General features: G+C 68.7%; 46 protein-coding genes, 1 tRNA gene and 2 riboswitches (2 of these 49 cut by a window edge). Of the genes, 24 read left to right on the top strand and 23 right to left on the bottom strand.

Annotation, left to right across the window (positions count from 1 at the left end; all coding sequences use genetic code 11):
• On the bottom strand, positions 1 to 278 hold the 5' portion of the coding sequence (gene flhD / locus ACV22W_RS15275; protein ID WP_014895554.1) for a flagellar transcriptional regulator FlhD. 43 nt of this gene lie to the left of the window's left edge; 278 of the gene's 321 nt are visible here — the first part of the coding sequence; its start codon is at positions 276 to 278; the stop codon falls past the left edge of the window.
• Between the two features lie 24 nt (positions 279 to 302).
• On the opposite strand from flhD, the gene ACV22W_RS15270 reads away from it, so the two are divergent.
• Both ACV22W_RS15270 and ACV22W_RS15265 read left to right on the top strand, forming a co-directional pair.
• Entirely contained in the window at positions 303 to 713 is a 411-nt protein-coding gene (locus ACV22W_RS15270; RefSeq protein WP_448020215.1) for a hypothetical protein, read from the top strand.
• A gap of 231 nt (positions 714 to 944) precedes the next feature.
• On the top strand, positions 945 to 2,009 hold the full coding sequence (locus tag ACV22W_RS15265) for a glycosyltransferase family 4 protein (protein WP_448020214.1): 1,065 nt from the start codon (positions 945 to 947) through the stop codon (positions 2,007 to 2,009).
• A gap of 110 nt (positions 2,010 to 2,119) precedes the next feature.
• On the opposite strand, the gene ACV22W_RS15260 is transcribed toward ACV22W_RS15265, so the two are convergent.
• Positions 2,120 to 2,416, bottom strand: a complete 297-nt coding sequence (locus tag ACV22W_RS15260) for an H-NS histone family protein (protein ID WP_059452621.1) — start codon at positions 2,414 to 2,416, stop codon at positions 2,120 to 2,122.
• A gap of 298 nt (positions 2,417 to 2,714) precedes the next feature.
• Here ACV22W_RS15260 and aqpZ point away from each other — a divergent pair, with 298 nt between their 5' ends.
• A complete protein-coding gene (gene aqpZ, locus ACV22W_RS15255; RefSeq protein WP_448020213.1) occupies positions 2,715 to 3,455 on the top strand; it encodes an aquaporin Z in 741 nt (246 codons plus the stop codon).
• A 105-nt stretch (positions 3,456 to 3,560) separates the two neighbouring features.
• Here aqpZ and ACV22W_RS15250 read toward each other — a convergent pair whose 3' ends face one another.
• Entirely contained in the window at positions 3,561 to 4,394 is an 834-nt protein-coding gene (locus tag ACV22W_RS15250) for a Cof-type HAD-IIB family hydrolase (protein ID WP_059699644.1), read from the bottom strand.
• A 153-nt stretch (positions 4,395 to 4,547) separates the two neighbouring features.
• Entirely contained in the window at positions 4,548 to 5,429 is an 882-nt protein-coding gene (locus ACV22W_RS15245) for a BadF/BadG/BcrA/BcrD ATPase family protein (protein WP_059691528.1), read from the bottom strand.
• Positions 5,430 to 5,570: 141 nt separating this feature from the next.
• Between ACV22W_RS15245 and ACV22W_RS15240 the strand changes: the two genes are divergently transcribed.
• Positions 5,571 to 6,176 carry a DNA-3-methyladenine glycosylase I gene (locus ACV22W_RS15240; RefSeq protein WP_059533507.1) on the top strand — a complete coding sequence of 202 codons (606 nt, stop codon included), beginning with the start codon at positions 5,571 to 5,573 and terminating at the stop codon, positions 6,174 to 6,176.
• A gap of 330 nt (positions 6,177 to 6,506) precedes the next feature.
• Here the strand turns inward: ACV22W_RS15240 and rpsU are convergent, their stop codons facing one another.
• Positions 6,507 to 6,719: a 30S ribosomal protein S21 gene (gene rpsU / locus ACV22W_RS15235; protein ID WP_006401410.1), complete on the bottom strand. Its 213-nt coding sequence runs from the start codon at positions 6,717 to 6,719 to the stop codon at positions 6,507 to 6,509.
• 547 nt (positions 6,720 to 7,266) lie between these two features.
• On the opposite strand from rpsU, the gene ACV22W_RS15230 reads away from it, so the two are divergent.
• The 3 genes from ACV22W_RS15230 (at position 7,267) to ACV22W_RS15220 (ending at position 10,043) form a co-directional block, all read left to right on the top strand.
• Positions 7,267 to 8,085: a flagellin domain-containing protein gene (locus tag ACV22W_RS15230; protein WP_059508662.1), complete on the top strand. Its 819-nt coding sequence runs from the start codon at positions 7,267 to 7,269 to the stop codon at positions 8,083 to 8,085.
• A gap of 184 nt (positions 8,086 to 8,269) precedes the next feature.
• Positions 8,270 to 9,703 carry a flagellar filament capping protein FliD gene (fliD, locus tag ACV22W_RS15225; protein ID WP_448020212.1) on the top strand — a complete coding sequence of 478 codons (1,434 nt, stop codon included), beginning with the start codon at positions 8,270 to 8,272 and terminating at the stop codon, positions 9,701 to 9,703.
• A gap of 40 nt (positions 9,704 to 9,743) precedes the next feature.
• Entirely contained in the window at positions 9,744 to 10,043 is a 300-nt protein-coding gene (locus ACV22W_RS15220; RefSeq protein ID WP_448020210.1) for a flagellar protein FliT, read from the top strand.
• Positions 10,044 to 10,195: 152 nt separating this feature from the next.
• Here ACV22W_RS15220 and ACV22W_RS15215 read toward each other — a convergent pair whose 3' ends face one another.
• The 4 genes from ACV22W_RS15215 to ACV22W_RS15200 form a co-directional block, all read right to left on the bottom strand.
• Positions 10,196 to 12,685 (bottom strand): tetratricopeptide repeat protein, encoded by a 2,490-nt coding sequence (locus ACV22W_RS15215; protein ID WP_448020208.1) that lies wholly within the window; start codon positions 12,683 to 12,685, stop codon positions 10,196 to 10,198.
• Between the two features lie 40 nt (positions 12,686 to 12,725).
• Complete coding sequence (locus tag ACV22W_RS15210) at positions 12,726 to 15,236, bottom strand: tetratricopeptide repeat protein (RefSeq protein WP_448020207.1); 2,511 nt, start codon at positions 15,234 to 15,236, stop codon at positions 12,726 to 12,728.
• 55 nt (positions 15,237 to 15,291) lie between these two features.
• On the bottom strand, positions 15,292 to 17,145 hold the full coding sequence (locus ACV22W_RS15205) for an O-linked N-acetylglucosamine transferase, SPINDLY family protein (RefSeq protein ID WP_448020205.1): 1,854 nt from the start codon (positions 17,143 to 17,145) through the stop codon (positions 15,292 to 15,294).
• A 406-nt stretch (positions 17,146 to 17,551) separates the two neighbouring features.
• Positions 17,552 to 17,627 (bottom strand) — tRNA-Arg (locus tag ACV22W_RS15200).
• A gap of 252 nt (positions 17,628 to 17,879) precedes the next feature.
• Between ACV22W_RS15200 and ACV22W_RS15195 the strand changes: the two genes are divergently transcribed.
• Positions 17,880 to 18,779: a c-type cytochrome gene (locus ACV22W_RS15195; RefSeq protein WP_448020204.1), complete on the top strand. Its 900-nt coding sequence runs from the start codon at positions 17,880 to 17,882 to the stop codon at positions 18,777 to 18,779.
• Positions 18,780 to 18,869: 90 nt separating this feature from the next.
• Here ACV22W_RS15195 and ACV22W_RS15190 read toward each other — a convergent pair whose 3' ends face one another.
• Positions 18,870 to 20,957 carry a UvrD-helicase domain-containing protein gene (locus tag ACV22W_RS15190; protein WP_448020202.1) on the bottom strand — a complete coding sequence of 696 codons (2,088 nt, stop codon included), beginning with the start codon at positions 20,955 to 20,957 and terminating at the stop codon, positions 18,870 to 18,872.
• Positions 20,958 to 21,324: 367 nt separating this feature from the next.
• Between ACV22W_RS15190 and ACV22W_RS15185 the strand changes: the two genes are divergently transcribed.
• Both ACV22W_RS15185 and ACV22W_RS15180 read left to right on the top strand, forming a co-directional pair.
• Positions 21,325 to 22,764, top strand: a complete 1,440-nt coding sequence (locus tag ACV22W_RS15185; RefSeq protein ID WP_448020201.1) for a tetratricopeptide repeat protein — start codon at positions 21,325 to 21,327, stop codon at positions 22,762 to 22,764.
• Between the two features lie 85 nt (positions 22,765 to 22,849).
• Positions 22,850 to 23,644 carry an FkbM family methyltransferase gene (locus ACV22W_RS15180; protein ID WP_448020200.1) on the top strand — a complete coding sequence of 265 codons (795 nt, stop codon included), beginning with the start codon at positions 22,850 to 22,852 and terminating at the stop codon, positions 23,642 to 23,644.
• A 21-nt stretch (positions 23,645 to 23,665) separates the two neighbouring features.
• On the opposite strand, the gene ACV22W_RS15175 is transcribed toward ACV22W_RS15180, so the two are convergent.
• Complete coding sequence (locus tag ACV22W_RS15175; RefSeq protein WP_448020198.1) at positions 23,666 to 24,373, bottom strand: SGNH/GDSL hydrolase family protein; 708 nt, start codon at positions 24,371 to 24,373, stop codon at positions 23,666 to 23,668.
• 246 nt (positions 24,374 to 24,619) lie between these two features.
• On the opposite strand from ACV22W_RS15175, the gene ACV22W_RS15170 reads away from it, so the two are divergent.
• The 9 genes from ACV22W_RS15170 (at position 24,620) to ACV22W_RS15130 (ending at position 36,984) form a co-directional block, all read left to right on the top strand.
• Positions 24,620 to 25,672 carry an oxidoreductase gene (locus tag ACV22W_RS15170; protein ID WP_448014736.1) on the top strand — a complete coding sequence of 351 codons (1,053 nt, stop codon included), beginning with the start codon at positions 24,620 to 24,622 and terminating at the stop codon, positions 25,670 to 25,672.
• Positions 25,673 to 25,882: 210 nt separating this feature from the next.
• Positions 25,883 to 26,251 carry a hypothetical protein gene (locus tag ACV22W_RS15165; RefSeq protein WP_059531112.1) on the top strand — a complete coding sequence of 123 codons (369 nt, stop codon included), beginning with the start codon at positions 25,883 to 25,885 and terminating at the stop codon, positions 26,249 to 26,251.
• A 123-nt stretch (positions 26,252 to 26,374) separates the two neighbouring features.
• Positions 26,375 to 26,479: riboswitch (glycine riboswitch) on the top strand.
• Between the two features lie 32 nt (positions 26,480 to 26,511).
• Positions 26,512 to 26,645: riboswitch (glycine riboswitch) on the top strand.
• 84 nt (positions 26,646 to 26,729) lie between these two features.
• Positions 26,730 to 27,848, top strand: a complete 1,119-nt coding sequence (gene gcvT / locus ACV22W_RS15160; RefSeq protein WP_448020195.1) for a glycine cleavage system aminomethyltransferase GcvT — start codon at positions 26,730 to 26,732, stop codon at positions 27,846 to 27,848.
• Positions 27,849 to 27,975: 127 nt separating this feature from the next.
• Positions 27,976 to 28,356, top strand: coding sequence for a glycine cleavage system protein GcvH (gene gcvH / locus ACV22W_RS15155; protein ID WP_060106315.1), 381 nt, complete (start codon positions 27,976 to 27,978; stop codon positions 28,354 to 28,356).
• A 61-nt stretch (positions 28,357 to 28,417) separates the two neighbouring features.
• Complete coding sequence (gene gcvP / locus ACV22W_RS15150) at positions 28,418 to 31,345, top strand: aminomethyl-transferring glycine dehydrogenase (RefSeq protein ID WP_448020194.1); 2,928 nt, start codon at positions 28,418 to 28,420, stop codon at positions 31,343 to 31,345.
• Positions 31,346 to 31,496: 151 nt separating this feature from the next.
• Entirely contained in the window at positions 31,497 to 32,633 is a 1,137-nt protein-coding gene (locus tag ACV22W_RS15145) for an alginate lyase family protein (RefSeq protein WP_448020192.1), read from the top strand.
• A 30-nt stretch (positions 32,634 to 32,663) separates the two neighbouring features.
• The gene (locus ACV22W_RS15140; protein WP_448020190.1) at positions 32,664 to 34,052 is read left to right on the top strand and encodes an L-serine ammonia-lyase; all 1,389 of its coding nucleotides are present in this window, start codon (positions 32,664 to 32,666) and stop codon (positions 34,050 to 34,052) included.
• Between the two features lie 137 nt (positions 34,053 to 34,189).
• On the top strand, positions 34,190 to 35,893 hold the full coding sequence (locus ACV22W_RS15135; RefSeq protein WP_448020188.1) for a thiamine pyrophosphate-binding protein: 1,704 nt from the start codon (positions 34,190 to 34,192) through the stop codon (positions 35,891 to 35,893).
• A complete protein-coding gene (locus tag ACV22W_RS15130) occupies positions 35,890 to 36,984 on the top strand; it encodes an ADP-heptose--LPS heptosyltransferase (RefSeq protein ID WP_448020186.1) in 1,095 nt (364 codons plus the stop codon). Before ACV22W_RS15135 ends, ACV22W_RS15130 begins: the two co-directional genes overlap by 4 nt.
• A 58-nt stretch (positions 36,985 to 37,042) precedes the next feature.
• Here ACV22W_RS15130 and ACV22W_RS15125 read toward each other — a convergent pair whose 3' ends face one another.
• From ACV22W_RS15125 to exaC, 3 genes are all read right to left on the bottom strand, one after another.
• Positions 37,043 to 38,077 (bottom strand): helix-turn-helix domain-containing protein, encoded by a 1,035-nt coding sequence (locus tag ACV22W_RS15125; protein ID WP_448020185.1) that lies wholly within the window; start codon positions 38,075 to 38,077, stop codon positions 37,043 to 37,045.
• A 185-nt stretch (positions 38,078 to 38,262) separates the two neighbouring features.
• Positions 38,263 to 38,805, bottom strand: coding sequence for a hypothetical protein (locus tag ACV22W_RS15120; protein ID WP_448020184.1), 543 nt, complete (start codon positions 38,803 to 38,805; stop codon positions 38,263 to 38,265).
• A gap of 245 nt (positions 38,806 to 39,050) precedes the next feature.
• Positions 39,051 to 40,577, bottom strand: a complete 1,527-nt coding sequence (gene exaC / locus ACV22W_RS15115; protein WP_448020182.1) for an acetaldehyde dehydrogenase ExaC — start codon at positions 40,575 to 40,577, stop codon at positions 39,051 to 39,053.
• A 317-nt stretch (positions 40,578 to 40,894) separates the two neighbouring features.
• On the opposite strand from exaC, the gene ACV22W_RS15110 reads away from it, so the two are divergent.
• Positions 40,895 to 41,323: a pyridoxamine 5'-phosphate oxidase family protein gene (locus tag ACV22W_RS15110; RefSeq protein ID WP_448020180.1), complete on the top strand. Its 429-nt coding sequence runs from the start codon at positions 40,895 to 40,897 to the stop codon at positions 41,321 to 41,323.
• Positions 41,324 to 41,601: 278 nt separating this feature from the next.
• Here ACV22W_RS15110 and ACV22W_RS15105 read toward each other — a convergent pair whose 3' ends face one another.
• Complete coding sequence (locus ACV22W_RS15105) at positions 41,602 to 43,206, bottom strand: MFS transporter (RefSeq protein ID WP_448020179.1); 1,605 nt, start codon at positions 43,204 to 43,206, stop codon at positions 41,602 to 41,604.
• 142 nt (positions 43,207 to 43,348) lie between these two features.
• Here ACV22W_RS15105 and ACV22W_RS15100 point away from each other — a divergent pair, with 142 nt between their 5' ends.
• Complete coding sequence (locus ACV22W_RS15100; protein ID WP_448020177.1) at positions 43,349 to 44,233, top strand: LysR family transcriptional regulator; 885 nt, start codon at positions 43,349 to 43,351, stop codon at positions 44,231 to 44,233.
• A 22-nt stretch (positions 44,234 to 44,255) separates the two neighbouring features.
• Here ACV22W_RS15100 and eutC read toward each other — a convergent pair whose 3' ends face one another.
• The 4 genes from eutC to ACV22W_RS15080 all read right to left on the bottom strand — a co-directional run bounded on the left by eutC (position 44,256) and on the right by ACV22W_RS15080 (position 49,626).
• On the bottom strand, positions 44,256 to 45,047 hold the full coding sequence (gene eutC, locus ACV22W_RS15095; protein ID WP_448020175.1) for an ethanolamine ammonia-lyase subunit EutC: 792 nt from the start codon (positions 45,045 to 45,047) through the stop codon (positions 44,256 to 44,258).
• Positions 45,044 to 46,441, bottom strand: coding sequence for an ethanolamine ammonia-lyase subunit EutB (locus ACV22W_RS15090; protein ID WP_059452590.1), 1,398 nt, complete (start codon positions 46,439 to 46,441; stop codon positions 45,044 to 45,046). The genes eutC and ACV22W_RS15090 overlap by 4 nt, the downstream gene beginning before the upstream one ends.
• Positions 46,442 to 46,547: 106 nt before the next feature.
• Complete coding sequence (gene eat / locus ACV22W_RS15085; RefSeq protein WP_448020173.1) at positions 46,548 to 47,960, bottom strand: ethanolamine permease; 1,413 nt, start codon at positions 47,958 to 47,960, stop codon at positions 46,548 to 46,550.
• Positions 47,961 to 48,153: 193 nt separating this feature from the next.
• Positions 48,154 to 49,626, bottom strand: a complete 1,473-nt coding sequence (locus ACV22W_RS15080) for a mechanosensitive ion channel (protein WP_059531158.1) — start codon at positions 49,624 to 49,626, stop codon at positions 48,154 to 48,156.
• A 275-nt stretch (positions 49,627 to 49,901) separates the two neighbouring features.
• On the opposite strand from ACV22W_RS15080, the gene ACV22W_RS15075 reads away from it, so the two are divergent.
• A complete protein-coding gene (locus tag ACV22W_RS15075; RefSeq protein WP_448020171.1) occupies positions 49,902 to 50,780 on the top strand; it encodes an AraC family transcriptional regulator in 879 nt (292 codons plus the stop codon).
• 85 nt (positions 50,781 to 50,865) lie between these two features.
• Here ACV22W_RS15075 and ACV22W_RS15070 read toward each other — a convergent pair whose 3' ends face one another.
• Together ACV22W_RS15070 and ACV22W_RS15065 are read right to left on the bottom strand one after the other, a co-directional pair.
• The gene (locus ACV22W_RS15070) at positions 50,866 to 51,246 is read right to left on the bottom strand and encodes a zinc ribbon domain-containing protein (protein ID WP_448020170.1); all 381 of its coding nucleotides are present in this window, start codon (positions 51,244 to 51,246) and stop codon (positions 50,866 to 50,868) included.
• 10 nt (positions 51,247 to 51,256) lie between these two features.
• Complete coding sequence (locus ACV22W_RS15065) at positions 51,257 to 53,827, bottom strand: heavy metal translocating P-type ATPase (protein ID WP_448020168.1); 2,571 nt, start codon at positions 53,825 to 53,827, stop codon at positions 51,257 to 51,259.
• 81 nt (positions 53,828 to 53,908) lie between these two features.
• On the opposite strand from ACV22W_RS15065, the gene cadR reads away from it, so the two are divergent.
• On the top strand, positions 53,909 to 54,340 hold the full coding sequence (cadR, locus tag ACV22W_RS15060) for a Cd(II)/Pb(II)-responsive transcriptional regulator (RefSeq protein ID WP_448020166.1): 432 nt from the start codon (positions 53,909 to 53,911) through the stop codon (positions 54,338 to 54,340).
• Between the two features lie 68 nt (positions 54,341 to 54,408).
• Positions 54,409 to 54,981 (top strand): PadR family transcriptional regulator, encoded by a 573-nt coding sequence (locus ACV22W_RS15055; protein WP_448020164.1) that lies wholly within the window; start codon positions 54,409 to 54,411, stop codon positions 54,979 to 54,981.
• A 24-nt stretch (positions 54,982 to 55,005) separates the two neighbouring features.
• Here ACV22W_RS15055 and ACV22W_RS15050 read toward each other — a convergent pair whose 3' ends face one another.
• Both ACV22W_RS15050 and ACV22W_RS15045 read right to left on the bottom strand, forming a co-directional pair.
• A complete protein-coding gene (locus tag ACV22W_RS15050) occupies positions 55,006 to 56,436 on the bottom strand; it encodes an FAD-binding oxidoreductase (protein ID WP_448020162.1) in 1,431 nt (476 codons plus the stop codon).
• A 13-nt stretch (positions 56,437 to 56,449) separates the two neighbouring features.
• Positions 56,450 to 56,846, bottom strand: the 3' portion of a protein-coding gene (locus ACV22W_RS15045) for an ABC transporter substrate-binding protein (RefSeq protein ID WP_059814666.1). 392 nt of this gene lie beyond the right edge of the window; 397 of the gene's 789 nt are visible here — the last part of the coding sequence; its start codon lies beyond the right edge, outside the window — the gene reads right to left on this strand; it ends in the stop codon at positions 56,450 to 56,452.

The following is a 56,846-nucleotide window of genomic DNA, read 5'->3' as shown; positions in this document are numbered from 1 at the left end:
GAATGCGCGTGCGTGACGACGTCGCTGCGCCCCTTGTCGGCGAGCGACGACAGCAACGCGTGATCGTCGAAGCGGAAACGGCACAACATCTGGTTCGATGCGGCGAGCTTCACGGTCTGGGCGAGCGTGAGGTTCGCGAGCACGTCGGCCAGTTCCTGGGACACGCCCATGCGGAACATGCCCATCGCTTTGTCTTCCCGCAGCAGGCGCTGCGCGAGGAGGAGGTACGACAGGTTGACCTCTTTGATCTCACTGAGCATTTCGCTGGTGGCGCTCATGATTCCCCCGTTAAGAGCTTTGCTTTGGCCTTTCATGTTATGAAAACGTTTGCTCGATCAGGCCGCGTTGGGCGCACCGTCGGCACGTTTATAGTCTTACAGGGCGAATTTTGGCTAAACGGCATTTTTGCCGGTATCAGCGAAGTGGCGTATGCCGCGCAGGATTTGTCTGTAAACCGTGTAGGAATTTTTCCGACAAGGCGAATTGAAAGGGAACAAACGGTGGGGCGACTGACGCGCGAATTCGTCGACGATGCGGTTCCGCGTGGGACGAATCCGGCTGAAGGCCATCCGGCAAGGCCGCCGGAAAATGAATCGGTAAAAATTATAGTGGTTTTTCACGATAGCGCAACAATTCTCGTTGCCATATCGCTTTGTGTTTCCGCACCCTTTTTATCGGGGTTTTCGCGTATTTCATGGTGTAACAAGCCTTAAGTGTTTGAAAAAACACTCGAACCCCTGAAGGCGATATCGATAATGGACTCCAATGGGCGGCGGCGGGAGCCGTGCCGGCCCGCCCCGCAGCTTGCCGCCCGGCCTCCCGCGCACCGCGCCCCGGACCGGGCCACGTACCGCAGAGCGCGTGCGTCGGCGAGTTCCGCAACCCTGCATCGGACCAGCATGCGCATTCGAGCGCCCCGCGCTGGTCGACACCGGAGAACGCCCATGCGTATTGCCCAGATCGCGCCGCTTTACGAAGCTGTCCCGCCGAAACTCTATGGCGGCACCGAGCGTGTCGTGTCCTACCTCACCGAGGCGCTCGTCGAGCTTGGCCACGACGTGACGCTGTTCGCGAGCGGCGACTCCGTCACGTCCGCCCGTCTCGAGGCGGCATGGCCGCGCGCACTGCGGCTCGACCCGTCGATCCGCGACTCGATGGCGCCCCATATGCGCCTGATCGAGCAGGTCGCCCGTGTCGCGCACGAATTCGACGTGCTGCACTTCCACCTCGACTACATGCCGTTCTCGCTGATGTCGCGCCTCGATACGCCTTACGTGACGACGCTGCACGGCCGCCTCGACCTGCCGGAGCTGCAGCCGGTATTCGATGCATTCCCGGACGCGCCGGTCGTGTCGATCTCGAACAACCAGCGCAAGCCGCTGCCGCAAGCCGCGTGGGCCGGCACCGTGTATCACGGGCTGCCCGACACGCTGCTCACGCCGCAACCGGACGTGAAGCCCGAATACCTTGCGTTCCTAGGCCGGATCTGCCCCGAAAAGCGGGTCGACACCGCGATCCGGATCGCCGCGCAAAGCGGGTTGCCGCTGAAGATCGCCGCGAAGGTCGACAAGGCCGACGCCGACTACTTCAAGGAAGTGATCGAGCCGCTGCTCGGCGAGGCGCACGTCGAATTCATCGGCGAGATCAACGAGGCGCAGAAGCCGGCGTTCCTGTCCGGCGCGAAGGCGCTGCTGTTCCCGATCGACTGGCCGGAGCCGTTCGGCCTGGTGATGATCGAGGCGATGGCCTGCGGCACGCCGGTCGTCGCGTTCAACCGGGGCTCGGTGCCGGAAGTGATCGAGGACGGCGTGACCGGCTTCATCGTCGAGGACGTGCAGGGCGCCGTCGGTGCACTGCACCGGATCGACAGCCTGTCGCGCGACACGATCCGCGCACGTTTCGATACGCGCTTCAGCTCGAAAGCGATGGCGCAGCGGTATGTCGAAACTTACGAATCGCTTTGCACGGCGGCTAAACGGCCGGTCCTGCGTCAGGTCGCAGGCGCCTGACGTCGAAATTCGTCAGGAAATATCCGGCAAAATTCGCGCCAAAATCGGCCTGAAAATCCCGAAGACGCCAAAGAGCCGCATCGTCGATGCGGCTCTTTCTTTTTGCGCGGTCATTCGATCAGGAAACGATCGCGATTTTTCCCGACGATCCAATTCGGCGGCTTGCCGCGCCCGCTCCAGGTTGCGCCCGACTTCGGGTCGCGGTATTTCGGGGGCAGCGGCGCCTTTTTCGGCGGACGGCCGCGCCGCGCTCGCTCCGCGAAGCCCAGGTCCTCGGCCGTCAGGCCATATTCGGCAATCATTCGCTGGACGTCGGCGATCACCGCCGCCACTTCCTGGCGACGCACGTCATCCGCCTGGGCCTGCAACTCGGCGATCTGCGCCTTGAGTTTCGCGTATTGAGACATTTTTCGACTCCCCTTTTCCATGATGCGGCTCCAGCAAATCCGGCCGGAACGCCAACATCCGTTACGTCATCGTACCGCCGCCCTGCTCTTCGAAATTAATGCTGTCATCTTTAACCGATTCGTCGATATCGAGAATGCGGACTTATTCTAATAAAAGCCATTCGCCGGCCATTCAAATTTAACAATCGTTGACCCTCTCGAACCCGATTCATTTCCTATAATCCAGACCAATTCCGGGCGTCGGAATAAATCATCCGGTCGTCCGTTTGTCTTCAACCCACTCGAACGAGGTCCTTACATGAATCTTTCTCAGCGTCTGGCTGCAGAGGTATTCGGCACGTTCTGGCTGGTGCTCGGCGGGTGCGGAAGCGCCGTGCTGGCCGCCGCCTTTCCGGGCCTCGGCATCGGCTTTGCCGGAGTCGCACTCGCCTTCGGCCTGACCGTGCTGACGATGGCATTCGCGATCGGCCATATTTCGGGCTGTCACCTGAATCCGGCGGTCAGCGTCGGCCTGACGGTCGCCGGCCGCTTCCCTGCGCGCGATCTCGCGCCGTACATCGTCGCGCAGGTGGTCGGCGCCACGCTGGGTGCGTTCGTGCTGTACCTGATCGCGACCGGAAAGCCGGGCTTCGACGTCGTCGGCAGCGGCTTTGCGACGAACGGCTTCGGCGAGCGCTCGCCCGGCCACTACTCGCTCGGTGCGGCGTTCATCTGCGAAGTCGTGATGACGGGCTTCTTCCTGTTCGTGATTCTCGGCGCCACCGACAAGCGCGCGCCTGCCGGCTTCGCGCCGATCGCGATCGGCCTGTGCCTGACGTTGATTCACCTGATCTCCATCCCGGTCACCAACACGTCGGTGAACCCGGCCCGCTCGACCGGCCCGGCGCTGTTCGTGGGCGGCGAGGCGATCGGCCAGCTGTGGCTGTTCTGGGTCGCGCCGATCATCGGTGCGGCAATCGCGGGGGTCGTCTATCCGCTCATCGCGGGGCGCGACGATGCCGTCGGCCTGCTGCCCGCATCCGCTCGCACCAACGAATAAAACGCTACGGGGTCACGCGAGCAGAGCAGCGAGCCTCACGCTGTCGAACAACATAGAGGCAGGTAATTTGGACGGGCGCCGCTGGCGCCCGTTTTTCATGGCCGCTCAGGAAGCGGCAACGCCGTCGAGGGTGTCCTCGAGCGCGAACAGCGTGCGCAGGTGGCGGGCGACGCCCGCGTCGAAGTTGTTGCCGATCCGCGGAATGTGCGGCAGGTGTGCGATCAGGTCGGGGTTCGCGTTGTTCATCATGAACGCGTGACCGGCCGTTTCGAGCAGGTCGATGTCGTTCATGTTGTCGCCGAACGCGATGCAGTGGCCGGCGTCGACGCCGAGCCGCGCGAGCACCGCACGCAGCGCGCGGCCCTTCGACACGTTGGCGGTCATCACTTCGAGACAGTCGGGCAACGAATACGTGACGTACAACGCGTCGCCGAACCGCACGCGCATCTGCTCGGCGACCACCGCCAGATCAGCCGGCTCGCCGATGTACAGCACCTTCGCGATATCGGCGCCGTCGTGCGCGGACATGTCGATCACGTCGTACCGGAATCCCGAATCCTGGTGGAATTCGAGCAGGTGCGGCGCGTCGCGGTCGATCAGCCAGCCGCGGTCGGTGAAGAGGTTGACGATCACGCGCCCGTGCGCGCCCGTCACACCCGGCTGCACCAGGCCGCGGACGATCGCGGGATCGATGTCCTGCGCGTGGATCGCCGTGTCGTCCGGCGCATGCACGCGCGCGCCGTTCGACGTGATCAGGTACGGCCGGATGCCCAGCACGTCGCGGATGCCGGCGACGTCCGCATAGTGGCGCCCCGTCGCGATCACGAATTGCAGGCCGTCGCGGTCGAGCCGGCGGACGGTCTCGATCGTGTACGGATCGAGCTGGTGGTCGCTGTTCAGCAGGGTGCCGTCGAGATCGGTGGCGATGACTTTGTACATGGGGACGGGTGAATGGCGCGCAGGACGCTGCGGAACCGCCATTTTAACGTCGTGCCCGGGGGGCCGCCGGGCGGTTGGGGATTGGGGCGGTTTCGGGCCGTTCGGCCTGCCCGGCCCACTCACCACTCACCGCACGCCGCCCACTTGAACCGCTCACCCCGCCTCGGCTGCCCTCAACGCCTGCAACGCAAGCCGCAACGCGCCGTGCGCGGAATCGTCGAGCGGCGCGCGCAGCCGGGCCGCGTGGCGCGCCGGCACGGCCGGCGCCAGCGCGTCGGCCAGCCCGCCGCACAGCGCGACCGGCAGCGCCTGCCGCGGATCGAGCGCGTCGATCATCTTGCCGATCTCTTCACCGGCCTGCGCGATCAGCGCTGCCGCACAAGGATGGTCGCGGTGCGCGAACACGATCGGCGCGAGGCGCGCGTAGATCGTCTGGTTCGCATCGCACGACCACTGGACGAGCGCGTCGCGATCGTGCACGCCCGTTTCCGCGAGCAGCGCGCCGGCGAACGCGTCGCGCGGCACGCGACCGTCGAGCGCCTGCTGCGCGTATGCAAGCGCGCGCATGCCGAGCCACGCGCCGCTCGCCTCGTCGCCGGACGGAAAACCGAAGCCGCCCGCGATGCGGCAGTCGCCCGCCGCGTCGAGCGCCGCCGCGATGCTGCCCGTGCCGAGTGCGACGATGAGCCCCGGCGCACCGCCGTGCGCGCCGACGACGGTCGTATACGCGTCGCTCTCGATCGCGAGCGCGTCGAGCGGCGCCTGCGCACGGAACGCGGCGAGCCACGCGGCGTTGTTGACGCCCGCGAGCCCGCAACCGAGCGCGCATTGCGACCAGTCGAACGCGAGCCCGGCCCGCGTGAAGGCGTCGGCGCAGGCCGCGCCGATCGATGCCCACGCGCGCTCGATGCCAAGGCCGAGCCCCGACGGGCCGCCGCGCCCCTGTGCGAGCTCGCGCCCGTGCCGGTCGGCCAGTACCGCACGGGTGCCGGTGCCGCCGCCGTCGATGCCGATCGCAAAAAGTAGTGCCGTCATGCGTTGATCCTGCTGATTCGAACAGGCGCCAAGCTTAACCGGATCGGCGCCGCGCGCCCATCTGCCGTTCGGCCAGCTATGCCGTGAATGGGCCTTCCGCTATGCTGGCACGATCGAATCGACTCTGGAACGAGGCTGACGATGTCGCAGCGGTGCAACTGGGTAAGGACGGAAGCGGATGCTCACTATCACGATACCGAGTGGGGCGTGCCGTCGCATGACGATCGCCATCTGTTCGAAATGCTGATTCTGGAAGGCGCGCAGGCGGGGCTGTCGTGGTCGACGATCCTGAACAAGCGCGCCGGCTATCGCGAGGCGTTCGCCGAGTTCGATGTCGACGCGGTCGCGCGCTTCACGCCGAAGCGCATCGAGAAGCTGCTCGAAAATCCGGGCATCGTACGCAATCGCGCGAAGGTGGAATCCGCAGTGACCAATGCCCGGGCCGTGCAGCGCATTCGCGACGACCACGGGTCGCTCGCGCAATTCCTGTGGTCGTTCGTCGACCATACACCGGTGCAGAACGCGTGGCAGTCGTATCGCGACGCGCCCGCATCGACCGCCGAGTCCGATGCGCTCAGCAAGGCGCTGAAGGAATACGGCTGCAAGTTCGTCGGCTCGACGATCTGCTACGCGCTGATGCAGGCAACCGGGATGGTCAACGACCACGAGACCGGCTGCCCGTGTCACGCCAAATGCGCGGCGCTCGGCGGCAAGCAGCAGCCGGCGCGGCGCCGCAAGGCAGGCTGACGGCGACGCAGCCCCGCACGGCGGTCCGGGTTGGTGCATCGATACGTCATCGCGTCGTGCGTGGCTCCCACGCACGCGCTGCGTTTCCTCAAGCAGATGCCGATCGCGTCACGCCGACGCCGAGCGCCGCGATGACGACTTCGGAACGAACCCCGCGGCGGCCCGCAACCGCCCGGCAATCCGTCGAACCCGCCGCGTCGCGGCCAGGCGGCGCCCCGCCAAGGCTTGATTCCCGAGATCGAAGCCGTTTTTTCCGGCCCGAAAAGCAAAACGGCGGAGCGGCTTCTTTCGAAGCACGCTCCGCCGTTTCGCGGCGAACCGTAGATGCTCTTAGTGGAGCTTCTTCGGCAGCATCTGGCTGCGCAGGCGCTTGTGCAGGCGCTTGACGGCTGCTGCCTTCTTGCGCTTGCGGACTGCGGTCGGCTTTTCGTAGGACTGGCGTTCGCGCAGTTCAGCGATCAGGCCATTTTTTTCGATAGCACGGCGAAAGCGGCGAATCGCCACTTCGAACGGCTCGTTTTCTTTCAGAAGAATCGTCGTCATGTCGTTCCTAAATTGCTTAAACGGTCAAAAACGTAGCGGCCAAGCGCCACGCACCGGCCATCCGGGCGTCCCCACAACAGGCGAAACGAGCGGAAATACGGCCTCGGAGGCCGGAAAAGAGAGGCACAAAGCACCGCGAGTACGCTTCACAAGCCGCGTGCAGCGCCGCGTTTGACTGCCAGCAAGAGTGCCGGGACGGCACAGGCTTGACAGAAAATCTCAATTCAGCCCGCCATCATATCAGGAAATCACAGACAAAACTATCCTTTTGTCGATCCCGGTTCGCCGCCCCGCGCGGCGCGGCCGCATACACCATCCAACGAGACCGTCGCGCAACCCGGCCAAAATCGCTGCCAGCCATACCAGGCGCGGACTTCGCGGCAGCGGCATGCTTCCGTCCCGATTTTCCTCACACATCCCTCTAAAGTTTTCGCCGGGTGCCGCCGTCAACCAGGAAAGGCGGGCAGCGCCACTCGCGATAAAGCGCAACGCCGAAAACGAACCTGATCCTGTCTGTACTCAGGCATTTTCCAAAACGAGGAAGCAAATGCTGAACATCAACACCAACATCCTTTCGCTGTCGACGCAGACGAATCTGTCGGGCTCGCAAAACGCGCTGTCGCAAGCGATCAACCGCCTGTCGTCGGGCAAGCGCGTGAACAGCGCGGCAGACGACGCAGCGGGCCTCGCAATCGCGACGACCCAGACGGCCGCGATCAACGCGCTGAACCAGGGCGTGTCGAACGCGAACAACGGCATCTCGATGGTCCAGACGACCGCCGGCGCGCTCCAGTCGATCGTCGACAACCTGCAACGTATCCGCCAGCTGGCAGTTGAAGCAGGCGACGGCTCGCTCGACTCCAACGCACGTGCAAACCTGCAGTCGGAAGTCTCGACCCGTCTGACGGAAATCTCGCGCGTCGCAACGCAAACGACGTTCAACGGTCAATCCGTCCTGCAAGGCCTGGGCACGGTCAGCTTCCAGATCGGCGCAATCAACGGCCAGACGATCGCAGCGAACTTCGGCTCGCAGAGCTGGGACTCGGCAAACCTCGGCCTCTCCGCGCTGACGGTTTCGAGCGTCACGGATTCGCAAGCCGCAATGGGCTCGATCGACGCAGTGCTGACGAAGGTCAACACGTTCCAGGCAACGCTCGGCGCAACGCAGAACACGTTCCAGTCGGCCATCACGAACACGCAGACGCAATCGACCAACATGTCGGCAGCCCGTTCGCAGATCACCGACGCGGACTTCGCGACGGAAACGGCGAACCTGAGCAAGGCGCAAGTGCTGCAGCAAGCAGGCATCTCGGTGCTGGCACAAGCGAACTCGCTGCCGCAGCAGGTCCTGAAGCTCCTGGGTTAATACCCCACGACCGGCGGCGCGCGTCTCGCGACGCGCCGTCCGCCGGCACGGGCGCCGCGACCTGGGTCCGGCGCCCGCGCCTTTTCATCGCGCACCCGGGAGGCTCACCTCCCGTTGCGCGCTTGTTCGACACCGACGCGCGATTCGCCCGAACCTGTCCGGCGACGCGGACCGGAGCACCCGAATGACCTCGACGACCACCACCACCACGTCCTCCAGCGACCTGAACACCGCGCTCCAGCAGGCTGCGCAGTCCCTCATCAGCGGCTCGACGAAGTCGTCGCTCGACGTCAATTCGCTCGTCTCCGCGCTCGTCACCGCGAAGACCGCCGCGCAAACGACCGCACTCGCGAACAAGCAAACGTCCGACAACACCGAACTGTCCGCGATCGGGCAGATCAAATCGCAGCTCGCGGCGCTGCAAACGGCGCTGAAGGGCCTCACCGACGGCACGGCGCTGTCGGCACTGACCGCGACGGCCAGCGGCTCCGGCCTCACCGCCACCACCGCGAGCGGTGCGGCGGCCGGCACGTACACGGTGAAAGTCAACGCGGTCGCGACCGCCAACTCGATTTCTTCGCCGGCGCTCACGTCGTCCGACACGATCGGCAGCGGCACGCTGACCGTCGGCGTCGGCACCGGCTCGATGCAGGTGTCGGTCTCGTCGACCGACACGCTCGCCACGATCGCCGCGAACATCAACAAGGCCTCGAACAACCCGGGCGTGACGGCCACCGTGATCAACGCGTCCGACGGCCAGCACCTGGTGCTCTCGTCGAACAACACCGGGGCGGCGAACACGGTGTCGATCACCGCGGGCGCCGGCCTGAACAGCAAGCTCGACTCGACGCAGTCGACCTACAACACGGTGACGCCCGCCGCGGACGCCAACATCACGATCGCCGGCAGCACCGTGACGAGCGCGACGAACCAGATCTCCAACGCGCTGACCGGCGTCACGCTGAACCTGACGGCCGCCGCGGTCAACACGACGCAGACGCTCACGATCGCGCAGGACACGACCGGCATCACGACGGCGATCAACAATTTCGCGAAGGCGTACTCGACCTTCGTCACGACGGCATCGAGCCTGTCGTCGTACACGACCACGTCGTCGGGCTCGACGGCCGGCCCGCTGCTCGGCGACGCGATGCTGAACTCGATCACGAACGGCCTCGCGACCGCGCTCAGCGGCGGCGTCACGACGGGCGGCAAGACCTACAGCCTGTCGTCGATCGGCATCAACCTGAACACCGACGGCACGCTGACGGTCGACAGCACGAAGCTGCAGACCGCACTCACGACCAACGGCTCGGCCGTCTCGGCGATCTTCAACTCGACGAACGGCGTCGGGGTCTCGCTGAACAACTTCGCGAATTCGTACTCGCAGACGGGCGGCCTGATCGACCAGCGCACGGCCTCGCTGAACAAGGACCTGTCGAACCTGCAGGACCAGGCGACGCAGCTGAAGAACTACCAGGACTCGCTCACGGCCCAGTACAACGCGCAGTTCACCGCGCTCAACACGCTGATGACGCAGATGCAGAACAACCAGCAGTACCTGACGCAGCTGTTCGGCGGTTCGAGCAGCGCCGGCACGCTCGCCACCAACAAGTGACGGACCGGCATCCGGCCACCGCCCACGAGGACCACTCGCCATGGAACATACTTCGCTGACACGCGCGCTGGCGCTCACGCACGCGCTCGCGGACGCCGTCTCGCACGACGCATGGGAGCGCGCCGCCGCGCTCGTGAACGAACGCGCCACGCTGCTGATGTCGCTCGACGCGGACCAGACGCCGGATGCGCTCGCGATCGTCCGCGAGATCCAGCGGCTCGACGCGATCATCACCGAACAGGCGAAGGCCGGCCGCGAGCGGCTGATGACGAATCATCGGCTGGCGCTGCAGCGCATCGACGCGGCATCGCGTTATCAGTCGACCGGGATGCTCGGCTGAACCGCACCGACGCGTAACGAACGAGAACAACAACGACGCCCGCGAGGGCGCACTCCTCGAAGAGCCGCAGCGATGCGGCTTCTTTTTTTGGGATGTCCGCATGCACCGCACCGCGCCGCGATGCCCGGCGACACGGCGCCCGGTGGCGGCCCTTACCGCGCCGGCGCGTCGTCCGGGGTGCCGGCGAGCCACGCGTCCCACATGCCGTGGAACGCGTCCTCGAGGTGGCGGGCGAACCGCTTCGCGTCGCCGAGCGGCGAACGCTGCATCTGCTGGCGCAACCCGGCGCGCATAGCCGCGAGCTCGCCGCGATCACGGGAGAACGCGACGGCCTTCGCGATGTAGTCCGCTTCGTCGCTCGCGATCCAGTCGCCGAGGCCCGCCGCATGCAGCAGACTCTCGCAGATGTGCGTGACGAACCTCTCTCCCTTCATCCCGAGTACCGGCACGCCCATCCACAGCGACTCGGCCGTCGTCGTGCCGCCCGGGTACGGGAACGGGCTCAGCATCACGTCCGCGCGATTGTATGCGGCGAAGTACGCGTCGCGCGACGAGCCCTGCTCGAGGATCAGCCGGTCGGCGTCGATGCCGTGCGCCGCGAAGCGCGCGCGCGTCGCGTCGCAGATGTCCTCGACCGCGAGTTCATACGCCTTGAGCAGCAGCTTCGCGCCCGGCACGGTGTGCAGCAGGCGCGACCAGACGCGCACCACGTCGTCGGTCACCTTCACGAGCTTGCCGAAGCAACCGAACGTGATGTGCCCGTTGCGCAGCATCGGCAGCGGGCCAACCTGCACGTCGTACGGCGGCGGCGTGAAGCACAGGTAGCTGTCCGGCAGCCGCCACGGCCGCTCGACGAAGTGCGCTTCCTCGGCGGCCGGCAGCACGTGCGCATCGCCGAGGAAATAGTCCATCTCCGCGATGCCGGTCGACGCGAAAAAGCCGAGCCAGCTCACCTGGATCGGCGCCGGCTTCCACGCAAAGGCAGGCAACCGATTGTGCGCCGTATGCCCTGCCAGATCGACGAGCACGTCGATCCGCTCCTCGTGGATGCGTCGGGCCGTCTGCTCCGTCCCGAGATCCGTGATGCGATGCCAGCCGTCGAAATGCGGCTTCAGCCGCGCGGTGTAGTCGTCCTCGGTATCGAACGTCGTGAACGCGACCAGTTCGAGCCGCGACCGATCGAGATGCGCGACGACGCTTTCGAGAAAGATGCCGACCGGGTGCCGCCGGAAATCGCCCGATACGAAGCCGACACGCAACCTGCGCCCGTTCAGCGGCGCCGGCTGGTGCCGCCACGGCTGCGCGTGCATCGACATGCGCGCGCCGAACACGCGCGCGTCCGCCAGGTACGCATCGGGGTCGAAGTTGGTCTGGCCCGCCAGGCAGAACAGCAGCGACGTGTAGGTGCCCGGATTGTCGGGATCGCACTCCAGCGCACGGCGATAGCACCGGATCGCCGCGTCGACGTCGCCGGTCTTGCGCAGCACGTCCGCGAGATGCGCGTGTCGGCGCGCGGTGCCGGGTTCGAGTGCGACGGCGGCATGCGCGCTTTCCAGCGCTTCATGGACGCGCCGCGCCTGGCACAGCGCGATCGACAGGTTCTGGTGAATGTCCGCCGAATCCGGATCGAATTCGAGCGCATGCCGGTACTGCACGATCGCGTCGTCGACACGATCCAGCCAGTAATACGCGTGGGCCAGGTTCACATAGCCTTCCGCGCGGCGCGGATCCAGCTCGATGGCCCGCTTGCCGGCCTCGACGGACTCCTCGATCCGGTTCTGGCTCTTCAGCGCCCGGCTCAGGTTGAGGTGTGCGTCGACGTCGCCGCCTGACAGCTCGACAACCCGTTCGAAATGCTCGATCGCTTCGTCGTTCCGGCCCGCTTCACGCAGCGCGCTGCCGAGACAGTTGTGAACCTGCGGATCCAGCGGATCGAGTTCGACCGCCCGGCGCAGCGTCGCGATGGATTCGTCGAGGTCGCCGCGTGCGAGCAGCGCGGTGCCGAGATTGCCGTGCACGATCGCCCGGCCCGGGTTCAGCGCGACGGCCGCGCGATAGCTGTCCACCGCCGCGTCGAACTTGCGCTGCGTCGTCAGCACGTTGCCGAGATTGTTGTACGCGTCGGCGTAGCGCGGGTCGTGCTCGATCGCCTTGCCGTATGCGAGCACCGCCGCGTCCGCCTGCCCGAGGTCCTTCAGCGCGTTGCCCAGGTTGTTGTACGCCTGCGCATAATCCGGCCGCAGCGCGATCGCCTGCGCGCAGTGCTGCATCGACGCATCCGGCTGTCGCGCCTCGCGCAGCGCATCGCCCAGGTTGTTGTGCGCTTCCGCGTAGTCCGGCTGTCGCTGCACCGCTTCGCGGTACTGAGCGATCGCATCGTCGAGCCGGCCGCGCTCGCGCAGCGCGTTGCCCAGGTTGTTGTGATAGATCGCGCTCGGATACGCGTCGATCGAGCGGCGCATCAGCGCGATTCCTTCTTCCGGCTGACCTGCCTGACAGGTCAGCAGCCCGAGGAAATGCAGCGCGTCCGGATGCGCGGGCTCGCACGCGAGCAGCTGCTCGTAGCCCGCCTTCGCGTCGCCCAGCCGGCCCGCCTGGTGATGCGCCAGTGCGGCGCCGAGAATGTCCGTGGTCTGTTGCATGTCGTCGTTTCGTCGTTCGCGCGCCGCCCTGCCGGGCGGCTCAATTCCGTTCGTCGTCCGCGGCGGCCCGCTCGTCGGCGCCGGCGTTCGTCCTGTCCATCCACATCCCGTGAAACGCCTCCTCGAGATGTTTCGCGAAGCGCGGCGCGTCGCACAGCGGCGACGCGAGCAGCCGCGCGCGCAATGCCTGTCGCAGCGCCCCGAGCCGCTGCGGATCGGCCGCGGCGGCCACGGCCTTCGCGACGTAGTCGTCTTCGTCCTGTGCGATCCAGTCGCCGAGGCCGACCGTCTGCAGCACGCTCTCGCAGATGTGCGTGACGAACCGCTCTCCCTTCATCCCGAGCACCGGCACGCCCATCCACAGCGACTCGGCCGTCGTCGTGCCACCCGGGTACGGAAACGGACTCAGCATCGTGTCGACGCGGCGATACGCCGTCAGGTAATCGGCGCGCGGCGAGCGGCCTTCCATCACCAGCCGGCTCGCGTCGATCCCGTTGCGGGCGAACCGCTCGACCGTCCGGCGCACCGCATGCGCGCCGTCGAGCTCGCCCGCCTTCAGGAACAGCCGCGCGCCCGGCACCGCGGCAAGCACCCGCGACCACACGCGCACGACCGCATCGTTCATCTTCCCGAGCTTGCCGAAATAGCCGAACGTCGTCACACCGTTCTCGCGTTGCGGCAACGGACCGACGTCGAGCGCCGGATGCGGCGGCGTGAAGCACAGATAGCTGTCGGGCAGCCGCCACGGCCGCTCGACGAAATGCGCTTCCTCGCTGGCCGGCAGCACATGCCGGTCGCCCAGCACGTAGTCGATCGCGCGCAGCCCCGTCGACGCGAAGAAGCCGATCCATGTGACCTGCACCGGCGCGGGCTTCCATGCGAACACGCCAAGCCGGTTTTGCGCCGTGTGACCCGACAGGTCGACGAGGACGTCGATGCCGTCCGCACGAATCCGCTGCGCCGCCTGTTCGTCCGACAGGTCGAGTAGCGGATGCCACGCGTCGAAATACGGTTTCAGGCGCGCGGTCGTGTCGTCTTCCGCCGCCGAAGTCGGATAGGCGATCAATTCGAGCCGGTGTCGATCGAGGTGCGCCAGCACGCCTTCGAGGAAAATGCCGACCGGATGCGTCACCAGGTCGCCCGACACCCAGCCGATGCGCAGTCGTCCGCCCGACGGGCGCGAGCCGGTGTCGGCATGCGCGAGCGGCCGTGCATCGGCTTCGACGTGTTCGCCGAAATGCCGCGCGGCCCGGCGCGTCTCTTCCTGGTCGATCGACGGATGCGTGGCGAGCGCGAAGATCAGCCGATCGTGCAGGACCGGATTCGTCACGTCGAGCTCGACCGCGCGGCGGTAATGCGCGAGTTCGCCATCCACATCGCCGAGCATGCCGAGCACGTCGCCGAGCGTCATGTGCGCGGGCGCCGCGCGGTCGTTCAATGCGAGCGCCGCGCGCGCGTGATGCAGCGCGTCGTCGGCACGGTTCTGCTTCAACAGCACCATCGCGCAGCGATGATGTGCGTCGACGTCGTTCGCATCGAGTTCGGTCGCGGCCCGGTAGCACATGACGGACGCGTCGTACTTGCCCAGATCGTGATACATGTCGCCGAGCATGCGGTAGGCGGGACCGTGATCGGGCGCCAGCTCGAGCGCACGCGTCATGCACTGGGCCGCACGCGCCGTCTGCCGCCGGCGGTACAGCACCTCCGCGAGGCCCGCGTGCGCGTCGGCGCGCAACGGCGACAGTTCCGCGGCGCGCTCGAACTGCTCGATCGCCGCGTCGGCCAGCCCTGCGTCGAGCAGCGCGGTACCGAGATCGACGCGCGCCTGCGCGTCGGCGGGCGCCAGTTCGACGAGACGGCGCAAGGTCGCGATCGCCTCGTCGCGGTCGCCGCGCGCAAGCAGCGCCGCGCCGAGATTGCGGTGCGCGATCGGGCTGGCCGGGGCCAGCGCGACGGCCGCGCGATAGCTGTCCACCGCCGCATCGAACTTGCGCTGCGTCGTCAGCACGTTGCCGAGATTGTTGTACGCGTCCGCGTAGCGCGGGTCATGCTCGATCGCCTTCCCGTATGCGAGCACCGCCGCATCCGCTTGCCCCATATCCTTCAGCGCGTTGCCCAGATTGTTGTACGCCTGCGCATAATCCGGCCGCAGCGCGATCGCCTGCGCGCAGTGCTGCATCGACGCATCCGGCTGTCGCGCCTCGCGCAGCGCATCGCCCAGGTTGTTGTGCGCTTCCGCGTAGTCCGGCTGTCGCTGCACCGCTTCGCGGTACTGAGCGATCGCATCGTCGAGCCGGCCGCGCTCGCGCAGCGCGTTGCCCAGGTTGTTGTGATAGATCGCGCTCGGATACGCGTCGATCGAGCGGCGCATCAGCGCGATCCCTTCTTCCGGCTGCCCTGCCTGACAGGTCAGCAGTCCGAGGAAATGCAGCGCGTCCGGATGCGCGGGCTCGCACGCGAGCAGCTGCTCGTAGCCCGCCTTCGCGTCGCCCAGCCGGCCCGCCTGGTGATGCGCCAGTGCGGCGCCGAGAATGTCCGTGGTCTGTTGCATATCGTCGTTGCGTCGTTGCGTCGTTGCGTCGTTCGAGCGCGGTCGGGTCGATGAGTCAGCCGAGCGGGAGGGCGATGTCACCGGCCCGGTCGGCGCGACGGGCCCACATTCCGTGGAACGCGTCCTCGAGATGCCGTGCGAAGCGCGGCGCATTGCACAGCGGCGATGCGATCAACTGCATGCGCAGGCCGGTCCGCAGCAGCCGCAGTTGCGCCGGATCGGTCGCGAATGCCGCGGCCTTCGCGACGTAGTCGTCTTCGTCCCGTGCGACCCAGTCGGCCAGGCCGACCGTCTGCAGCAGGCTTTCGCAGATGTGCGTGACGAACCGGTCGCCCCGGATGCCGAGCACGGGCACGCCCATCCACAACGCATCGGCGGTCGTCGTGCCGCCCGAATACGGGAACGGGCTCAGCATCACGTCGACGCGACGGTACGACGCCAGGTATTCGCCGCGCGGCGCATTCGGCTCGAGCAGCAGCCGCGCCGGATCGATGCCGTGCTGCGCGAACCGCTCGCGCGTGCGGCGCACCGCGTACGCGCCGGCCAACTCGCTCGCCTTGAGCAGCAGCCGCGACCGGGGCACCGCCGCGAGCACCCGCGCCCAGACGCGCACGACCGCGTCGCTCATCTTCCCGAGCTTGCCGAAATAGCCGAACGTCACCGCGCCGCCGGCCAGTTGCGGCAGCGGGCCCGGCACGATCGCGTCGCGCGGCGGCGTGTAGCACAGGTAGCTGTCGGGCAGGCGCCACGGCCGCTCGACGAAATGCGCTTCCTCGTCGGTCGGCAGCACGTGGCGATCGCCCAGCACGTAATCGATCGCGTCCAGCCCGGTGGTCGCGACATAGCCGATCCACGAAACCTGCACCGGCGCCGGCTTCCACGCGAACAGCGCGAGCCGGTTGAAAATCGTGTGGCCCGCCGCGTCGATCAGGATGTCGATCGCATCGTCGCGAATCCGCCGGGCCGCGACGTCGTCGCTCAGCGCGGCGAGGCTCGTCCAGCCCGCGAACAGCGGGCGCAGCCGCAGTGTCAGGTCGTCCTCGACATCGCGGGTGGGATACGCGACGAACACGACGCGCGTGCGATCGGTCGCGCGCAGCACGCTTTCGAGGAAATAGCCGACCGGGTGATGCTTCAGGTCGCCCGACACGATGCCGACCCGCAGCGGTCTCGCGTCGTCGGTCGTCGGCCACGAGCGGTACGGCACCGCTCGCGCGGCGGCCTGCGCGCCGTAGCGCCGCGCGGCATCGAAATGAACGTGCGGCGCGGCGGCCGCGCTGTAATTCAACGCGAACAGCAGGTTGTCGTGCGGCTCGAGCAGATCCGGCCGCAACGCGATCGCGGCGCGGTAGCCTTCAAGCGCGGCCTCCAGTTCGCCCGCGTCGAGCATCGCGTTCGCGAGATTGTTGTAGGCCTGCGCATGGTCGGGCCGCAGCCGGATCGCCGTGCCCAGCGCCTCCACCGCGCCTTCGCAATCCTTAAGCGTGCGCAACGCGTTGCCGAGGTTGTTGTACGCGTCCGCATCGTCCGGCTGCAGCGCGAGCGCCTGCCGGAAGCACTCGGCCGCCGCCGCGGGCCGGTTGTGCGCGGCCATCACGGTGCCCAGGTTGTAGTAATAGCGTGCCTGCGGATCGCGCCGGATCGCGTCCGCGATCGCCGCGACCGCGCCGTCGAAATCGCCTCGGCGAAACGCGACCAGCCCGTGCACGTGCAGCGCCTCGGCCCGCTCGGGCTCGCGCTGCCGCACCTGCCGGCACAGACGCTCGGCAGCGTCGAGCCGGCCCGCGTCGTAATGTTCCAGCGCGCGCGCCAGCAGCGCCTCGACTGGCGTGTCCGCGCCGCACGGGCCGTCGGACGGTTCCCGTACGCCGCCGGACGGGTGTCCGCGTTCGAGGAGGTTTTCGTTCATAGGCGGGGCTTCCGCTGGGTCCGCTGGGTCTGCGATAGGCATGGATGACGAACCGGCCGCCCGGGCGACTGCCCCGGACGATGCCCGGACGGCGCTTCCGGCGTGCGACAACCGGCGCCCCCGCCGTCAGGCCGGGGGCGCCGGGTCGCATGAAAGGCAGGCGCGGACACGCCGGCGCGTCGGCGCCGACGGCAGGAAACTCGCGGATATTGTCGCGACGTTCGCTGTGTTTCGAAGGGACGATCAGTCGAGCAAAACGCCCGTAATTCGTCGCATCGCGAGACGGGGCGATGGCGAAACGGCGCGGGAAAGTCGCACGGATGCGAGCGAATGCGCGATGCAATGCGACGCTTCAGCGAATTCGGAAAACGGATCGGGAAATTCGGTGCCTGGAATCAGGCCATTGTGGCGCGCCCGGCTGGGATCGAACCAGCAACCCCTGCCTTCGGAGGGCAGTACTCTATCCATTGAGCTACGGGCGCGTGTGACAGTGAAACGACCCCAATAAACCGGCCGCCCACCATTGGCAAGACGGCAAGGATACCCGGTTTCCCATGAAGCGTCCACCTTGCCCGCAGAATCCCCGTCAGGCCCCCATTCGTGCGGGTAAACACGCGCCTTCGCGCCGCTCGCCGTGATGTAAACGTTCCGTCTATAATCGTCCGTGCTTCATTGGACTGCCATTTTGCCGTTGCACCGCGCTCACAATTCCTATTCATGGAGACGAGGCAAGCATGAGCGAAGCACCCCACGAATCCCCCGTCAAAACCCCCGGGCAGTTGATTGCCGTCGTCATCGCATCATTCGCGATTCCGATCGCCCTGATCGTCCTGTTTGCCACCTATGCCAACCATGCGTTCCGCTCGGGCGCCGGCACGGACGCGCTATCGGACGAACAGGTCGCCGCGCGGATCGCGCCGCTCGCGAAGGTCGACGTGAAGGACGCCAACGCGCCCCGCACATACAAGACCGGCGAGGAAGTCTACAAGGCCGTGTGCGTGACGTGTCACGGCACGGGCGCCGCCGGCGCGCCGAAGTTCGGCAACAAGGACGACTGGGCACCGCGCATCTCGCAGGGCTTCGATACGTTGCTCAAGACGGCGCTGTCGGGCAAGGGCGCGATGCCGCCGCGTGGCGGCACGAACCCCGACGACGTCAGCGACTATGAAATCGCGCGCGCGATCGTCTACATGGCGAACAACGACGGCGCGAACTTCCCCGAGCCGGCTGCCCCGGCCGCCAATGCGGCGCCGGCGGCGAGTGGTGCGGCGGGTGCGGCAGGCGCGTCGGGCACCGACGCGTCGAACGCGCAGGCCGCCGCTGCAATGGCCGCGATCGCCGCGATTCCGAAGGCCGGCGAAAAGCCCGCGGCCGCGCCGGCCAGCGCCGACGCCGCATCGGCCGGCAAGGCGCTGTATACGCAGGTCTGCCAGGCGTGTCACGCGGCCGGCGTGCTCGGCGCGCCGAAGTTCGGCAGCAAGGAGGACTGGGCGCCGCGCCTGAAGGACTCGATGGATACCGTCTACAACTACGCGCTGCACGGCAAGGGCGCGATGCCGCCGAAGGGCGGGTCGAGCGCGTCCGACGCCGACGTGAAGGCGGCCGTCGACTATATGGTCAACGCGTCGAAGTAACGCCTGCCGGCCAGAAAAAACCCCCGCGGCGGATGCGCATCGCGGGGGTTTTCTTTTGCCGGCGCGGCCGGGCCGGCCGCCTCCCGCACGTCACTTCTGCAACAGCGCCTTCAGGCTCGCGAGCCGGTCCTTCGGCGTCATCGGCGCTTCCTCCGGCGTCGGCGGCGGCGCTTCGTCGAGGCCCATCTCGGGGATGAAGCGCGACGGTTCGCACACGACCGTCTCGCGCGCCCGCTTGCGCTTCTTGCACCAGTTCAGGTGCAGGCTGCGCTGCGCGCGCGTGATCGCGACGTACATCAGCCGGCGCTCCTCCTCGATCCGCTCGCTGTCGATCGGGCCGTCGTCCTCGCTGCCGCCGCGGTGCGGCATGATGCCTTCCTCGACGCCGACCAGGAACACGTGCGGATACTCGAGCCCCTTCGACGCATGGACGGTCGACAGCCGCACCGCGTCCGGATCCTCGTCCTTGCCTTCGAGCATCGACATCAGCGCAACGGTCTGGATCAGGCCGAGCAGGTTCTTGCCGGTATCGGCGAGCCCGTCGGCGTTGTGGAAGCCGTCGGCCTCGCCGTCGACGGCCTCCGTCTCGGGCTTGGTGCCCTTGCGCTTCAGCCATTCGAGGAATTCGAGCACGTTCTGCCACTTCGACTGCGCCTGCCGCTCGTCGAACGCGTCGTACAGGTAGGCCTCGTAGTGGATGGCCTCCATCATGTCGTCGAGCACGACGGTCGCGGGCTCCTTGTCCGCGCGATCGGTCAGGCGCTGGATGAAGTCGCAGAACATCCGCAGCGGCTCGACCTGGCGCGCGGACAGCCGCGCCTCGATCCCGCCCATGTACACGGCCTCGAACAGCGACACCTTCGCCTGCCCCGCGAACGAGCCGAGCGCTTCCAGCGTCGTGTTGCCGATTCCGCGGCGCGGCGTCGTGACCGCGCGGATGAATGCGGGATCGTCGTCGGCGTTCGCGATCAGGCGCAGGTACGCGCACAGGTCCTTGATCTCGGCCTTGTCGAAGAACGACTGGCCGCCCGACAGCACGTACGGAATCCGCTCGCGCCGCAGCACCTGCTCGAAGATTCGCGCCTGGAAGTTGCCGCGATACAGGATCGCGTAGTCGCGGAACTGCGTGCGCCGCTCGAACTTGTGCGCGGACAGCCGGAACACGACCGATTCGGCTTCGTGTTCCTCGTCGTTGCACGGCGTGACGGTGATCGAGTCGCCCATCCCGTGCTCGGACCACAGCTTCTTCTCGAACAGCTTCGGGTTGTTCGCGATCACGTTGTTCGCGGCGGTCAGGATCCGCACCGTCGACCGGTAGTTCTGCTCGAGCTTGATCACGTGCAGCTTCGGGAAATCCTTGCCGAGCTGTGCGAGGTTCTCGAGCGTCGCGCCACGCCAGCCGTAGATAGCCTGGTCGTCGTCGCCCACCGCCGTGAACGCGGCGCGCGGGCCGGCGAGCAGCTTGAGCAGCTCGTACTGGCACGCGTTGGTGTCCTGGTATTCGTCGATCAACAGGTAGCGCAGCTTGTTCTGCCAGCGGTCGCGCACCTGCTCGTTCTTCGCGAACAGCTCGGCCGGCAGGCGGATCAGGTCGTCGAAGTCGACCGCCTGGTACGCGTGCAGCGTCGCGACGTAGTTGCGGTAGACCAGCGCAGCCTGATGCTCGTCCTCGTTGGCCGCGATCGTCATCGCCTCATCGGGCATGATCAGGCCGTTCTTCCACAGCGAGATCGTGCTCTGGATCTTGCGGATCAGGCCCTTGTCGGTGGTGCCGATCTGCTCCTGGATCATCCCGAAGCAGTCGTCCGAATCCATGATCGAGAACTGCGGCTTCAGGCCGACGTGCTCGGCCTCCTGGCGCAGGATCTGCACGCCGAGCGAGTGGAACGTGCACACGGTGAGCTGGTTGACGGGCACCTTGCGGCCTTCCTTGCCGGGCGTGGTGAGCGTCTTGCCCTCCAGCAGCTTCGACACGCGCTCGCGCATTTCGGCCGCGGCCTTGTTCGTGAACGTGACGGCCGCGATGTGGCGCGGCTCGAAACCTTTCGCTTCGATCAGGTGCGCGATCTTCTGCGTGATCACGCGGGTCTTGCCGCTGCCCGCGCCGGCGAGCACGAGGCAGGGACCGTCGAGGTAGCGCACCGCTTCGTTCTGAGCGGGGTTGAGGCCTGCGGACATGATGACGGATGATGTTGCGGTTGACGGCGGAACGCCGGGAGGATGCCGCGCGCGGCAGGCCTGGATTGCAGGCGGACACGCGGGGCAGGACGCGCATGTTAACACGTCGGCGGCGGCCGGCGGCTGACGATGCCGCCGGGTGGCGACGCGCAACACCGGCGGGCTTCGCGCCCCTTTTCCCGCACCCCTTCCCCACGCGCTTTCCGTGCGCTGCCCGCGCCGGCGGACGGCCGCCGAACATCCGAACAGGCAGCAAATCTCCCCTCTGTTTGGTCCATCGTCGCGCGGCCCCCGGCGGCAACATACGCGAAACGTCGGCGAGTACGCGCCGCCGCCCCTTCATTCGCCGTCATCGACTTCCGCCGCCATGAATGACACCGTCATTGCCGCTCCCGTCTCCGAGGCCGAGCTGGCCCGTGCCGCCGCGCTTCACGCCGCCGGCTCGCTTCAGGACGCGGAGCAGGCCTACCGCCAGATCCTGCAAGCGCATCCCGAACACGCCGATTCGCACCTCCGCCTCGCGACGGTGCTCGAACAGCTCGACCGGCGCGACGCCGCGCTGCGGCACTTCCGGGCCGCGGTGGCGACCGAGCCGTCGCAGCGGCGCTACTGGATCGCGTGCATCGACGCGCTGACGCGCGACAACCAGATGGATGCGGCGCGCGCGCTGGTCGCGCAGGCCCGCACGCACGGCATCGACGCGCTGTCGCTCGAACTCGCGGCGGCCGATGCGCCGTCGGCCTCCGCCGACGAGCTGGCGGCCGTGCTCTCCGAATTCATGAACACGCTCGCCGCGCTGCTCGACAAGCGGCAATTCGCGCAGGCCGAAGGCATCGCGACCCAGCTGACCGAATGGATGCCCGACGTCGGGCTCGGCTGGCGGGCGCTGGCCGTCACGCTGGTTCAGCAGGAGCGCCACGCGGAAGCCCTCGCGCCGATGCGCAAGGCCGCCGCGCTGATGCCCGACGACGCCGACACCCGGCAGGACCTCGCCGACCTCGAGGCGCACGTGATGCAATCCGCGCCGGCGCCGCAGCCCGTCTCGATGCCGCTGGTGCCGAACGCGACGCTCTGCACGACGCTGCCGGGCAGCCGTCAGTTCCGGCATTTCGCGGGCGGCCTGGTCGCCACGGTGCCGGTGCTGATCCCGACCTTCAACAATCCGACCTATACGCGCCGGATGGTGGCCCAGCTGAAGGCGCGCGGCCTGCGCAACATCGTGATCGTCGACAACGCGTCGAGCGCGCCGGACATGCTCGCGTTCCTGGAAAGCGTGCAGGACGACGTGACCGTCGTGCGCCTGGATCGCAACGCGGGCCCGCGCGACCTGTTCCTGTCGGACGCGAACTACGCGCGCCTGCCGGACCTCTTCTGCGTCACCGATCCGGACCTCGAACTGAACGACGCGCTGCCGCCCGAATTCCTGTTCGAACTGATCGACGCGACCGAAGCGTTCCAGACCGGCAAGGCCGGCTTCGCGCTCGACATCTCGCAACCGGAGCTGATGAAGGAAACGACGCTCTTCTGCGGCGACCGCCAATACACGACGCTCGAATGGGAAGCGAACTTCTGGCGCCACCAGATCGGCAGCACGGCGGGCGGCGACCCGATCTACAACGCGCCGATCGATACGACGTTCGCCGTCTACAACAAGCGCTACTTCCGCCGCGACTCGCATCTGTGCGGCGTCCGGTTCGCGGGCCGCTACACCTGCAAGCACGTGCCCTGGTACAAGGAGACCGGCCTGACGGACGCGGAGGAGCAGTACTACCGCGAACACCAGAAGTGGTCGAACTACCTGGCCTGACACGTGGCGGCGGCGAGCATCGGTGCATCGCCGCGCCATGCGTGCACGCCGCCCTCTTCGCCCGACAACCCTGACACCTCGCGCCATGCTACCCAGAGTCAACCTCGTCAAGACCGACAACGCCGATTACCTGCTGTTCGCGACCCGGGACGCGATTTCGGCGAACCTCTATTACAACGGCTCCTGGGACGCATCGCTGCTGACCATCAGCCAGATGTTCTACGCGAACGAGGAGGCGCCGCTGGTCCTCGACATCGGCGCGAACCTCGGCGCCTACGCGGTGCCGATCGCCAAGAGCATCGCCGCGCAGGGCGGCATGGTCTACGCGTTCGAGCCGCAGCGCATCGTCTATTACCAGCTGTGCGGCAACGTGTTCCTGAACCGGCTCGAGAACGTGCACGCGTTCAACGTCGCGATCGGCAACCAGGACGGCATCATCCCGCTGCCCGCGATCGACTATTCGCGTTCGATCAACATCGGCGGCTTCTCCCTCGACGAGCAGTTCAACCTGCGCCGCAACTCGGTCGAGACCGTCGCGAGCCAGCAGCCGAGCGACGTGCCGATCGCCCGGCTCGACACGCTGAACTTCCCGAAGTCGCCGTCGCTGATCAAGATCGATGTCGAAGGCCTCGAACTCGACGTGCTGAAAGGCGGCACGGCCTTCCTCGAACGGCACGGCTTTCCGCCGCTGCTGCTCGAGGCGTGGAACCTCGAATGGTTCTCGGAAAAGCGCGCCGCGCTGCTCGACTACCTGCAGACGCTCGGCTACACGTGGTTCGCGATGGGCGACGAGCTCGTCGCGCAGCATCCGTCGTTCGCGCGGCAGGTCAGCTTCGAGACGGGCGCCGACGGCGTGATCCGGATGAACCGCACCCGCTGACGGTTCGGCCCCGGCGCACCGTCACGCGCGCAGGCGCTGCCTGAGCGCGTCGGCGGCCTGCGCGGCCCACGCGGCGCACGCTGCCGCGCCGGGATGAAAGCCGTCCGCCGCCATCAGGTGCGGCTCGAGCGGCAGCGCGACACGCAGGAACGTACAGCGCGATTGCGTCGCGGCCCACTCGGCGAGCGTCGCGTTGAGCCGCTTCGCGCGCAGGCCGAGATACCACGCGAGGGGTTGCGGCAGCGCCGGAAAACGCTCGATCGGCGGCACCGCCGACAGGATCACGTGCGCGACCCCGAATCGCGCGGCGAGCAGCTCGACGAGCGCCGCCTGCGCGGCACGCCAGCGCGCCGGCGACACGCCGCCCGTCACGTCGTTCACGCCGAGCGACGTCACCGCCACATCGAACGGCTGCGCCGGCTCGGCGGCAAGCCAGTCGACGAGCTCCTCGGCGGTCAGCCCCGTGCGCGCCAGCACTTTCCAGCTCACGCGGTGCGATGCCGCAAGCGCGCGGGCGAGCTGCCCCGACAGCGCGTCGCGCTGCGACGCGACACCGACGCCCGCGGCAGCCGAATCGCCCAGCACCAGCACGCGCAGCGGTGGCCCGTCGCCGGCCGTGCCGTCGCGCGGGCCGGCCGCCTCGGCGAGCCGCGGCGTGACGCGGCGCACGCGCCGCCCCTGCATCAGCAGCAACGGGCCCAGGGCGGCGGTGGCAAGCGGATATCCCATGGTTTCGATCCGGTAACGGGGCAAGCAGGCGACGCGGGACGCGCCGGAACGGTCCCCATTGTGTCGGATTCGCGCGCCGGCGGGCGCGATCCCGCCATTCGGCCGAGGTCATTCATGTGCATGCGCATCGGCTCCCCGTCCGTTCGGCCAACGCCCGCTCGCGCGCGTGCCGCCGTGCCACAATAGCCGTCCGCGCGGCCCGTGGCCGCAGCGCTTTGCCCCCCTCGTACGCAGCCAAGGATTGCCATGTCGTCATTGCTCAGGATTGGTTTGATGGGTTTCGGTTTCGCCGGCGCGACGTTCCACGCGCCCGTGATCGCCACGAGCGGCCGCACCGAGGTCGCCGCGATCGCGACGGGGCAGCCCGATCGCGCGCGCGCCGCATACCCGGGCGCACGCATCGTCCCCGATCTCGACACGCTGCTCGGCCTCGACGACATCGACTGCGTGGTGATCGCCACACCGAACGACACGCACTTCACGCTCGCCCGCCAGGTGCTCGAAGCCGGCCGCCACGTCGTCGTCGACAAGCCCGTCACGCTCACGGCCGACGAAGCGCTCGCGCTCGCGCGGCTCGCGAACGCGCGCAGCCGCCTGTTCGCGCCGTTCCACAACCGCCGCTGGGACGGCGACTTCCTCACCGTGCGGCGCATCGTCGAATCCCGTGAACTCGGGCGGCTCACGTATTTCGCGTCGCACTTCGACCGCTTCCGGCCGACCCCGCGCACGCGCTGGCGCGAGGAGCCGGCACGCGGCGGCGGCCTGCTGCTCGACCTCGGGCCGCACCTGATCGACCAGGCGCTCGCGCTGTTCGGGCTGCCGGAAACGGTCAGCGCCACGGTCAAGACGCGCCGTGACAACGGCACGGCGCCCGATTTCGTGCACCTGCTGCTCGGCTATCCGGACAAGGACGTCGCGCTGCACGCGAGCGCGCTGTCGGCGATCGAGCCCGCGCGCTTCACGCTGCACGGCACGCGCGGCAGCTACCAGAAGTTCGGGCTCGACACGCAGGAAGATCAGTTGAAGGCGGGCCTGACGCCGGACCACGTCGAGTTCGGCGGCGGCAACCCGCCCGGCGTGCTGCGCGTGCTCGACGGCGAAGTCGAGGTCGAGCGGCCGGTGCCGACGCTCGACGGCCAGTACGCGGAGTTCTACCGCGCGCTCGCCGCGTCGGTCCACGATGGCGCGCCGTTCCCGGTCACGCCGCAGGACGCCGTCGACGTGATGACGATCATCGAGCTCGCCGCGCAAAGCGAGCATGAAGGCCGCCGGGTACCGTTCGTGCGCCGCACCGTCTGACGGCCGCCGGCCGGGTCGGTGCCGTCCCGGCCTCGGCCACCGCGTCGCGCCGCGCCGCCCCCGGCAGCGGCAGCGACCACGCGTCAGCCGCCGCGACGGCACGGTCCCGAACATTCCGTTACAAATGGTGCGGGAACGAAAGTCAGCGGTCGCCCGGTCTGATGCGTTTCTCAAAAAGTCGATCCGACACCAAACCGTCAGGAGAATGTGATGCAACGGTTGATTCGCGCAGCGGCATGCTGCGTCCTGGTTTCCTCGCTCGCGGCCTGTGTCGTGCAGCCGCAGCGGCCGGCCCGACAGGCGCCCCCGCCCCCGCCGCGGCCGAATCCGCAGGTCGTCGCGAACGATCGCCTGCTGGAGGTCCAGGGCCGGATCGACAACCTGCACCGCCGGATCGACGCGCGCGTCAACGGCGGCTACTACCCGCCGCCGTACGGCGCGCAGTTGCACCACCGGCTCGACGTGATCCGCCAGGAAGCGAGCGACATGTCGACCCAGCACAACGGCGGCCTGTCCGGCGACGAGCAGCGCGTGCTGAACCAGGAGCTCGACACGGCCGCGCGCGCGATCGGCGAGTAATACCGGCCATGCCGGCGTCCGCCGGTGCCGGCAAAAGCGGCGGCGTCCCTCACGCCGCCGCTTGTCGCGAAACGACATTCTTTTGCTCAAATTGACAATGCCGACCCGCTCGCGTACAGTCGCCCGCACGCGTCGGGAGAGCGTGTGACCGCGTAGCTTGGCAACGCCGGTCGCGCCGCCGAAGGGGCACACCCGCAAACTCTCAGGCAAAAGGACCGACCGCGTCGGGGAATCCAGTCCGCGCTTCGCGCGGACCGCACTCCCCGCACTCTGGAGAGCGGCAGTAGCCCGCTGCGCGATTGCAGCACGGGCAGGCTGCCCACCGAAGGGGCGCGCGTTCGCCGGCTCGTGGCCGCGGCGCAATCTCTCAGGTATCGAGGACAGAGGGGCATGTATCGCATCGCTCGCAGGCACACGGCCGCGACGGTCGGCACATGGCCGTTCTGACCCGCGCGCAAGCGCCTTGCCTGAGGCCTCGATGACTGCACTGAATCAAACCCCGCTCAACGCCGCGCACCGCGCGCTCAATGCCCGCATGGTCGACTTCGGCGGCTGGGACATGCCCGTCAACTACGGCTCGCAGATCGAAGAACACGAAGCCGTGCGCACCGACGCCGGCATGTTCGACGTGTCGCACATGTGCGTCGTCGATTTCACCGGCAGCCGCGTGCGCGCGTTCTTCGAACACGCGATCGCCAACAACGTCGGCAAGCTCAAGACCCCCGGCAAGGCGCTCTACTCGTGCCTGCTCAATCCGCAGGGCGGCGTCGTCGACGACCTGATCGTCTATTACTTCACCGAAGACTTCTTCCGCGTCGTCGTCAACGCCGGCACGGCCGAGAAGGACATCGCGTGGTTCAACCAGCTCAACGAACAAGGCGGCTACGGCCTGACCATCGCGCCGCGCCGCGATTTCGCGATCGTCGCCGTTCAGGGCCCGAACGCCCGTGAAAAGGTCTGGACGACGGTGCCCGCCGCGCGTGCCGCGACCAGCGAACTGAAGCCGTTCAACGCCGCGCAGGTCGCCGGCACGCCGTTCGGCGACCTCACCGTCGCGCGCACCGGCTACACCGGCGAAGACGGCTTCGAAGTGATCGTCCCGGCCGTGCACGTCGAAGCGCTGTGGGCCGCCCTGCAGCAAAACGGCGTGCGCCCCTGCGGGCTCGGCGCGCGCGACACGCTGCGCCTCGAGGCCGGCATGAACCTGTACGGCCAGGACATGGACGACACCGTGTCCCCGCTCGACGCAGGCCTCGCGTGGACGGTCGACCTGTCGGCGCCGCGCGAGTTCGTCGGCCGCGCCGCGCTCGAGCGCGACGGCTCGCGCGCCGCGTTCGTCGGCCTGATCCTGCAGAAGGAAAACGGCAAGGCGGGCGGCGTGCTGCGCGCGCACCAGAAGGTCGTCACGCCGCACGGCGAAGGCGAGATCACGAGCGGCACGTTCTCGCCGTCGATGCAGGAATCGATCGCGTTCGCGCGCGTGCCGGCGGCCGTCCAGGTCGGCGACATCGTTCATGTGCAGATTCGTGACAAGCAACTTCCCGCGCGCGTGGTAAAACTGCCGTTCGTGCGCAACGGCAAGGTCCTCGCTGCGTAACGACCGAGAGGCGACCGGGAGGCCGCCTCCCGGGAAGCCGGGAAATGGCGCCCGGCGCAACCACACCCCGGCGCGTCCCGGCGGCGCGCCAGCATAACGAACACACCCTTTTATCCAGGAGCATCCGATGAGCAACGTCCCGGCCGATCTGAAGTACACCGACGAACACGAGTGGATCCGCACCGAAGCCGACGGCACGCTGACGGTCGGCATCACCGATCACGCGCAGAGCACGCTCGGCGACATCGTTTTCCTCGAACTGCCGCAAGTCGGCAAGTCGGTGAACGCGGGCGACGCCGTCGGCGTCGTCGAATCGGTGAAGGCGGCATCCGACATCTACTCGCCGGTGTCCGGCGAAGTCATCGCCATCAACGAAGAAGCCGCCGACTCGCCGGAAGAAGTGAACAGCGACGCATACGGCACGTGGCTCTTCAAGATCAAGCTCGCGGCCGGCGCCTCGACCGACAAGCTGATCGACGCCGACGCCTACAGCAAGCTGATCGACTAATTTTCCCTACCCGAACCGCGCGGGGCCGGCCAGCCGGCCCGCGCGGGACCAGAGTCACGCCATGAAGCTCGAACACCCGGACCGCCTGATGAACCGCACGCCCCTCTCGCTCGCCGCGCTCGAAACGCACGACGCGTTCGCAGAACGCCACATCGGCCCCGATGCCGCCAGCCAGCAGGCCATGCTCGACACGCTCGGCTTCGCGTCGCGCGCCGCCCTGATCGACGCCGTGATCCCGGCCTCGATCCGCCGCGCCGAAACGCTGCCGCTCGGCCCGTTCGCGCAACCGAAGAGCGAGGCCGAAGCCCTCGCCGCGCTGCGCGCCCTCGCGGACAAGAACCAGGTGTTCCGCTCGTACATCGGTCAGGGTTACCACGACACGCACACGCCGGCCGTGATCCTGCGCAACGTGCTCGAAAACCCGGCGTGGTACACGGCCTACACGCCGTACCAGCCCGAAATTTCCCAGGGTCGCCTCGAGGCGCTCCTGAACTTCCAGCAGATGGTCGCCGACCTGACGGGCCTCGCGATCTCGAACGCGTCGCTGCTCGACGAAGCAACGGCCGCGGCCGAAGCGATGACACTGCTGCAGCGCACCGGCAAGCCGGCGTCGAACGTGTTCTACGTCGCCGACGACGTGCTGCCGCAAACCCTTGAAGTAATCCGCACGCGCGCGCTGCCGATCGGCATCGAGGTCAAGACGGGCCCGGCGGCCGACGCCGTGCAGGCCAACGCGTTCGGCGTGCTGCTCCAGTACCCGGGCGTGAACGGCGACGTGCGCGACTACCGCGCACTCACCGACGCGATCCACGCGGCGGGCGGCCATGTCGTCGTCGCGGCCGACCTGCTCGCGCTGACCGTGCTGACGCCGCCCGGCGAATGGGGCGCGGACGTCGCGGTCGGCAACACGCAGCGCTTCGGCGTGCCGATGGGTTTCGGCGGCCCGCACGCTGCCTACATGGCCGTGCGTGACGAATTCAAGCGCCAGATGCCGGGCCGTCTCGTCGGCGTGACCGTCGACGCGCAGGGCAAGCCCGCGCTGCGTCTCGCGCTGCAGACCCGCGAACAGCACATCCGCCGCGAGAAGGCGACGTCGAACGTGTGTACGGCGCAGGCGCTGCTCGCGATCATGGCCAGCATGTACGCGGTCTACCACGGCCCGCACGGCCTGAAGACGATCGCGCTGCGCGTGAACCGCATCGCGGCGCTGTTCGCCGCCGGCGTGAAGCAGCTCGGCTTCGCGCCCGTCAACGACACGTTCTTCGACACGCTGACGATCGACACCGGCGCGCGCACCGCGCAGGTCCATGAATTCGCGAAGGCCAAGCGCATCAACCTGCGCCGTGTGAGCGACACGCAAGTCGGCGTGTCGGTCGACGAAACGACGACCCGCGACGACCTCGCCGATCTCCTCGCCGTGTTCGCGCAGGCCGCGGGCGGCACCGCGCCGGGCGTCGACGCGCTGGACGCGGGCCTCGCCGGCGTCGCCGCGTTGCCGGCCGGCCTCGAACGCACGAGCGCGTACCTGACGCACCACGTGTTCAACCGCCACCATTCCGAAACCGAAATGCTGCGCTACCTGCGCAGCCTGTCGGACAAGGATCTCGCGCTCGACCGCTCGATGATCCCGCTCGGCTCGTGCACGATGAAGCTGAACGCGACGTCGGAAATGCTGCCGGTCACGTGGCCCGAATTCGGCCGGATCCACCCGTTCGCGCCGGCCGAGCAGACCGTCGGCTATCGCGAGATGATCGACCAGCTCGAGCAGATGCTCGTCGCGGCCACCGGCTACTCGGCCGTGTCGCTGCAGCCGAACGCCGGCTCGCAGGGCGAATACGCGGGCCTGCTGATCATCCACGCGTATCACGCGTCGCGCGGCGAAGCGCATCGCGACGTGTGCCTGATCCCGGCATCCGCGCATGGCACGAACCCGGCGTCCGCGCACATGGCCGGCATGAAGGTCGTGGTCGTCGCCTGCGACGCGCAGGGCAACGTCGACATCGCCGACCTGAAGGCGAAGGCCGAGCAGCACGCGAACGACCTCGCGGCGATCATGATCACGTATCCGTCGACGCACGGCGTGTTCGAGCAGAACGTCCGCGAGATCTGCGAGATCGTGCACGCGCACGGCGGCCAGGTGTACGTCGACGGCGCGAACATGAACGCGATGGTCGGCCTGACCGCGCCGGGCCAGTTCGGCGGCGACGTGTCACACCTGAACCTGCACAAGACCTTCTGCATCCCGCACGGCGGCGGCGGCCCGGGCGTCGGCCCGGTCGCGGTCGGCGCGCACCTCGCGAAGTTCCTGCCGAACCAGCGTTCGACCGGCTACGCGCGCGCGGAAGACGGCATCGGCGCGGTGTCGGCCGCACCGTACGGCTCGGCGTCGATCCTGCCGATCTCGTGGATGTACATCGCGATGATGGGCGCGAAGAACCTGACCGCCGCCACCGAAACCGCGATCCTCAACGCGAACTACATCGCGAAGCGCCTCGCGCCGCACTACCCGGTGCTGTATTCGGGCCCGGGCGGGCTGGTCGCGCACGAGTGCATTCTCGACCTGCGTCCGCTCAAGGAAACCAGCGGCATCAGCGTCGACGACGTCGCGAAGCGCCTGATGGACTACGGCTTCCACGCGCCGACGATGAGCTTTCCGGTGCCGGGCACGCTGATGGTCGAGCCGACCGAATCGGAATCGCAGGAAGAACTCGACCGCTTCATCGCCGCGATGATCGCGATCCGCGATGAAATCCGTGCGGTCGAGGAAGGCCGCGCCGATCGCGAGGACAACCCGCTGCGTCACGCGCCGCACACGGCAGCCGTCGTCACCGCGAACGAATGGCCGCACGCGTACTCGCGCGAGCAAGCCGCGTACCCGGTCGCATCGCTCGGCACGAACAAGTACTGGCCGCCCGTCGGCCGTGCGGACAACGCCTACGGCGACCGCAACCTGTTCTGCTCGTGCGTGCCGATGTCGGAATACGCATAACGCCCGCGCGCACCGGAGTCCGGCCGTGACCGCACCGCACGCAACCGCCGGTTGCGTGCGGTTTTTGCGTTCGCCGCCGGCCCGATCGATTCACGCTTGCCCCTCAATCCGGCTAACATCACACGCGATCCAGCCAACCAAGGAGTTCCGCATGGTGCGTCCGACGTTTCCGGGCCATGGTGCAACGCAGGAGCAGCCGCGCGCGCGCCGCTTCGTGCCGCTGCTCGTCGCATCGCTGTCGTTTGCCGCCGCCGGCCTCGGCACGGCGGGCAGCGCGCGCGCGGCGATGAATTTCTGCGCGGCGCCCGCGTTGCAGGCGAGCGAGACGACGCAGGCCGAGCCGGGCGTGCAAGCGCTGATCCGCAGCGTCGACGCACGTATCGGCGAGCAGCCGAAGGCGTTGCCGCGCGTGCACACCGAAGGCACGCTGCCGCACGAAGGCATCTACGACCAGAGCGCCGACGCGCTCAAGGACATGGAGCTGATGCGCGACGCCGCGCTCGCGTGGCGCGTGACCAATGCGCCGCGTTACCTGCAACTCGTCGACCGCTTCCTGTCCGCGTGGGTGTCGACCTACCAGCCGAGCTTCAACCCGATCGACGAGACGCGCTTCGACAGCCTGATCGTCGCGTACGACATGACGGCGAGCGCGCTGCCGGTCAAGACGCGCAACGCGACGGCGGCGTTCATCGCGAAGCTGGGCGCCGGTTACGTCGCGCAGATCGACGCGCAGAAGCGCCCGCTCGCCGGCACCTGGCGCAACAACTGGCAAAGCCACCGGATCAAGCTGATTGCGCTGTCCGCGTTCACGCTCGGCGACCGCAAGATGATGAACGCCGCGCAGCGGCTGTTCGTCGAGCATCTCGCCGACAACATCGGCGCGGACGGCAAGACCTGGGATTTCGAGGAACGCGACGCGCTGCACTACGCGGTGTACGACCTCCAGCCGCTGGTGACGGCCGCGCTCGCCGCGCGCCGCTTCAACCGCAACTGGCTGCGCGAGCGCGGCGCGAACGGCGCGACGCTCGCGGCCGCGCTCGACTGGCTCGTGCCGTACGCGCTCGGCGAAAAGACGCACGAGGAATTCGTGAATTCGCCGGTGCCGTTCGACGCGAAGCGCCGCGAAGCCGGCTTGCCGGGCTACACGGGGCAGTGGGACCCGAAAAACGCCACTGAACTCTTTCATCTGGCCGCGCGGCTCGACGGGCGTTATGCCCGCGTCGCGCGGCAGCTTTCCCCCAATCCGCCCGCATGGCTCGCCGCGTGCCTGCCATTGCAGGCGCGTTAGCACTATTCTCAAAGCAAGGCAGGAATCGAAATGGCAGTCAGCGTGTTTGACCTCTTCAAGATCGGCATCGGCCCGTCCAGTTCGCATACGGTCGGACCGATGCGCGCGGCGCTGATGTTCGTCCAGGGCCTCGAGCGCGACGGGCTGCTCGACGCGACGGCCAACGTGAAGGTCGAGCTGTACGGCTCGCTCGGCGCCACCGGCAAGGGCCACGGCACCGATCGCGGCGTGATGCTCGGCCTGCTCGGCGACGCGCCCGACACCGTCGATCCCGACACGATCGACGCGCGTCTGGAGGACGTCCGCAAGTCGAAGCAGCTCGCGCTGCTCGGCACGCATCCGGTGCCGTTCGTGCTGAAGGAAAACATCGCGTTCTACCGCCAGGCGCTGCCCGAGCACCCGAACGGCATGAAGCTGCGCGCGTCCGACGCGAACGGCGCAGTACTGGTCGAGCGCACTTACCTGTCGGTCGGCGGCGGCTTCGTCGTGACGGCCGGCGCGCCGAACACGAAGGTGCTGAGCGCGGCCGAGCAGATGACGCATCCGTTCCGCACCGGCGCGGAGCTGCTCGCGCTGGCCGAGTCGACCGGCAAGTCGATCGCGCAGCTGATGTGGGAAAACGAGCGCGCGTGGCACACCGAGGAAGAGACGCGCGACGGGCTGCTGAAGATCTGGGCCGTGATGCAGTCGTGCGTGTCGCGCGGCTGCGGGATCGGCAACCCGGAAGCCGACGGCAACCTGCCCGGCCCGTTCCAGGTCAAGCGCCGCGCACCGCAGCTGTACCGCACGCTGACGGGCAGCCCGGAGCGTGCGCTGCAGGATCCGCTGTCGATGATCGACTGGATCAACCTGTACGCGATCGCGGTCAACGAGGAAAACGCGGCCGGCGGCCGCGTCGTCACCGCGCCGACCAACGGCGCGGCCGGCATCATCCCGGCCGTGCTGCACTACTACACGCGCTTCACGCCGGGCGCGAACGAGCAGGGCGTGATCGACTTCCTGCTCACGGCCGCCGCGATCGGCATTCTGTACAAGCTCAACGCGTCGATCTCCGGTGCGGAAGTCGGCTGCCAGGGCGAAGTGGGCGTCGCGTGTTCGATGGCCGCCGGCGCGCTCGCGGCCGTGCTCGGCGGCACGCCGCAGCAGGTCGAGAACGCGGCCGAGATCGGGATGGAGCACAACCTCGGCCTCACCTGCGACCCGGTCGGCGGGATGGTGCAGATCCCGTGCATCGAGCGCAACGCAATGGCATCGGTGAAGGCCGTCAACGCGGCGCGCATGGCGCTGCGCGGCGACGGCTCGCATTACGTGTCGCTCGACTCGGTGATCAAGACGATGCGCGAGACGGGCGCCGACATGAAGACGAAGTACAAGGAAACGTCGCGCGGCGGGCTGGCGGTGAATATCGTCGAATGCTGATGCGGTGACGGCGGGCGGGCGCACGCGCCGAGGCGTGCCGCCGCCCGCTCGTTCCGACACTTTTCATCGGCCGGCGTACCGGCGCCCCGCCGACAGGCGTAAGCTGTAGCTCCCGCTACCCAGGGAGACGGCAGCCCATGTCGCATTCCAAGGATCTCGAGCCGCGCGCCACCTCCGGCGCGCGACTGCTCGTCGATGCGTTGCTCGCCAATCACGTCGAACGCGTGTTCTGCGTGCCGGGCGAGAGCTTCCTCGCCGTACTCGATGCGCTGGCGGACGACACCGCGCGCATCCAGACGGTCGTCTGCCGCCACGAGGCGGCCGCCGCGAACATGGCGGAAGCGGTCGGCAAGCTGACCGGCCGGCCCGGCATCGCGTTCGTCACGCGCGGGCCCGGCGCGACCCACGCGTCGATCGGCGTGCACACCGCGTTCCAGGACTCGACGCCGATGATCCTGTTCGTCGGCCAGTGCGCGCGCGAGCACCTCGACCGCGAAGCCTTCCAGGAAATCGACTACCGCCGGATGTTCGGCCAGATGGCGAAATGGGTCGCGCAGATCGACGACCCACGCCGCATTCCCGAATACCTGAGCCACGCCTTTCACGTCGCGACGTCCGGCCGGCCCGGTCCGGTCGTACTCGCGCTGCCCGAGGACGTGCTGTCCGAAGCCTGCGCGCCGCAGCCCGTCGTGCCGGCCGCGAAGCGCGTCGCGGCGTCGCCGTCGGCCACGCAGGTCGACGAGCTGCGCGAACGGCTCGCGCGCGCCGAGCGGCCGTTCGCGATCGTCGGCGGCAGCGGCTGGACGCCCGATGCATGCGCGAACCTGCGCACCTTCGTCGAGCGCTGGCAACTGCCGGTCGCATGCGCGTTCCGCTTCCAGGACACCTTCGACAACGCGCACCCGAACTACGCGGGCGACGTCGGTCTCGGGATCAACCCCGCGCTCGGCAAGCGGATCCGCGACGCCGACCTGCTGCTGGTGCTCGGCCCGCGCCTGGGCGAAGCGACGACCGGCGGCTACACGCTGCTCGACATCCCGAAGACGCGCCAGACGCTGATCCACGTGCACCAGGGCGCGGACGAGCTCGGCCGCGTGTATGCGGCCGACCTGCCGATCGTGTCGGGGATGCCGGAGATCGCGGCGCCGCTCGCCGCGCTCGAGCCGCCGGCGCATCCCGCGTGGGCCGGCACGGCTGCCGACGCGCACCGCGCATACCGCGAATGGCATGCGCCGCTGCCGATGCCCGGCGACGTCCAGCTCGGCGACGTGATGGTGCAACTGCGCGAGCGCCTGCCGCACGACGCGATCCTGACCAACGGCGCCGGCAACTACGCGATCTGGCTGCATCGCCACTTCGCGTACCGGCACTTCCGCTCGCAGCTCGCGCCGACGAGCGGCGCAATGGGCTACGGGCTGCCCGCCGCGCTCGCCGCGAAGTCGCTGTATCCGTCGCGCGCCGTCGTCGCGCTCGCCGGCGACGGCTGCTTCATGATGGCCGGCAACGAACTCGCGACGGCGATGCAGTACGGACTGAACATCGTTGCAATCGTCGTCAACAACGGTCATTTCGGCACGATCCGCATGCATCAGGAGCGCAACTATCCGGGCCGCGTGCACGGCACCGGGCTCACGAATCCCGATTTCGCCGCGTATGCGCGCGCGTTCGGCGCGCATGGCGAGACGGTCGAGCGCACCGCCGACTTCGCGCCGGCACTGGAGCGCGCACTGACCTGCGGGCTGCCGGCGCTGATCGAGATCCGCATCCCGCAGGACGCCAGCACGCCGGCCGCGACGCTCGAGCAGATCCGCGAGCAGGGCCGTCGCGCGCGCGGCGCATGACCGTGGAACTGCGCACCGCAGCGGCCGGCCGCGTGCTGTCGCGCGACGACGCGCTCGCCCACCCCGGCACGCTGCTCGCGCCCGACGGCACGCTCGTCGCGCCGTACGACCTCGAGCACGGCGGCGGCCCCGTGGAGGATCACGTGCCGGCCGCGCCGGCGCTCGGCCTGCTGCACGCCGCCCACCAGCCGTTCCGGCTCGACTACGAACGCATGACGGACGTGCACGTGATCAACGGAATGGGTGTCACGCTCGGCGACTCGGTGATCGGGCTGACCGCGCTCGCCGCGCTGCGCACGATGCATCCCGGCCTGCGCTTCACGTTGTACCGCCCGGCCCGCGCGCCGCGCTACGTCGACGCGCTGTATGCGCTCGCGGCCGACGTCGTCGCACCGTCGCGTGCGCTGCCGTATGCCGCCGATGCACTGCCCGCGCACGCGCCGTGCGTCGATCTCGGCAATCACCTGTACTGGCCCGCGTTCGCGCGGCAGCCGATGATCGACTTCTTCCTGGACGCGCTCGGCGCGGATCCGGCCACGGTGCCGGCCGCCGCGAAGCGCAACCGCTGGCTCGCGCGGCTGCGGCTGCCCGCGCTGCCGGCCGAATGGCGGCGGCCGTACGTGCTGTTCTGCCCGACCGCGAGCACCGCGGTGCGCAGCGTGCCGCCCGCGCTGCACGCGTCGCTCGTCGAGCACCTCGCGCAACGTTACGGGCTGCCGGTGGCCGGCTTCGGCCCGGTCGCGCATCCCGCGTACGTCGACGTGAGCCGCGACGCGGCCGACACCGCGCGCTTCATTGCCTGGGTCGAGGGTGCGAGCGTGCTGTTCGCGCCCGATACGTCCGCGCTGCATCTCGCCGACGGCTTCGACGTGCCGACGCTCGGCTGTTTCACGACGATCGGGCCGGCGCTGCGCGCACGCGACTATCCGCATTGCGTGCCGGTCACGCTCGAGGTGCCGGCCGAACTGCACGGGCTGCATCGCAGCGAGCGACCGGACGATCTCGCGGCGGTCGAAGCCGCATACCGGGCGATCGACTGGGATGCCGTGCCGTGGCCTGCGCCGCGCGACGCGGCGGCTACGTCCGGATAGAAAAACGGAAATCGCCCGAAAGATCGGGCGTGCAGCGGCAGCCATGCGCCGCCCCGGCTCACCCGGCTGCCACCGTCACCGCGCGCTCGCGCAGCGTCTCCGACGGCCGCTTGCCGAACAGCCGCCGGTAGTCGGTCGCGAACTGGCTCAGGTGCCAGAAGCCCCACGCCTCCGCGACGTCCTGCACCGAGCCTGCCGCCCGCCCGCACAGGTCGCGCCGCGCGCCGTTCAGCCGCAGCGTGCGCAGGTAGGTCGCGGGCGCCATGCCGAGCACGTCCTGGAAGCAGTACTGCAGCGTGCGCCGGCTCACGTGCAGTTGCTCGCACAGCTCGGGCACGCCGACCGGGCGCGTGCGGTGCGCGAGCACGTACTCGCGGGCCTGCTCGACGATCCAGCGCCGTGTCGACGGTGCGCCGCCGGCGCCATCGTCCGCGGGTTGCGCGCACGCATCGAACAGCGCGGCCAGCACCTCGGCCTGCAGGTCGTCGCGCTGCGCGCCGGGCAGCGGCCCGCCCACGGCCGCCGCGCCGTCGAGCCGGTGGCCGAGCAGCGCGCACAGGCGCGCGAGCCGCGTGTCGCCGACCTGGATCACATGCTGCGTGAACAGCCGCTCGTCGAGCGCGCGGTGTTCGACTTCCTCCGCGTAGCGGCGCAGCACGTCGCCACGCACGACGACGCCGTAGATCGAGAACTGCGCGGGCGTCAGCAATTCGAATTCGACGTTGCCGGGCCGGAACGCGAGCGCACCGGGCCCGATGCGGCACGCATCGACGCGCGCGGTACCGTCGCTGTCCAGCGGGATGCCGAACCAGTACGCGTCGCCGCGCACCTCGCATGCCTGGCGCAGCAGGTGGCTGGTCGATTCGCGAAACAGCTTCATCGTGTCGAGCGGCAGCTCGGTCAGCGTGCCGACGAAGCGGCCGGCCGCGAGCTGGTCGTAAGTCTGCCGCCAGCCGATCAGGTTGCGCGCCTGCTCGTCGGCGTCGTGCGCGACGCTGACCACGGCCTGGCCGGCGAGCGCGTCGTCACCCTGCGCGCTGCACCGCGTGTTCTCGGCCGTCGGCTCGGCCATGCACTCCACTCGTTGACCCATCGTGTTCTCCTCACCTGCCCGGCACTGCGTCCAACACGCAAGTCCCGTGCCGAACCGCGCGGTCCGGCGACAAGCCCGTCATTGCACGCCGTGCGGCCGCCGCGCGCCATGAGGGCGCACCCGGAGGCGGCGCGCCGCGCACCGCGCGGGTGCGGCATGCGCGCCGCGGGCAGCCCGGCGACGCGCTACGCGCCCGGCCGCAACCGCACGACCCGCGTGCCGCAATTGCCGTACGCCTGCGCGACCGCCAACTCGACGATCGGGCTGCCGGCCGGCCAGGGCGCCGCATCCGCCGCCGGCAGATCGGCGCGCAACGTCCCGCGGCCGTTGATCCGGTAGCGAATGCCGCGCACGAAATCGATGAACAACAGCCCGATGCCGCTGCCGTCGCACGCGCGCGCATCGATCCGGTCGCCGTCGCCGTGCGTCGACAGCGCGAAGCGCAGCGTCTTCGTGTCGATCACGCGCACGACCGGCCACAGGTCGCCGTTCGCGTCGCGCATGCCCTGCAGGATGTCGCAGGTCACGCGCGCCGGGCCGCCGCGCGTCGTGCCGACGAACATGAACGGCTGCGATTCGATGAACTGGCGCACGCCGATGCTCAGCCGCGTCGTGACGACGTCGCTCATCCGCTCGGCTTCGTCGGCGACGCCGAACCGGTGCTGCGCGTCGAGCTCGCCCGCGTGGAACACCGGGTGACGCGGATAGGGTCGGGGCGGTTCTGCCATGCTGGTTTCCGTCGGGGCCATCGATGGATGCGCGATGCGGGCGCGAACGCGCGACGGCCGGTGCCGCGCAGCCGACGCGCGTATCGAATGACGAAAGGCGAAAACGGCGAAGTGCCGGACGATCGGCCGACCGTCGAACGTTGCACGGCGATCCGGTGTCGGACACGCCGCCGTCCGGCACCGGCCACCGTACCGGGCAGCGTTGCGCCGCCGCCCGGCCCGTACTTCGCCCCCCGCTCCGGCGATCAGAAGAACCCGAGCGCCTCGGCCTGGTAGCTGACCAGCAGGCACTTCGTCTGCTGATAGTTCGACAGCGCCATCTTGTGCGTCTCGCGGCCGATACCCGACTGCTTGTAGCCGCCGAACGCCGCATGCGCGGGGTACAGGTGGTAGCAGTTGGTCCACACGCGGCCGGCCTCGATCTCGCGGCCCATGCGGTATGCGCGCGTGCCGTTGCGCGTCCACACGCCCGCGCCGAGCCCGTAGAACGTGTCGTTCGCGAGTTCGATCGCTTCCTGCTCGTCCTTGAACGTCATCACCGACGCGACCGGCCCGAAGATCTCTTCCTGGAACACGCGCATCTTGTTGTTGCCGAGCAGCATCGTCGGCTTCACGTAGTAGCCCGTGCCGAGGTCGGCGGCCGGTGCCGTGCGCTCGCCGCCCGTCAGGCATTGCGCGCCTTCGTCGCGGCCGATGTCGATGTACGACAGGATCTTGTCGAGCTGCTGCTGCGACGCCTGCGCGCCGATCATCGTCTGCAGGTCGAGCGGGTGGCCGGCCTTGATGCGCTCGACGCGCGCGACGGCCTTCTCGATGAAGCGTTCGTAGATCGATTCCTGGATCAGGATCCGCGACGGGCACGTGCACACCTCGCCCTGGTTCAGCGCGAACATCGCGAGCCCTTCGAGCGCCTTGTCGAGGAACGCGTCGTCCTGGTCGAGCACGTCGGCGAAGAAGATGTTCGGGCTCTTGCCGCCCAGTTCGACCGTCGACGGGATCAGACTCTCGGCCGCGGTGCGCAGGATGTGCTTGCCGACCGGCGTGGAGCCGGTGAACGCGATCTTCGCGATGCGCTTGCTGGTCGCGAGCGCCTCACCCGCTTCCTTGCCGAAGCCGTTGACGATGTTGATCGTGCCGGCCGGGAACAGGTCGCCGATCAGTTCCATCAGCACCAGCACCGACGCGGGCGTCTGCTCGGCCGGCTTCATCACGACGCAGCAGCCGGCCGCGAGCGCCGGCGCGAGCTTCCATGCGGCCATCAGCAGCGGGAAGTTCCACGGGATGATCTGGCCGACGACGCCGAGCGGCTCGTGGAAGTGATACGCGACGGTGTTGTCGTCGATCTCGGAAATGCCGCCTTCCTGCGCGCGGATGCAGCCCGCGAAATAGCGGAAGTGGTCGATCGCGAGCGGCAGGTCGGCCGCCATCGTCTCGCGCAGCGGCTTGCCGTTGTCGATCGTCTCGGCCACCGCGAGCAGCTTCAGGTTCTTCTCCATCCGGTCGGCGGCGGCGAGCAGCAGGTTCGCGCGCTCGGCGACCGACGTCTTGCCCCACTTGCGGCGCGCGGCGTGCGCGGCATCGAGCGCGGCCTCGATGTCGTCGGCGCCGGAGCGCGGCACGCGGCAGAACGGCTTGCCGTTGATCGGCGACACGTTCTCGAAATACTCGCCCTTCACCGGCGCAACCCACTTGCCGCCGATGTAGTTGTCGTACTGCTGACGATACGGATATTCGACGTCGAGGCCCAGTTGTTTCAGGTCAAACGGGTTCATACATGTCTCCTGTTCATCGTGCTTGTGTGAATGCAGCGCCGGTTGGATCGCGCTGCACGGTTTACGCAACATGCGTGCCACACGGGCCGAGAAAGGATCAGGAGCGGTGCGTCCGGCCACCCGCCGCAAGCGATGCCGGCGCACGGAAAACGAGTGTGCCGAATCTGAACACCGCGACGGCACAGGCGGCGCGGCGGGTGTTCTGATTTTCCACAGCGCGCCCGCGCACGCGTCGCCGCGCGCGCCGCGCGCAGCGTGGCATGTCGCTTGCGTGTGGAACGCGGATCCGCACGCACCGGCCACGCGCCGACCGAACCATGAACGACCCGCGTCCCCTCGGCGACGATGCCGTCGCGTTCATCCACGAACAGGCATTCCTGATCGTCGCGACCGCGAACGCGGCGGGCGACAGCGACTGCTCGTATCGCGGCCGGCAGCCGCGCGCGGACGGTTCGTTCGCCCCGCTCGTCGACCTGCCCGATCGCCGTACGCTCGTGCTGCCCGATTTCGCGGGCAACAACCTGTTCAACACGATCGGCAACCTGCTCGTGAATCCGGCGATCGCGCTGCTGTTCGTCGATTTCGTCCGGCAGACGACGTGGCTCGTGCAAGGGCGCGCAGCGATCGATGAAGATGCCGGCAGTCGCGCGCACCTGTGGCCCGATGCGCTGCGCTATGTGGTCGTCGAGGTGGAAAGCGCGCAGGCGCGGGCCGATGCGGGATTGCCGCCGCTCGTGCTGGCTTGATGCGCGGCACCATTTCGTCGTCGGCACGAGGCGGGCGTGCAGGGCCCGGTGGGGTGCCGCGGCCGCGGACGCTTGGGCGAGCGTGATGCGTCGAGCGGGTCGTCGGTGCCGGAGCGCGCCGGCGCCATTCCCGACGAATGCGTGCCCGGCGGGCGACGCAACGCCCGACGGTCGTTCGCGCGCGGGGCCGCTCGTCGGTTCACGGATCCGCGTGACCGCAACATGCACGGGCACGCTGCCCGCGATCGTCGACCCGCGCCCCCCCGGCGACGCCCCGCTCACCGCCCGCTTGCCTCCGCGCAAGCCGGCTCGGTTCGGCCGCGCGCCGGCGCGTCGGGATGCGCATGTTCACCGTCGTCGCCGCGCGCTTCGGTCGCCCCGGGCCGTGCACCCAGAAACGCGAACACCACCACCGCACACAGCACCGTGACGACCGCGAGCCCGATCAGCAACCGGTCGAACGCGTGCGTATAGCTCGCGAGCAGCGCCGTACGCCCGACGCCCGGCAACACGGCCGCCGCGCCGGCGAGGTCGCCGGTGGCGAGCCGCGCGGCCGCGCGCAACGCCGCGTCGGATGCGCCCGCCGCCTGCCGCAAATCGGCGTGCGCGAGCGTCGCCAGCACCGCGCCGGCGATCGCGAGTGCGATCCCCTCGCCCGCCACGCGCGTCGTGCTGAAAATTCCGGTCGCCATCCCCGCGCGCTCCTTCGGCACGACGCTGACCGACAGCCCGTCCATCAGCCCCCACGGCATGCCGGCCCCGACGCCGATCGTGAGCATCGGCGCGATCGCCGCCGGCCCCGCGCCGCCGCGCAACGCGACGTCCAGCCACACGAGGCCCGCCGCCGCGAGCAGCAGCCCGAGCCCCGAGATCACGCCGGCCGACAGCCAGCGCGTGAGCGTCGCCGCGACGAGCGGCACGACGAGCATCGGCGCGGAGATCGCGAGCATCAGCCAACCCGTGCCGATTTCGCTGAAGCCGTCGATGCCGATGAAGCGCAGCGGCAACACGACGAGCAGCACGATGTAGCAGCAGCAGGTCGACACCGGCAGCACCTGCACGCCGACGAAGCGCGGAATCCGGAACAGCGACAGGTCGAGCATCGGCCGCGCGACGCGCGTCTCGATCGCGACGAACGCGCACGCGCCCAGCGCCGCGGCCGCCAGCAGCGCGACAACGAGCGGATGCGCCCAGCCGCGCGCGGGTGCCTCGATCACGCCGAACGTGAACAGCGTGAGCGCGGCGGTGAACGCGGCCGTGCCGGGCCAGTCGAGCCCGGTCGCGTGCGGATCGCGCGACTCGTGCATGCGTGGCAACCCGAACGCGAGCGACAACGCGCCTGCCGCCGCGCCCGTGACGAAGATCGCGCGCCAGCCGAAATGCGCGATCAGGCCGCCGGCGAGCACCGGCCCGAACGCGAGCCCGATCCCGAACGTCGTGCCGAGCAGGCTGAACGCGCGCGTGCGCGCCGCGCCGTCGAATTCCTGCGCGAGCGCGGCCGTGCCGCCCGCGAGCGCCGCGGCCGCCGCGAGCCCCTGCGCGGCGCGCAGCAGGTCGACGGCGAGCATCGACGGCGCGAACGCGAGCGCCACCGACATCAGCGTGAAGCCGCCGACGCCGATCGCGAACACGCGCTTGCGGCCGAACTGGTCGGCCAGCGCGCCCGCCGCCATCAGGAAACTGCCGAACGCGAGCATGAACGCGTTGGTGATCCAGTTCATCGCGACCGGGCCGCCGTGCAGGTCGCGGCCGATCGCGGGTGTCGCGACCGCGCCGCCCGAAAACGACAGCGGCAGCGCGACCGCCGCCATGCAAACGGCGACAAGCACCCACACGCGCCGGCGCGCCGACGTGGCTGTAGCGGCTGAAAACGGGTGATCCATCATCGCTCCTCGAAAAGCCGGCGCGGATGCGCCTCAAGTGCGATCAACGATAATTTCGATTCAATCGTCGAAAAACAACGTGAAGCTCCGCATATAGCGGACTAAAATTCTTCAATTCACCGCTTCGCGCCCGCTTACGTCGATGGAAAACCTGAACGGCATCGCCGCCTTCGTCCGCACCGCCGAAGCGCTCAGCTTCGTCGCGGCCGGCCGCGCGCTCGGCATCTCGGCCTCCGCCGTCGGCAAGACGATCGCGCGGCTCGAGCAGTCGCTCGGCGTGCGCCTGTTCAACCGCACGACGCGGCGCGTCACGCTGACCGACGAAGGACGTCATTTCTACGAGCGCTGCCAGCGGATCCTCGAGGATTTTCGTGATGCGGAAGCGACCGTGACGGCCTCCGCGCAGCGCCCGCGCGGCAAGCTGCGCGTGAGCCTGCCGGTGATCGGCTACCGGTTCCTGCTGCCGGTGCTGCCCGAATTCAGGCAGCGCTATCCGGACGTCGAGCTCGACCTGGATTTCAACGACCGGATGGTCGACGTCGTCGAAGGCGGCTTCGACGCGGTGATCCGCAGCGGCCCGCTGTCGGATTCGAGCCTGATGTCGCGGCGGCTCGGCCCGTTCGCGTTCGTGCTGTGCGCGACGCCCGCGTATCTCGAGCGGGCCGGCCTGCCGCGGGCGCCGCACGATCTCGAAACGCACGATTGCGTGCGCTACTGTTTCCCGACCACCGGCAAGCTGCAGGACTGGGCGCTCGCCGCCGACGACGGTACGCCGCTGAAGCTGCGCACCGCGATGACCTGCAACAACATGGAAGCGCTGCGCGGCGCGGTGATGGCGGGGCTCGGCATCGGCTACATGCCCGACTTCCTCGCGCGCGACGCGCTGGACACGGGCGCGCTCGTCACCGTGCTCGACGACTACCGGATCGCGCCGGGGCAGTTCTCGATCGTGTGGCCGTCGAGCCGGCAGTTGTCGCCGAAGCTGCGCGTGTTCGTCGACTTCCTGTGCGAGCGGTTGTTCAAGTAGACGGACGGCCCCACCCGCCACATCACGCCGCGCCGATCCGCTCCGCTTCCGCCTGCGGCAACAACGCATCGCTGTCGTCCTTCAGGCCGACGCCCGTCAGCTCGAGCCTGCGCGCATGCGTCATCAGGTAATGCAGCTTGTGCGCGGCGGCGGCATGCGTCAGCCCTTCGGGTCGCACGTTCGAGATGCAGTTGCGCAGCGCGTCGTGGCAGCCGACCTTCGGCGCCCAGGTCAGGTACACGCCGAGGCTGTCCGGCGAACTGAGCCCCGGCCGTTCGCCGATCAGCATCGCGACGACCTGCGCGCGCAGCAGCTCGCCGATCTCGTCGCCGAGCGCGACGCGCGCCTGCGTCGCGACTACCACCGGGCCGACGCGCCAGCCGTCCGCGTCGAGCCGCGGCCGCACCGCCTGCAGCAACGGCAGCGCCTGCTTCGCGGCCGCGAAGGCCGACAGCCCGTCGCCCACCACGAACACGACGTCCGGCGCATCGTCGAGCGCCGCGCCGTAGCCGGCCAGCAGCGCGCGTCCGTCGTCGGACAGCTTGCGGCCGAGATCCGGCCGGCGCAGGTAATGCTGGCGATCGGGCGCCGCGCTCTGCACGCCGAGCGTCGCGAAGCCGGCCGCGTCGATCTCGCGGCGCAGCGCGTCCGCGTCGAGCGGCTGGTGCACGGCGTCGCGCGCCTGCGCGTGCGACAGGTTGAACGCGAGCAGCGGCGCGGTCGGCAGGCTGCTGCCCGCGCGGCCGAGCGCGATCCGCGCGTTCGTGAACGACTTCAGCTGCGCCCACGGATTCTTTTCGACGGCGTCGCTCATGCCGAAATCCCCATCCAGTCGTTCGCGCCCGCGAGCAGCGGCACGCGCGCGTTCGCGGCGCGCAGCGCGCCGTGCGCGTCGGCGATCTCCATCGTCTCCAGCCATTCCTCGAACTCGGGCGCGCGGCGCAGGCCGAGCACCTCGCGCACGTAGAGCTGGTCGTGAAACGACGTGCTCTGGTAGTTCAGCATCACGTCGTCCGCGCCCGGTATCCCCATGATGAAGTTGATGCCGGCGGCGCCCAGCAGCGTCAGCAGCGTGTCCATGTCGTCCTGGTCGGCTTCCGCGTGATTCGTGTAGCAGATGTCGCAGCCCATCGGCACGCCGAGCAGCTTGCCGCAGAAGTGATCCTCGAGCCCCGCGCGAATGATCTGCTTGCCGTCGTACAGGTATTCCGGCCCGATGAAGCCGACCACCGTGTTCACGAGGAACGGATCGAACTTGCGCGCGACCGCATAAGCACGCACCTCGCAGGTCTGCTGGTCGACGCCGAAATGCGCGTTCGCCGACAGCGCGCTGCCCTGGCCCGTCTCGAAATACATCAGGTTGTTGCCGACGGTGCCGCGCCCGAGCGACAACGCGGCCTCGCGCGCCTCGCCGAGCAGCGCGAGCGAGATCCCGAAGCTCGCGTTCGCCTTCTCGGTGCCCGCGATCGACTGGAACACCAGGTCGACCGGCGCGCCCTTCTCGATCGCCGCGATCGTGTTGGTCACGTGGGTGAGCACGCACGACTGCGTCGGCACGCCGTAGCGCTCGCGGAACCCGTCGATCATCGCGAGCAGCTTCACGATCGCCGCGAGGCTGTCGGTCGCCGGGTTGATGCCGATCATCGCGTCGCCGCAACCGTACATCAGCCCGTCGAGCATCGACGCGGCGATGCCCTTCACGTCGTCGGTCGGATGGTTCGGCTGCAGCCGCACCGACATCCGGCCCGGCAGCCCGACCGTGTTGCGAAAGCGCGTGACGACGCGGCGCTTGCGCGCGGCCGCGATCAGGTCCTGGTTGCGCATCAGCTTCGACACGGCCGCGACCATCTCGGGCGTGAGGCCCGGCGCGATCCGTTCGAGCGCGGCGCCGTCGGCCGCGGGCGACAGCAGCCAGTTGCGGAAGTCGCCGACGGTGAGGTGCGAGATTTCCGCGAACGCGGCCGCGTCGTGATCGTCGAGGATCAGGCGCGTGACCTCGTCGTGTTCGTACGGAATCACCGCCTCGTTCAGGAACGCCTTCAGCGGCACGCCCGCGAGCGCGATCTTCGCGGCGACGCGCTCCTCCTCGCTTGCCGCCGCGACGCCGGCGAGCTGGTCGCCGGAGCGCAGCGGGCTCGCCTTCGCGAGCAGCGTCTTCAGGTCCGCGAAGCGGTACGTACGCGGGCCGATCGTCTCCGTGTAGGACATCGTTCGAATCTCCTTGCCAGTCCTTGCCTTGCGAAACGCCGACGGCGCGCCCGTTCGACGGGGCGCGCCGGATGCCGTCACCAGCGGCCGTTCGGGTTCGCCATCCTCATTCTTCCAGCAGCACGTCGGCCGGCGCGCTCGCGCGCTGCGAACGGGTCGCGAGGAAGTACGCGTAGCCGAGCGCGAGGAACGCGACGAACACCATCGCCACCAGCCCGTTGAAGTACACCATGGTCGCGAGGCAAATCAGGGCCGCAACGATCGCGAATGCCGGGAAGAACGGGTACAGCGGCGCGCGGAACGGCCGCGCCATGTTCGGCTGCGAACGGCGCAGCTTGAACAGCGCCGCCATGCTTACGATATACATCACGATCGCGCCGAACACCGACATCGTCACGATGTTGGCGGTGAGCGTCTGGCCGCCGAACTGGATCAGCTCGTCGCTGTAGATCGCCGCGATGCCGACCACGCCGCCCGCGAGGATCGCGCGATGCGGGGTCTTGAAGCGCGGATGCACCTTGCCGAGCCATTCCGGCAGGTAGCCTTCGCGGGCCAGCGCGAAGATCTGGCGCGAATAGCCGAGGATGATCCCGTGGAACGACGCGACGAGCCCGAACAGCCCGAGCCACACGAGCATGTGCATCCAGCCGCTGTTCGCGCCGACGATGTACTTCATCGCCTGCGGCAGCGGGTCGTTGATGTTCGCGAGCTTGGTCCAGTCGCCCGCGCCGCCGGCGAACACCATCACGCCGATGGCCAGCGTGACGAGCGTCAGGATGCCGGCCACGTAGGCGATCGGGATCGAGCGCTTCGGGTTCTTCGCCTCCTCGGCGGCCATCGCGACGCCTTCGATCGCGAGGAAGAACCAGATCGCGAACGGGATCGCCGCAAACATGCCGTGGAATGCGCCGACGCTGAAATGATCGGCGCCCGACCAGCCGCCCTTCATGAAGTTGCTCCACGCGAAGCCCGGCGACACGACGCCCATGAACACCAGCAGCTCGAAGATCGCGAACAGCGTGACGACCAGCTCGAACGTCGCGGCGATCTGCACACCGACGATGTTCAGCGCCATGAATACGAGATACGCGCCCATCGCCGCGTGTTTCGGTTCGAGCCCCGGAAACTGCACGTGCAGGTACGCGCCGATGGCGAGCGCGATCGCGGGGGGCGCGAACACGAACTCGACGAGCGTCGCCGCGCCGGCGAGATAGCCGCCCGCCGGGCCGAACGCACGGCGCGCATACGCGAACGGGCCGCCCGCGTGCGGGATCGACGTCGTCAGCTCGGTGAAGCTGAAGATGAAGGTGGTGTACATCGCCGCGACGAACAGCGCGGTGACGACGAAACCCAGCGTGCCCGCACTCGCCCAGCCGTAGCTCCAGCCGAAGTATTCGCCTGAAATCACGAGGCCGACCGCGATGCCCCACAGTTGCCAGGTCCCGAGCGTCTGCTGCAGCGCGGGCTGGCCGGACGACTTGGCGCCGGCGACGGGCCGGCCATTCGACTCTGCTTTCATCGGATTCTCCTGAAAGGCGCCGGCCTGCCAGGCCCGCGCGACTGAGAATCGATGCTAGAGAGTCATTAAACGACGTGTTATCGAAATTCGGCAAAGATGACGGCTGACGTTTCGCTGACGGCAACGCCGGCCGCGCGAGGCGGTCGTCCCGCGCGCGCCGTCCGGCCGCACGAGGCGGCCGGACGGCCGACGCTTACTGGCCCGACGGGCCGCCGCCGCGCTGGTTGAACCAGCGGTCGAGCAGCTTGCCGGCGGCTTCGCGGCCGCCGAGGCCGAACGACAGCGCGACCGCCACCGCGATCGCGCCGAGCACGAGGCCGAACGCGAGCTGCACGATCTCGTTGGCGATGCCCATCGCGCGCAGCCCCATCGCGAACACCAGGCCGAGGATCGCGAACTGCGCGATCCGCGCGAACAGCACGCTGTGCTCGCGGTCGGCCTGCTCGATCACGCGGCGCGCGAGGCCCGCGAGCCACACGCCGATCACGAGGATCACGCCGCCCATCAGCACGTGGCCGCCGAATTCGATGAACAGCGTGACGACGTCGCGCACCTGCGTGAAGCCGAGCCGGTTCGCGGCCTCGACCGACGCGAACAGCATCGCGAAGAACACGATCAGCCGCGCGACCAGCACCGACGGCTGCAGGATCCCCGAAAACACGCGCTCGACGCCGAGCACGGCCGGCAGCCCGTCGACGCCGGCGGCCTCCAGCAGCTTCTGCGCGAGCGACGCGACGAAGCGCGCGAAGTAGAACGTGACGAGCACGATCACGATCGCCGCGACGATGTCCGGCACCGCGCCGAGGAACTGGTTCAGCATGTTGGTGGCCGGGATCGAGATCGCGTCGATCTTCAGCGCGTCGAGCGCGGAGATCAGCGTCGGCACGAACACGAACACGTAGACGATGGTGCCGATCAGGCTCGACACGCGCACCGGAGTCGGGCTGTCGAGGCCTTGCGTGAGCCGATCGGCGCCGGCGGCGACGAGCAGGTTCGTCACGAGACCGCGCAGCACGCGCGCGACGATCCAGCCGACGAAGCCGATCACCGCGGCCGCGAACAGGTTCGGCACGATCGCGAGCAGCTTGTCGACCATCCCCTGCACCGGCGACAGCAGGCCGGACAGCGCGAACGACGCGAGAATCGCCGGCAGGAACATCAGGATCACGAGCCAGAACAGCACGTCGCCGAGATAGCCGCTCATCGGCTGCATGCCCGCGCTTTCGGACAGCTTGTCGTCGACCTTGCTCGCCTTCAGCGCGCGGTTCGCGAGGCTGCGCAGCAGCGATGCGATCAACCACGCGATCAGCGTCAGCGCCGCGCCGCCGATCAGGTTCGGCAGGTAGTTGACGATATGCGTGACGAGCAGCGAGAACGGATTGGAGACCGCGTACAGGTTGAGCACGTTGAAGATGCCCACCGCGGTGACGAGCAGCACGAGCCAGAACAGGCCGCCGGCGATGATCCGCTCGACGCACGCGCCCTGGCCGGTGCTTTCGTTGATCCGCTGATCGACCTTCAGCGCGTTGAGCAGCCGGAGCGCGCCGGCCCGCACCGCCACGGCGATCAGCCAGCCGATCACCAGGATGCCGATCGCGCCGGCGATCTTGGGCAGGTATCCACCTAGCGTGGTCTGCAGCGACGTGATGAAGCTGGAAGCATCCATTTCTTCTTCTCCCGAAAAACGTGGCGTTGCGATTGAACATCGACGAACTACCTGCGTACTTCGAAAACCGTGCGTTGCCGTCCGGGCAACTTACCTGAGAAAAATGACGCGATCACCCGATTTCACCGTCTTTAACTTTAGACATAGATCGACGGGAACGAGACCCAATTTCGCCGAAATAAAAAGGGCCGGAATTCTTTGCCCTACGCATTTCCGCAAGATTTATCAATCGGCGGCGTGCTACCGTGGCGTCGACTCTTGCCCGGGATGCACGCATGACCGTCGACACGAAAGCCGAAACGCCCGCGTGGGCCCGCTATGCGGCACGCGTCGCGCGCGTTCACGACTACATCCTCACGCACCTCGACGACACGCTCGACCTGAACCGGCTCGCCGAAATCGCGTGCCTGTCGCCGTATCACTGGCAACGCGTATATCGCGCGCTGTACGGCGAGTCGATCGTGCTGACGGTGCGGCGGATGCGGATCGTGCGCGCGTCCGAGGATCTCGTGTGCACGGCGCTGCCGCTCGACGCGATCGCGCGGCGCGCCGGCTACGGCTCGACGCACGCGTTTGCCCGCGCATTTCGCGATGCTTACGGCGTGCCCCCCGCGCAGCACCGGCTCGCCGGGGTCCACCGGCCGATTTATCCGTTACAGCGAGGAGAGGAAGACATGTTCAAGCAGGAAGTCGAGATCCGGCGGCTGCCGGAACTGCGCGGTTATGCGGTGCCGCATACGGGCGCGTACCTGAAGGTCGGCGACGCGTTCGGGCAGATCGGCGCGTGGGCCGGGCGGCACGGGCTGATCGGCCCCGGCGCGAGGATGATCGGGATCTTCCACGACGATCCGGATACGACGCCCGAGGCGCAGTTGCGCGCGAAAGCGTGCTTCGTGCCGGCCGACGGCGCGCCGGACGTCGAGCCGACGCCGCCCGTGGAGCGCATCGCGGTTGCCGGCGGCGAGTACGCGGTGTTGCTGCACACGGGGCCGTATGCGGACCTGAAGACGGCCTACCAGTGGCTGTACGGCGACTGGCTGCGGCACTCGGGCCGCGAAGCCGCCGATGCGCCGCCGTTCGAGCTGTATCTGAATACGCCGATGGATGCGGCGCCGGCCGACCTGCGCACCGAGATTCATTTGCCGCTGCGTTGAGCGGTGGCGCGGGGGCGCCGAGCCCGCGCGCCATGCCGTCTTGGGGATCGACCGTCACGCCGGCAGCACGGCCGGCGATCGCGCCTTACCCGGCCTGCGTCCCGCAGCCAGGGCAGAAGCGCGCGTCGGCGGCCAGCGCCGCGTGGCACCGGCTGCACGCCTTGCCGCGCTGCGATACGCCGCACTGCGCGCAGAATCGCGCATCCGCGGCGTTGATCGCGCCGCAGCCTGCGCACGCGAGCTGGCGCAGCGGCACGTTGCCACCCGGGCCGCGCTGCGCGTCGGCCGACGGCTGCCAGCCCCATCCGTAACGGTCGCGGCCGCGCGCATCGTGGCCGCCGGGACCGCCGCGTTGCTGCCCGCCATGATGCCCGCCGCTACCGTGGCCGCCTCCATGCCCGCTGCCGTGGCCACGTCCGCCGTGACCGCCACCGTGGCCGCCCAGGATCCGCTTCAGAAAGCTCATCGCCCGCTCCTCATCGCTTCGCCGTCGCGCCGTCGAACACGCCTGTCTTCGACAGCAGCCGCAGCCCGTTGCCGACGACGATCAGGCTCGCGCCCGCATCGGCGAACACGGCCATCCACATCGTGCCGAGCCCCGCGACCGTGAGGCCGAGGAACACGACCTTCACGCCGAGCGCGAAGCCGATGTTCTGCACCAGCACGCGATGCGTCGCGCGCGACAGTCGCACGAACGCGGGGATCTTGCGCAGGTCGTCGTCCATCAGCGCGACGTCGGCCGTCTCGATCGCCGTGTCGGTGCCCATCGCGCCCATCGCGAAGCCGATGTCGGCGCGCGCGAGCGCCGGTGCGTCGTTGATGCCGTCGCCGACCATCCCGACCGCGCCCGCACCGCCCGCCGACAGTTCCTCGACCGCCGCGAGCTTGTCCTCGGGCAACTGGTTGCCGCGCGCATCGTCGATGCCGGCCTGCCGCGCAATCGCCTGCGCGGTGTGCGGGTTGTCGCCGGTCAGCATCGCGGTGCGGATGCCGAGCGCGTGCAGGTCGGCGATCGCCGCGCGGCTGGTGTCCTTGATCGTGTCGGCCACCGCGAAGATGCCGAGCACGCGCGTGTCGTCGACCAGCATCACGACGCTCTTGCCCTGCCGCTCGAGCGCGTCGAGCTTCGCCTCCAGCGCCGGCGAGCAGCGTTCGAGCTCCTCGACGAGGCGGTGGTTGCCGAGCCAGTAGCGCGAGCCGTCGATCGTGCCGCGCACGCCGCGCCCGACGAGCGCTTCGAACTCCTCTACATCGGCGAACGCTGCCGTCTGCGCGTCGCGGGCCGCGGCGGCGATCGCCTGCGACACGGGGTGATCGGAGCGCGCCGCGAGGCTCGCGCCGAGGTGACGCACGCGCGCCGCGTCGACGTCCGTCGCATGCAGGTCGAAATCGGTCTGCACCGGCTTGCCGTGCGTGATCGTGCCGGTCTTGTCGAGCGCGAGCCACGCGAGCTTGCGGCCTTCTTCCAGATATACGCCGCCCTTCACGAGAATCCCGCGCCGTGCCGCGGCCGCGAGCCCCGACACGATCGTCACCGGCGTCGAGATCACCAGCGCGCACGGGCACGCGATCACGAGCAGCACCAGCGCGCGGTAGATCCAGTCGTGCCACGCGCCGCCCATGACGAGCGGCGGCGCCACCGCGACCAGCAGCGCGACCGCGAACACGATCGGCGTATAGACGCGCGCGAACTGGTCGACGAAGCGCTGCGTCGGCGCCTTCGCGCCCTGCGCTTCCTCGACCGCGTGGATGATCCGCGCGAGCGTCGAGTTGGCGGCCACCGCCGTCACGCGATAGTCGAACGAACCCGCTTCGTTGATCGTGCCCGCGTACACCGCGTCGCCGGACGTCTTGTCGACCGGCAGGCTCTCACCAGTGATCGGCGCCTGGTTCACCGTCGAGCGGCCCGCGACCACTTCGCCGTCCAGCCCGATCCGCTCGCCCGGCTTCACGCGCACGATCGCGCCGAGCGCGACCTGCGCGGCCTCGATCGTGCGCCACGTGCCGCCGGCGTCCTGCACGGTCGCGGTGTCCGGCGCGAGCTGCATCAGGCCCTGGATCGCGTTGCGCGCGCGATCGAGCGACTTCGCCTCGATCAGCTCGGCGATCGTGAACAGCACCATCACCATCGCCGCTTCAGGCCACTGGCCGATCGCCATCGCGCCCGTCACCGCGATGCTCATCAGCGCGTTGATGTTCAGGTTGCCGTTGCGGATCGCGATCCAGCCTTTCTTGTAAGTGGTCAGCCCGCACGCGAGCACCGCCGCGAGCGCCAGCACCGCCGACAGCCACACCGGCAGGCCGGCCCAGCTCGCGGCCTCGGACGCGATCGCGGCGACGCCGGCCAGCGCGAGCGGCCACCACGGCTTCGCGGGCGGCGGCGCGACGGGGGCTGCCGGTGCGTCGGCCGACGCGGCCTCCGGCGTCATCCCGAGCGTGCGGATCGCGCTTTCGATCGCCGGCTGCGCACCGGGCACGTGTTCGACGGTCAGCATCCGCTGCATCAGGTTGAATTCGAGCGCCGAGACCTGCTGCATTCCGCCGAGCTTCTTGCGAATCAGCGTTTCCTCGGTCGGGCAGTCCATCTGCATGATCCGGAACGCGGAGCGGACGTGACCCGACGCGGTCGCCCGCGCGACCGGCAGCGGCGCGAGCGTCAGCGCGGCCGGCGCGCAGCAGGCGCCGGCCGCGTGGTCGTGGTCGTGGTCGTGGTCGTGGTCGTGGTCGTGGTCGTGGTCGTGACCGGCATGGTCATGCGCGTCGTGATCGTGCGAGCCCCCCGCTCCGTGATCATGCCCGTCGCCGTGCGCATGGCCGCCGTGATCGTGCGCCGTGCCGTGCGCGGATGCGTGATCGTGCTCATGATCGTGGCCGCATGCATGCGGCTGCACGCGGTGCGCCGCCGCGTCGCCATGCGCGTGCTCGCCGGCCGCCGGCGCCGCATCGGCAACGGTCGCCGCCTGCGTGTCGCGCGCGTCGGCGCAGCACGCATCGGCGCCGCCGGCATGGCGGTGTCGTGGGTCGGGGGTACGCTGGGCGTCGGTCATGACAACCTCCTCTATGGCTTGACGGTGTAGAGTTAACACCCTGAAGCCACTACAAGGTCAACCCTTACAACGGAGAGAGCCATGAAGATCGGCGAACTGGCCAAGGCGGCCCGCTGCACGCCCGAAACGATCCGCTTCTACGAGAAGGAGGGTCTGATGCCGGACGCCGAGCGCACCGATTCGAACTACCGCAACTACACCGATGTGCACGTCGAGCGGCTGCGCTTCATCCGCAACTGCCGCGCGCTCGACATGGCGCACGACGAAATCCGCGCGCTGCTCCAGCTCACCGACACGCCGGCCGACCCGTGCGATTCGGTCAACGCGCTGCTCGACGAGCACATCGGCCACGTCGACGCGCGCCTCGCCGAACTGACGCATCTGCGCGATCAGCTGACCGAATTGCGCCGCCAGTGTGTCGGCGCACATTCGGTCGAGGACTGCGGAATCGTTCACGGCCTCACGACGATGGAAACCGTCCCGCCGGTTGCGAAGCGCTCACACCTCGGCTGAAACCCTTGTGAAACAAGATGGTCTAGTCGATACTAGTTATATTCTCACTAGACATAATAGAACTATTCATGGCAACAAGCCGCCCGTCTCCGCTCGCGCTCGCGGTCCTCGCGACACTCACCGAAACGCCGATGCATCCATACGGAATGCTCCAGCAGTTGAAGGCGCGCGGCTATGACGAAGTCGTCAACGTGCGGCAGCGCACGAGCCTTTACCAGACGATCGACCGGCTGCTGCGCGACGGGCTGATCGTCGTGCACGATACCGAGCGCGACGGCGCGTTTCCCGAACGCACGCTGTACACGCTGACCGAAGCCGGGCATACGGCCGGGCAGGCGTGGCTGCATGCGCTGCTCGCGGAGCCCGCGCGCGAGTTTCCGGCGTTCGGCGCCGGTCTCGCATTCCTGCCGCTGCTCGATGCCGACGATGCGCGCCAGCAACTCGAGCGCCGCATCGCCGCGCTCGACACCGAACGCGAACGTCTCGAGTCGCTGCGCAACGCCGCGCAGAACGACCAGGTGCCGCGCCTGTTTCTGTTGCAGAACGAGCATGCGCTCGTGCTGCTCAACGCGGAGCTCGACTGGGCGCGCAGCGTCGTCGAACACCTGAAGATCGGCGCGCTGCGCTGGGTCGACGGCTGACGTGCCCGCCTCGGCTCGCGCCGATCAAAGCACCTTGCCGGGATTGAGCACGCCCGCGGGATCGAGCGCGGCCTTCAGGCGCCGCATCAAGCCGATTTCCGCTTCGCTGCGCGTGTGCGCGAGATAGGCACGCTTGAGCATGCCGATGCCGTGTTCCGCCGACACCGAGCCGCCCATGTCCCGAACGACCGCGTAGACGCAGCGATCGATCGCGTCGGCGTCCGCGTCGCGCATGCCGGCGAGCGATACGCCGATATGCACGTTGCCGTCGCCGACGTGGCCGAAGAACAGGCACACGATGTCGGGCCACACCGCACGCAACGCCGCCTCGCAGCGCTCGGCGAACCGGCCGAGCTCGCCCGTCGGCAGGCTCACGTCGAAGTTCACCAGATGCGGCAGCGCATCGATCGCAAGGCCCTCGCGCAACGTCCACAGGTCGCGCGCCTGCCGCTCGGACGTCGCGAGCGCGGCATCGTCGACCAGCCCCGCCTCGATCGCATCCGCCAGGCCGGTTTCCAGCGCCTGGCACGCATCGCCGCCCGGTGCGCTCGTCGCGCACTCGATCAGCACCGCGAAGCCGCCGTCGCCCGCGAACGGCGCGACGACGCCGGGCGTGTGGCCCGCGACGTAGTCGTAGAAGGCCGGCCACATCGCTTCGAAACTGACGATCTCGGGCAGTGCGCGCAGGCGGTTCCACAACCCGACGACGGCATCGTAGCCATGCACGCGGCAGAGCGCGGTGGCCGGCGCGGCGAGCTTCGGATGCAGCCGCAGCACGGCGCGCGTAACGACGCCGAGCGTGCCTTCGCTGCCGATGAACAGCTGCTTCAGGTCGTAGCCCGCGTTGTTCTTCAGCATCCGGTTCATCGACGACACGACGGTGCCGTCGGCGAGCACGGCCTCGAGCCCGAGCACCTGCTCGCGCATCATGCCGTAGCGGATCGCGCGCGTGCCGCCCGCGTTGGTCGCGAGCATGCCGCCGATCTGGCACGAACCGCGTGCGCCGAGATCGACGCCGAAGGTGAAACCCGCCGCGTGCGCGGCCTCCTGCACCGCCTGCAACGGTGTCCCGGCGCGCACCGTCATCGTGCCCGCCGCCGCGTCGATTGCCTCGACGCCCGCGAAACGCTCCATCGACAGCACGATCTCGCCGCCCAGCGCGACCGCGCCGCGCGCGAGCCCGGTGAGGCCGCCCTGCGGCACGACCGGCTGCCCGAGCCGCGTGCACAGCGCGAGCGTGCGCGACACGTCGTCGACGCTGCGCGGCCGCACCAGCGCGCGCGGCCGCACACCGGCCGGCTCGTTGTACGCGGTGAAGTAGCGCGGATCGATCTCGGCCGCCCGCGTGACCAGCGTGTCGCCCAGTGCGGCGACGAGCGCTGCCTCGAGCGCGTCGTCCGCCGGCGCCGCCGCGCCGTCGCCGCCAGGCTCTCCGCCCGTATCCAGGCTCTGCATCGTGCGTGTCCGCTTACTTGGTGGAGATGTCGATATCGCCGAAGTACTTCTGGCCGAGTGACTTCACCGTGCCGTCCGCCTTCAGCTTGTCGATCGCGGAATCGAGTTTCGCCTTCAGCGCGTCGTCGCCCTTGCGCAGGCCGAACGCGATCCCGCTGCCGAGAATCCGGTCGTCGCGCACCGGCTGGCCGACGAACGCGAAACCCTTGCCGTCCGGGCGCGACAGGAAGCCGCGCTGGCCGGCCGGCGCGAGCACCAGCGTTGCGTCGAGACGGCCCGCCACGAGATCCGCATACACCTGGTTCTGATCCTGATACGCGACGATCGACACACCGGCCGGCTCCCAGTGCGCCTTCGCGTAGGTTTCCTGGATCGACGCCTGCAGCACGCCGACGCGCTTGCCCTTCAGC

This window comes from Burkholderia sp. AW49-1 (assembly GCF_053427845.1).
The sequence above is the reverse complement of the archived record's forward strand: the minus strand, read 5'-3'. Positions and strand labels throughout refer to the sequence as shown.

What these genes read in the sequence shown, in the direction of transcription:
- rpsU (WP_006401410.1), bottom strand. Translation starts at nt 6,719, where the DNA reads ATGACGACGATTCTTCTGAAAGAAAACGAGCCGTTCGAAGTGGCGATT.
- ACV22W_RS15215 (WP_448020208.1), bottom strand. Translation starts at nt 12,685, where the DNA reads ATGCAACAGACCACGGACATTCTCGGCGCCGCACTGGCGCATCACCAG.
- eat (WP_448020173.1), bottom strand. Translation starts at nt 47,960, where the DNA reads ATGAAAGCAGAGTCGAATGGCCGGCCCGTCGCCGGCGCCAAGTCGTCC.
- ACV22W_RS15165 (WP_059531112.1), top strand. Translation starts at nt 25,883, where the DNA reads ATGCAACGGTTGATTCGCGCAGCGGCATGCTGCGTCCTGGTTTCCTCG.
- gcvP (WP_448020194.1), top strand. Translation starts at nt 28,418, where the DNA reads ATGAAGCTCGAACACCCGGACCGCCTGATGAACCGCACGCCCCTCTCG.
- ACV22W_RS15050 (WP_448020162.1), bottom strand. Translation starts at nt 56,436, where the DNA reads ATGCAGAGCCTGGATACGGGCGGAGAGCCTGGCGGCGACGGCGCGGCG.
- ACV22W_RS15110 (WP_448020180.1), top strand. Translation starts at nt 40,895, where the DNA reads ATGAACGACCCGCGTCCCCTCGGCGACGATGCCGTCGCGTTCATCCAC.
- ACV22W_RS15260 (WP_059452621.1), bottom strand. Translation starts at nt 2,416, where the DNA reads ATGTCTCAATACGCGAAACTCAAGGCGCAGATCGCCGAGTTGCAGGCC.
- ACV22W_RS15190 (WP_448020202.1), bottom strand. Translation starts at nt 20,957, where the DNA reads ATGTCCGCAGGCCTCAACCCCGCTCAGAACGAAGCGGTGCGCTACCTC.
- fliD (WP_448020212.1), top strand. Translation starts at nt 8,270, where the DNA reads ATGACCTCGACGACCACCACCACCACGTCCTCCAGCGACCTGAACACC.
- ACV22W_RS15170 (WP_448014736.1), top strand. Translation starts at nt 24,620, where the DNA reads ATGTCGTCATTGCTCAGGATTGGTTTGATGGGTTTCGGTTTCGCCGGC.
- ACV22W_RS15175 (WP_448020198.1), bottom strand. Translation starts at nt 24,373, where the DNA reads ATGGGATATCCGCTTGCCACCGCCGCCCTGGGCCCGTTGCTGCTGATG.
- ACV22W_RS15210 (WP_448020207.1), bottom strand. Translation starts at nt 15,236, where the DNA reads ATGCAACAGACCACGGACATTCTCGGCGCCGCACTGGCGCATCACCAG.
- ACV22W_RS15065 (WP_448020168.1), bottom strand. Translation starts at nt 53,827, where the DNA reads ATGACCGACGCCCAGCGTACCCCCGACCCACGACACCGCCATGCCGGC.
- ACV22W_RS15220 (WP_448020210.1), top strand. Translation starts at nt 9,744, where the DNA reads ATGGAACATACTTCGCTGACACGCGCGCTGGCGCTCACGCACGCGCTC.
- ACV22W_RS15080 (WP_059531158.1), bottom strand. Translation starts at nt 49,626, where the DNA reads ATGGATGCTTCCAGCTTCATCACGTCGCTGCAGACCACGCTAGGTGGA.
- ACV22W_RS15140 (WP_448020190.1), top strand. Translation starts at nt 32,664, where the DNA reads ATGGCAGTCAGCGTGTTTGACCTCTTCAAGATCGGCATCGGCCCGTCC.
- ACV22W_RS15205 (WP_448020205.1), bottom strand. Translation starts at nt 17,145, where the DNA reads ATGAACGAAAACCTCCTCGAACGCGGACACCCGTCCGGCGGCGTACGG.
- gcvT (WP_448020195.1), top strand. Translation starts at nt 26,730, where the DNA reads ATGACTGCACTGAATCAAACCCCGCTCAACGCCGCGCACCGCGCGCTC.
- ACV22W_RS15185 (WP_448020201.1), top strand. Translation starts at nt 21,325, where the DNA reads ATGAATGACACCGTCATTGCCGCTCCCGTCTCCGAGGCCGAGCTGGCC.
- ACV22W_RS15135 (WP_448020188.1), top strand. Translation starts at nt 34,190, where the DNA reads ATGTCGCATTCCAAGGATCTCGAGCCGCGCGCCACCTCCGGCGCGCGA.
- aqpZ (WP_448020213.1), top strand. Translation starts at nt 2,715, where the DNA reads ATGAATCTTTCTCAGCGTCTGGCTGCAGAGGTATTCGGCACGTTCTGG.
- ACV22W_RS15265 (WP_448020214.1), top strand. Translation starts at nt 945, where the DNA reads ATGCGTATTGCCCAGATCGCGCCGCTTTACGAAGCTGTCCCGCCGAAA.
- ACV22W_RS15120 (WP_448020184.1), bottom strand. Translation starts at nt 38,805, where the DNA reads ATGGCAGAACCGCCCCGACCCTATCCGCGTCACCCGGTGTTCCACGCG.
- cadR (WP_448020166.1), top strand. Translation starts at nt 53,909, where the DNA reads ATGAAGATCGGCGAACTGGCCAAGGCGGCCCGCTGCACGCCCGAAACG.
- ACV22W_RS15240 (WP_059533507.1), top strand. Translation starts at nt 5,571, where the DNA reads ATGTCGCAGCGGTGCAACTGGGTAAGGACGGAAGCGGATGCTCACTAT.
- ACV22W_RS15055 (WP_448020164.1), top strand. Translation starts at nt 54,409, where the DNA reads ATGGCAACAAGCCGCCCGTCTCCGCTCGCGCTCGCGGTCCTCGCGACA.
- ACV22W_RS15090 (WP_059452590.1), bottom strand. Translation starts at nt 46,441, where the DNA reads ATGTCCTACACGGAGACGATCGGCCCGCGTACGTACCGCTTCGCGGAC.
- ACV22W_RS15070 (WP_448020170.1), bottom strand. Translation starts at nt 51,246, where the DNA reads ATGAGCTTTCTGAAGCGGATCCTGGGCGGCCACGGTGGCGGTCACGGC.
- ACV22W_RS15145 (WP_448020192.1), top strand. Translation starts at nt 31,497, where the DNA reads ATGGTGCGTCCGACGTTTCCGGGCCATGGTGCAACGCAGGAGCAGCCG.
- gcvH (WP_060106315.1), top strand. Translation starts at nt 27,976, where the DNA reads ATGAGCAACGTCCCGGCCGATCTGAAGTACACCGACGAACACGAGTGG.
- ACV22W_RS15125 (WP_448020185.1), bottom strand. Translation starts at nt 38,077, where the DNA reads ATGGGTCAACGAGTGGAGTGCATGGCCGAGCCGACGGCCGAGAACACG.
- ACV22W_RS15075 (WP_448020171.1), top strand. Translation starts at nt 49,902, where the DNA reads ATGACCGTCGACACGAAAGCCGAAACGCCCGCGTGGGCCCGCTATGCG.
- ACV22W_RS15230 (WP_059508662.1), top strand. Translation starts at nt 7,267, where the DNA reads ATGCTGAACATCAACACCAACATCCTTTCGCTGTCGACGCAGACGAAT.
- ACV22W_RS15250 (WP_059699644.1), bottom strand. Translation starts at nt 4,394, where the DNA reads ATGTACAAAGTCATCGCCACCGATCTCGACGGCACCCTGCTGAACAGC.
- ACV22W_RS15180 (WP_448020200.1), top strand. Translation starts at nt 22,850, where the DNA reads ATGCTACCCAGAGTCAACCTCGTCAAGACCGACAACGCCGATTACCTG.
- eutC (WP_448020175.1), bottom strand. Translation starts at nt 45,047, where the DNA reads ATGAGCGACGCCGTCGAAAAGAATCCGTGGGCGCAGCTGAAGTCGTTC.
- ACV22W_RS15105 (WP_448020179.1), bottom strand. Translation starts at nt 43,206, where the DNA reads ATGGATCACCCGTTTTCAGCCGCTACAGCCACGTCGGCGCGCCGGCGC.
- ACV22W_RS15100 (WP_448020177.1), top strand. Translation starts at nt 43,349, where the DNA reads ATGGAAAACCTGAACGGCATCGCCGCCTTCGTCCGCACCGCCGAAGCG.
- exaC (WP_448020182.1), bottom strand. Translation starts at nt 40,577, where the DNA reads ATGAACCCGTTTGACCTGAAACAACTGGGCCTCGACGTCGAATATCCG.
- ACV22W_RS15245 (WP_059691528.1), bottom strand. Translation starts at nt 5,429, where the DNA reads ATGACGGCACTACTTTTTGCGATCGGCATCGACGGCGGCGGCACCGGC.
- ACV22W_RS15195 (WP_448020204.1), top strand. Translation starts at nt 17,880, where the DNA reads ATGAGCGAAGCACCCCACGAATCCCCCGTCAAAACCCCCGGGCAGTTG.
- ACV22W_RS15130 (WP_448020186.1), top strand. Translation starts at nt 35,890, where the DNA reads ATGACCGTGGAACTGCGCACCGCAGCGGCCGGCCGCGTGCTGTCGCGC.